The 57,514-nt window shown below is 64.6% G+C and carries 51 protein-coding genes and 7 pseudogenes (1 of these 58 cut by a window edge); 32 read left to right on the top strand and 26 right to left on the bottom strand.

Annotated features, from left to right (window positions below; translation table 11 throughout):
* Positions 1-41, bottom strand: partial view of an LPS export ABC transporter ATP-binding protein gene (gene lptB / locus ADT71_RS10455; protein WP_054436622.1) — the 5' portion only. The gene continues 745 nt to the left of window position 1, outside the view; the window shows 41 of its 786 coding nt (coding positions 1-41); the start codon lies at positions 39-41; its stop codon lies beyond the left edge, outside the window.
* A 227-nt stretch (positions 42-268) separates the two neighbouring features.
* Here lptB and ADT71_RS10450 point away from each other — a divergent pair, with 227 nt between their 5' ends.
* From ADT71_RS10450 to ADT71_RS10435, 4 genes are all read left to right on the top strand, one after another.
* Complete coding sequence (locus ADT71_RS10450; RefSeq protein WP_324698059.1) at positions 269-706, top strand: hypothetical protein; 438 nt, start codon at positions 269-271, stop codon at positions 704-706.
* Positions 707-837: 131 nt separating this feature from the next.
* Positions 838-2,184 (top strand): TldD/PmbA family protein, encoded by a 1,347-nt coding sequence (locus tag ADT71_RS10445; protein ID WP_054436620.1) that lies wholly within the window; start codon positions 838-840, stop codon positions 2,182-2,184.
* A gap of 87 nt (positions 2,185-2,271) precedes the next feature.
* A complete protein-coding gene (locus ADT71_RS10440; protein ID WP_054436618.1) occupies positions 2,272-2,676 on the top strand; it encodes a hypothetical protein in 405 nt (134 codons plus the stop codon).
* Positions 2,677-2,960: 284 nt separating this feature from the next.
* Entirely contained in the window at positions 2,961-3,647 is a 687-nt protein-coding gene (locus ADT71_RS10435; RefSeq protein ID WP_132469419.1) for a hypothetical protein, read from the top strand.
* 31 nt (positions 3,648-3,678) lie between these two features.
* On the opposite strand, the gene ADT71_RS10430 is transcribed toward ADT71_RS10435, so the two are convergent.
* Together ADT71_RS10430 and ADT71_RS10425 are read right to left on the bottom strand one after the other, a co-directional pair.
* Complete coding sequence (locus ADT71_RS10430; RefSeq protein ID WP_054436614.1) at positions 3,679-5,850, bottom strand: polysaccharide biosynthesis tyrosine autokinase; 2,172 nt, start codon at positions 5,848-5,850, stop codon at positions 3,679-3,681.
* Positions 5,851-5,886: 36 nt separating this feature from the next.
* A complete protein-coding gene (locus ADT71_RS10425) occupies positions 5,887-6,939 on the bottom strand; it encodes a glycosyltransferase (RefSeq protein WP_054436612.1) in 1,053 nt (350 codons plus the stop codon).
* 157 nt (positions 6,940-7,096) lie between these two features.
* Between ADT71_RS10425 and ADT71_RS10420 the strand changes: the two genes are divergently transcribed.
* Positions 7,097-7,675 (top strand): glycosyltransferase, encoded by a 579-nt coding sequence (locus ADT71_RS10420; protein ID WP_054436610.1) that lies wholly within the window; start codon positions 7,097-7,099, stop codon positions 7,673-7,675.
* Complete coding sequence (locus ADT71_RS10415) at positions 7,672-8,226, top strand: glycosyltransferase family 4 protein (RefSeq protein ID WP_231635794.1); 555 nt, start codon at positions 7,672-7,674, stop codon at positions 8,224-8,226. Before ADT71_RS10420 ends, ADT71_RS10415 begins: the two co-directional genes overlap by 4 nt.
* Here the strand turns inward: ADT71_RS10415 and ADT71_RS10410 are convergent.
* The 6 genes from ADT71_RS10410 to ADT71_RS10385 all read right to left on the bottom strand — a co-directional run bounded on the left by ADT71_RS10410 (position 8,217) and on the right by ADT71_RS10385 (position 15,708).
* A complete protein-coding gene (locus ADT71_RS10410) occupies positions 8,217-8,852 on the bottom strand; it encodes a hypothetical protein (protein ID WP_054436607.1) in 636 nt (211 codons plus the stop codon). The genes ADT71_RS10415 and ADT71_RS10410 overlap by 10 nt on opposite strands.
* A gap of 545 nt (positions 8,853-9,397) precedes the next feature.
* Entirely contained in the window at positions 9,398-10,741 is a 1,344-nt protein-coding gene (locus ADT71_RS10405; RefSeq protein ID WP_054436605.1) for an O-antigen ligase, read from the bottom strand.
* Positions 10,742-10,786: 45 nt separating this feature from the next.
* The gene (locus ADT71_RS10400; protein ID WP_054436603.1) at positions 10,787-11,917 is read right to left on the bottom strand and encodes a glycosyltransferase family 4 protein; all 1,131 of its coding nucleotides are present in this window, start codon (positions 11,915-11,917) and stop codon (positions 10,787-10,789) included.
* Positions 11,914-12,345 carry a glycosyltransferase gene (locus tag ADT71_RS10395; protein ID WP_082370274.1) on the bottom strand — a complete coding sequence of 144 codons (432 nt, stop codon included), beginning with the start codon at positions 12,343-12,345 and terminating at the stop codon, positions 11,914-11,916. The genes ADT71_RS10400 and ADT71_RS10395 overlap by 4 nt, the downstream gene beginning before the upstream one ends.
* Complete coding sequence (locus ADT71_RS10390; RefSeq protein WP_054436599.1) at positions 12,249-13,064, bottom strand: glycosyltransferase; 816 nt, start codon at positions 13,062-13,064, stop codon at positions 12,249-12,251. Before ADT71_RS10390 ends, ADT71_RS10395 begins: the two co-directional genes overlap by 97 nt.
* Before the next feature lie 181 nt (positions 13,065-13,245).
* Positions 13,246-15,708, bottom strand: a complete 2,463-nt coding sequence (locus tag ADT71_RS10385) for a mechanosensitive ion channel family protein (RefSeq protein WP_054436597.1) — start codon at positions 15,706-15,708, stop codon at positions 13,246-13,248.
* A gap of 406 nt (positions 15,709-16,114) precedes the next feature.
* Here ADT71_RS10385 and ADT71_RS10380 point away from each other — a divergent pair, with 406 nt between their 5' ends.
* Together ADT71_RS10380 and ADT71_RS10375 are read left to right on the top strand one after the other, a co-directional pair.
* Positions 16,115-16,966 carry a glycosyltransferase family 2 protein gene (locus ADT71_RS10380; protein ID WP_165913271.1) on the top strand — a complete coding sequence of 284 codons (852 nt, stop codon included), beginning with the start codon at positions 16,115-16,117 and terminating at the stop codon, positions 16,964-16,966.
* Positions 16,963-17,934 (top strand): annotated as a pseudogene (locus ADT71_RS10375) (lipopolysaccharide biosynthesis protein); the annotation flags it as partial. The gene ADT71_RS10380 and the pseudogene ADT71_RS10375, both read left to right, overlap by 4 nt.
* 367 nt (positions 17,935-18,301) lie before the next feature.
* Here ADT71_RS10375 and ADT71_RS34945 read toward each other — a convergent pair.
* The 7 genes from ADT71_RS34945 to ADT71_RS35285 all read right to left on the bottom strand — a co-directional run bounded on the left by ADT71_RS34945 (position 18,302) and on the right by ADT71_RS35285 (position 22,573).
* Complete coding sequence (locus ADT71_RS34945) at positions 18,302-19,384, bottom strand: glycosyltransferase family 2 protein (RefSeq protein WP_082370272.1); 1,083 nt, start codon at positions 19,382-19,384, stop codon at positions 18,302-18,304.
* Positions 19,385-19,517: 133 nt separating this feature from the next.
* Positions 19,518-19,688 (bottom strand): hypothetical protein, encoded by a 171-nt coding sequence (locus tag ADT71_RS31290; protein ID WP_156336549.1) that lies wholly within the window; start codon positions 19,686-19,688, stop codon positions 19,518-19,520.
* Between the two features lie 120 nt (positions 19,689-19,808).
* Positions 19,809-19,934 carry a hypothetical protein gene (locus ADT71_RS34940; RefSeq protein ID WP_255351628.1) on the bottom strand — a complete coding sequence of 42 codons (126 nt, stop codon included), beginning with the start codon at positions 19,932-19,934 and terminating at the stop codon, positions 19,809-19,811.
* On the bottom strand, positions 19,913-20,791 hold the full coding sequence (locus ADT71_RS30240) for a hypothetical protein (RefSeq protein ID WP_231635792.1): 879 nt from the start codon (positions 20,789-20,791) through the stop codon (positions 19,913-19,915). Before ADT71_RS30240 ends, ADT71_RS34940 begins: the two co-directional genes overlap by 22 nt.
* A complete protein-coding gene (locus tag ADT71_RS33470; RefSeq protein WP_231635791.1) occupies positions 20,791-21,648 on the bottom strand; it encodes an ATP-binding protein in 858 nt (285 codons plus the stop codon). Before ADT71_RS33470 ends, ADT71_RS30240 begins: the two co-directional genes overlap by 1 nt.
* Positions 21,570-22,091, bottom strand: coding sequence for a hypothetical protein (locus ADT71_RS33465; protein WP_231635790.1), 522 nt, complete (start codon positions 22,089-22,091; stop codon positions 21,570-21,572). The genes ADT71_RS33470 and ADT71_RS33465 overlap by 79 nt, the downstream gene beginning before the upstream one ends.
* Complete coding sequence (locus tag ADT71_RS35285) at positions 22,088-22,573, bottom strand: hypothetical protein (protein WP_304437739.1); 486 nt, start codon at positions 22,571-22,573, stop codon at positions 22,088-22,090. Before ADT71_RS35285 ends, ADT71_RS33465 begins: the two co-directional genes overlap by 4 nt.
* 1,048 nt (positions 22,574-23,621) lie before the next feature.
* Between ADT71_RS35285 and ADT71_RS10350 the strand changes: the two genes are divergently transcribed.
* Complete coding sequence (locus tag ADT71_RS10350) at positions 23,622-24,395, top strand: response regulator (protein WP_082370278.1); 774 nt, start codon at positions 23,622-23,624, stop codon at positions 24,393-24,395.
* A gap of 186 nt (positions 24,396-24,581) precedes the next feature.
* On the opposite strand, the gene ADT71_RS33455 is transcribed toward ADT71_RS10350, so the two are convergent.
* Positions 24,582-24,830, bottom strand: coding sequence for a hypothetical protein (locus ADT71_RS33455; protein ID WP_231635789.1), 249 nt, complete (start codon positions 24,828-24,830; stop codon positions 24,582-24,584).
* A 180-nt stretch (positions 24,831-25,010) separates the two neighbouring features.
* Between ADT71_RS33455 and ADT71_RS33450 the strand changes: the two are divergent.
* The 3 genes and pseudogenes from ADT71_RS33450 to ADT71_RS10335 form a co-directional block, all read left to right on the top strand.
* Positions 25,011-25,130: pseudogene (locus ADT71_RS33450) on the top strand (intradiol ring-cleavage dioxygenase); the annotation flags it as partial.
* A 421-nt stretch (positions 25,131-25,551) separates the two neighbouring features.
* Entirely contained in the window at positions 25,552-26,580 is a 1,029-nt protein-coding gene (locus ADT71_RS10340) for a hypothetical protein (protein WP_054436583.1), read from the top strand.
* Positions 26,577-28,709 carry an autotransporter outer membrane beta-barrel domain-containing protein gene (locus ADT71_RS10335; RefSeq protein ID WP_054436581.1) on the top strand — a complete coding sequence of 711 codons (2,133 nt, stop codon included), beginning with the start codon at positions 26,577-26,579 and terminating at the stop codon, positions 28,707-28,709. The genes ADT71_RS10340 and ADT71_RS10335 overlap by 4 nt, the downstream gene beginning before the upstream one ends.
* Before the next feature lie 93 nt (positions 28,710-28,802).
* Here the strand turns inward: ADT71_RS10335 and galE are convergent, their stop codons facing one another.
* Positions 28,803-29,807, bottom strand: coding sequence for a UDP-glucose 4-epimerase GalE (gene galE, locus ADT71_RS10330; protein WP_054436580.1), 1,005 nt, complete (start codon positions 29,805-29,807; stop codon positions 28,803-28,805).
* 255 nt (positions 29,808-30,062) lie between these two features.
* Here galE and ADT71_RS10325 point away from each other — a divergent pair.
* Both ADT71_RS10325 and ADT71_RS10320 read left to right on the top strand, forming a co-directional pair.
* A pseudogene (locus ADT71_RS10325) lies at positions 30,063-31,074 on the top strand (SDR family NAD(P)-dependent oxidoreductase).
* 51 nt (positions 31,075-31,125) lie between these two features.
* Positions 31,126-32,435, top strand: a pseudogene (locus tag ADT71_RS10320) (UDP-glucose/GDP-mannose dehydrogenase family protein).
* A 63-nt stretch (positions 32,436-32,498) separates the two neighbouring features.
* Here ADT71_RS10320 and ADT71_RS10315 read toward each other — a convergent pair.
* A complete protein-coding gene (locus ADT71_RS10315; RefSeq protein WP_231635788.1) occupies positions 32,499-33,299 on the bottom strand; it encodes a M48 family metallopeptidase in 801 nt (266 codons plus the stop codon).
* A gap of 231 nt (positions 33,300-33,530) precedes the next feature.
* Between ADT71_RS10315 and ADT71_RS10310 the strand changes: the two genes are divergently transcribed.
* The 11 genes and pseudogenes from ADT71_RS10310 (at position 33,531) to ADT71_RS10270 (ending at position 44,580) form a co-directional block, all read left to right on the top strand.
* Positions 33,531-33,788, top strand: a complete 258-nt coding sequence (locus ADT71_RS10310) for a hypothetical protein (protein ID WP_054436577.1) — start codon at positions 33,531-33,533, stop codon at positions 33,786-33,788.
* A gap of 164 nt (positions 33,789-33,952) precedes the next feature.
* A complete protein-coding gene (locus ADT71_RS10305; protein WP_054436575.1) occupies positions 33,953-35,389 on the top strand; it encodes an O-antigen ligase in 1,437 nt (478 codons plus the stop codon).
* Complete coding sequence (locus ADT71_RS10300; protein WP_054436573.1) at positions 35,386-36,516, top strand: hypothetical protein; 1,131 nt, start codon at positions 35,386-35,388, stop codon at positions 36,514-36,516. Before ADT71_RS10305 ends, ADT71_RS10300 begins: the two co-directional genes overlap by 4 nt.
* A gap of 549 nt (positions 36,517-37,065) precedes the next feature.
* Positions 37,066-37,728: a polysaccharide biosynthesis/export family protein gene (locus ADT71_RS10295; protein ID WP_054436570.1), complete on the top strand. Its 663-nt coding sequence runs from the start codon at positions 37,066-37,068 to the stop codon at positions 37,726-37,728.
* A 17-nt stretch (positions 37,729-37,745) separates the two neighbouring features.
* Positions 37,746-39,146: pseudogene (locus tag ADT71_RS35620) on the top strand (GumC family protein); the annotation flags it as partial.
* Between the two features lie 65 nt (positions 39,147-39,211).
* Positions 39,212-39,292, top strand: a pseudogene (locus ADT71_RS35615) (hypothetical protein); the annotation flags it as partial.
* A 4-nt stretch (positions 39,293-39,296) separates the two neighbouring features.
* Positions 39,297-39,947, top strand: coding sequence for a CpsD/CapB family tyrosine-protein kinase (locus ADT71_RS35610; protein WP_369818226.1), 651 nt, complete (start codon positions 39,297-39,299; stop codon positions 39,945-39,947).
* A gap of 2 nt (positions 39,948-39,949) precedes the next feature.
* Positions 39,950-41,260: a hypothetical protein gene (locus tag ADT71_RS10285; RefSeq protein WP_054436567.1), complete on the top strand. Its 1,311-nt coding sequence runs from the start codon at positions 39,950-39,952 to the stop codon at positions 41,258-41,260.
* A 179-nt stretch (positions 41,261-41,439) separates the two neighbouring features.
* Complete coding sequence (locus ADT71_RS10280) at positions 41,440-42,387, top strand: glycosyltransferase (protein WP_369818225.1); 948 nt, start codon at positions 41,440-41,442, stop codon at positions 42,385-42,387.
* Positions 42,388-42,403: 16 nt separating this feature from the next.
* The gene (locus ADT71_RS10275) at positions 42,404-43,588 is read left to right on the top strand and encodes an acylneuraminate cytidylyltransferase (RefSeq protein WP_231635787.1); all 1,185 of its coding nucleotides are present in this window, start codon (positions 42,404-42,406) and stop codon (positions 43,586-43,588) included.
* Positions 43,588-44,580 carry a hypothetical protein gene (locus ADT71_RS10270; RefSeq protein ID WP_054436562.1) on the top strand — a complete coding sequence of 331 codons (993 nt, stop codon included), beginning with the start codon at positions 43,588-43,590 and terminating at the stop codon, positions 44,578-44,580. Before ADT71_RS10275 ends, ADT71_RS10270 begins: the two co-directional genes overlap by 1 nt.
* Here ADT71_RS10270 and ADT71_RS10265 read toward each other — a convergent pair.
* Positions 44,547-45,056: a hypothetical protein gene (locus ADT71_RS10265; RefSeq protein WP_054436560.1), complete on the bottom strand. Its 510-nt coding sequence runs from the start codon at positions 45,054-45,056 to the stop codon at positions 44,547-44,549. The genes ADT71_RS10270 and ADT71_RS10265 overlap by 34 nt on opposite strands.
* A gap of 14 nt (positions 45,057-45,070) precedes the next feature.
* A complete protein-coding gene (locus ADT71_RS10260; protein WP_054436558.1) occupies positions 45,071-45,817 on the bottom strand; it encodes a hypothetical protein in 747 nt (248 codons plus the stop codon).
* Between the two features lie 32 nt (positions 45,818-45,849).
* Here ADT71_RS10260 and ADT71_RS34935 point away from each other — a divergent pair, with 32 nt between their 5' ends.
* The 5 genes from ADT71_RS34935 to ADT71_RS10240 all read left to right on the top strand — a co-directional run bounded on the left by ADT71_RS34935 (position 45,850) and on the right by ADT71_RS10240 (position 50,255).
* Positions 45,850-45,975, top strand: a complete 126-nt coding sequence (locus ADT71_RS34935) for a hypothetical protein (protein WP_255351627.1) — start codon at positions 45,850-45,852, stop codon at positions 45,973-45,975.
* Between the two features lie 357 nt (positions 45,976-46,332).
* Positions 46,333-47,217, top strand: coding sequence for an N-acetylneuraminate synthase family protein (locus ADT71_RS10255; protein WP_054436556.1), 885 nt, complete (start codon positions 46,333-46,335; stop codon positions 47,215-47,217).
* A 254-nt stretch (positions 47,218-47,471) separates the two neighbouring features.
* Complete coding sequence (locus tag ADT71_RS10250) at positions 47,472-48,728, top strand: hypothetical protein (RefSeq protein WP_132469403.1); 1,257 nt, start codon at positions 47,472-47,474, stop codon at positions 48,726-48,728.
* A complete protein-coding gene (locus tag ADT71_RS10245; protein ID WP_082370268.1) occupies positions 48,721-49,902 on the top strand; it encodes a lipopolysaccharide biosynthesis protein in 1,182 nt (393 codons plus the stop codon). The genes ADT71_RS10250 and ADT71_RS10245 overlap by 8 nt, the downstream gene beginning before the upstream one ends.
* Positions 49,903-49,925: 23 nt before the next feature.
* Entirely contained in the window at positions 49,926-50,255 is a 330-nt protein-coding gene (locus ADT71_RS10240; RefSeq protein ID WP_054436549.1) for a hypothetical protein, read from the top strand.
* A gap of 22 nt (positions 50,256-50,277) precedes the next feature.
* On the opposite strand, the gene ADT71_RS10235 is transcribed toward ADT71_RS10240, so the two are convergent.
* Positions 50,278-52,062: a right-handed parallel beta-helix repeat-containing protein gene (locus ADT71_RS10235; RefSeq protein ID WP_054436548.1), complete on the bottom strand. Its 1,785-nt coding sequence runs from the start codon at positions 52,060-52,062 to the stop codon at positions 50,278-50,280.
* Positions 52,063-52,144: 82 nt separating this feature from the next.
* On the opposite strand from ADT71_RS10235, the gene ADT71_RS10230 reads away from it, so the two are divergent.
* Complete coding sequence (locus tag ADT71_RS10230) at positions 52,145-52,636, top strand: hypothetical protein (RefSeq protein WP_156336547.1); 492 nt, start codon at positions 52,145-52,147, stop codon at positions 52,634-52,636.
* Between the two features lie 6 nt (positions 52,637-52,642).
* Here ADT71_RS10230 and ADT71_RS10225 read toward each other — a convergent pair whose 3' ends face one another.
* The 4 genes and pseudogenes from ADT71_RS10225 to otsB form a co-directional block, all read right to left on the bottom strand.
* Positions 52,643-52,939: a hypothetical protein gene (locus tag ADT71_RS10225; protein ID WP_231635786.1), complete on the bottom strand. Its 297-nt coding sequence runs from the start codon at positions 52,937-52,939 to the stop codon at positions 52,643-52,645.
* A gap of 162 nt (positions 52,940-53,101) precedes the next feature.
* Positions 53,102-54,517, bottom strand: a complete 1,416-nt coding sequence (gene otsA / locus ADT71_RS10220; protein WP_054436544.1) for an alpha,alpha-trehalose-phosphate synthase (UDP-forming) — start codon at positions 54,515-54,517, stop codon at positions 53,102-53,104.
* A gap of 58 nt (positions 54,518-54,575) precedes the next feature.
* Positions 54,576-56,389 (bottom strand): annotated as a pseudogene (locus tag ADT71_RS10215) (glycoside hydrolase family 15 protein).
* Entirely contained in the window at positions 56,386-57,198 is an 813-nt protein-coding gene (otsB, locus tag ADT71_RS10210) for a trehalose-phosphatase (protein ID WP_054436542.1), read from the bottom strand. Before otsB ends, ADT71_RS10215 begins: the two are co-directional and overlap by 4 nt.
* Before the next feature lie 230 nt (positions 57,199-57,428).
* Between otsB and ADT71_RS34930 the strand changes: the two genes are divergently transcribed.
* Positions 57,429-57,514, top strand: an 86-nt coding sequence (locus tag ADT71_RS34930; protein WP_156336551.1) for a sugar phosphate nucleotidyltransferase, incomplete at its 3' end; no start/stop codon positions are given.

The raw sequence follows: 57,514 nt of genomic DNA, 5'->3' as shown, positions 1-57,514 counted from the left end.
TGGGCCGCTTGGTCCTGCGGAAGTTCGGTGGTTCCGGTCATGTTCAGAGCGGTTTACGCACGGTCCCGGCTGTCGGCAAGTCGGCAATTCCCGGATATGGTGTCGATTGGCAGGTTTCCTGCATGGTTCGGCGCAGTCCGGGAACAGTGCACTAATATTGCGCATTTCGGGGGTGTGCTTGAAATCCGGGCCGCTGCGTGGTCTAGTGGACGCACAAAGAGACACGAGGTCGCAACAAAAGACCGGGTTGCTAAGACAGGAAGGCACCATGGACAGGATCGGCAAGCAAGGCGTCGATACGAAGGGCATGATCTCGGCAGCGCTGCCGGACAAGCCGGTGCCCCCGGAAGGCCGTTCGATGAAGGATTGGGCGAAGGCCGACTGGCGCCGCAAGATGAGCGACAACATCGCCTATGCCCTGCTCGTCTATACCGCCCTGCAGATCTTCGTGACGGTCGGCGCGCTCAAGACCGGGGGCGAATCGCTCCTGCCCTATCTTGCACTGGTGATCCTGGTGGTGGCGATCATCCCCGCCTGCCGCCGTTTCGAGGCGCGCTGGAACCGGCTTGACGACGAACAGGCCCATGACCCGGCGCTCGCTCCTTATTATCGCAGGGACCGCATCATGCTGTGGCTGCTGGCGATCGGCCTGCCGTTCGCGCTGACGGGGCTTTTCAAGGGCCTTGCGCTGCTGCTGAAGCACTGAAAGCGCGCGCCGGTTCGCGTGGGGCCCGCCCCTTGAACGGGCTTGGGGAACGATAGCGCATTTGCGCTTGGCGCTCGCGGCGATTAGGGCTGCGCTCCCGCGTCGGTAACGCGGCCAGTGGAGACCCGAAGATGCTCAGCCCCCAGGAAGCGCTCGACCGCGCTCAGGATCTCGTCGCCCGTGCCCGCAAGGCAGGTGCCGACGCCGCCGACGCGGTGTTCGGTGCGAGCTCCTCGGAAGGGATCCAGGTCCGCCTCGGCAATCTCGAGGATGTGGAACGGTCCGAAAGCGAGCATATCGCGCTGCGCGTCTTCGTCGGGCGTCGTTCGGCGAGCATCGGTTCCTCGGACCTGTCTTCGCAGGCGCTCGACGAACTGGCGCAACGGGCGCTGGCGATGGCCGGCGCGGCGCCGGAAGATGCTTATTCCGGGCTCGCACCCGAGGAATTGCTGACCCGTTCACCCTGGCCCGAACTCGATCTCGTCGATCAGGCTGAGCCCAGCCCGCAGGAACTGCGCGCCATGGCGCTGGAAGCCGAGGATGCGGCACGGGCCGTTGCCGGGATCACCAATTCGGATGGCGCCACCGCCAGTTCCGGCACGGGCGTGTTCGCGCTTGCCACCAGCCATGGCTTCGCGGGCGCCTATGGATCGACCAGCCATTCGATCAGCGTCTCCGTGGTCGGCGGCGAAGGTGCGGGCAAGCAGCGCGATCACGCCTGGCGCTCGGCCCATCACCGCAGCGACCTGCCGCCGCCGGCCGAGATCGGCACCCGCGCGGGCGAGCGGACCGTGGCACGTCTCGATCCGGGCAAGCTTTCCAGTGGGCCGATGCCGGTCGTATTCGATCCGCGCGTCGGCGGTTCGCTGGTAGGGCACCTGATCGGCGCCATGTCCGGAAGCGCGATCGCCCGGCGCTCGAGCTTCCTGCTCGACCGGTTGGGAGAGCAGCTCTTCGCGCCCGGCATTTCCATCGTCGAAGACCCGCATACGCTGCGCGGACTGCGTTCGCGTCCGTTTGATGGAGAGGGGCTGCCGACGCGGGCGGGCCATCTGGTAGAGGACGGCAGGATCACCGGGTGGCTGCTGGACAGCGCTTCGGCACGCCAGCTCGGCCTAGCGCCGACCGGACATGCGGCACGCGGCGGCGGCGGAGCACCCGGCGTATCCGTGGGCAACCTGCACCTCGAACCCGGAGAGCAGACGCCCGCCGAACTCATGGCCGACATCCGCGACGGCGTGTATGTAACCGAACTGATCGGCCACGGCGTCAATGCCGTCACTGGCGATTACAGCCGGGGCGCTTCCGGTTTCCGTATCGTCAACGGCGAGATCGCAGGCCCGGTTGCCGAGTTCACCGTTGCCGGCAACCTGCTTTCCATGTTCGCGGCGCTGCGGGCGGCGAACGATCTGGAATGGCACCGCGCCATCAACGTGCCGACGCTTAGGGTCGATGGGTTGACGATCGCGGGCGATTGATCGCCGGCAGCGCGCGCGGCTTTCACGACTTTTCAATTGATCGGGTGCTGCTATCCGGTTTTCGACAATCTATCTGGATTTGATTTGATGATCCCTTGGGGTGGCGACAGGGCGCCGGGAAGCCGGCACGACGGTATCGGCCTGACCGTTGCGGTGGACGAACTGCGCCCGGCCGCGAGCGATGACGGCGTTCTCCGGTTCGAGATGTCCGGGACCGTTGCCGGCGATCTGCCGTTCCTGTCCTGGGACACGCTTGGGGCTGAAGTGGCGATCTTCGTCAACCGTGCGGGCACCGCCTTTGGCCAGGACGGCGCAGTGATCGGCAATGGGCGGCTTTACGAGGACCGGATCGAAATCGACCTCGTCCTGGACCGGGCTGCTGCCGGGGAACTGGCCGCAAGCGTCGAAGGGCCGGGCGGTAAAGCGATCTGGCTGAATGCCGAGCCCGTGACGGAAACGATCTTCCGCATCCTGTCGGTCGGGAAGGGCTGAGCGCGAGCCTTCTGTGCGATGAAACGCGCGGCCCTTGCGAAAAAGAGGTAGCCTCCGGCTCGCAATAGCCGGCACGGCGGCGGCCATGCGGGTTACCCTATGCCGATGTTGTTGCACGAGGTTTGGGGCGGAACGCCTTGATGGGCCCAGCGATTTCTCGCGCCTTGAAGCGGATGCGAAGGGAGCGGCGCTCGCCTGAATCGTACTGGCCTGCGCGCCGACAGGACCGGATCCACCGCCCTTTCCTGTTCCTTCTCGCGCCGCCCGGCGCCGGTTCCACCACGATGGCAAGCTATCTTGCGGACCATGTCAGCCTTGCCGGGCTTCATTCCAGCTACGAAGGACAGCGGCTCGTCAGGGGGCTGATGGATGTCGATCGCTGGTTTCCGGAAAAGTTCGTCGATTTCGAGGCGGTGATTGGGGCCTGGGCTGCGCGGGTCGCGGAAATAGAGCAGTCCCGCCCGGTGGCCTACTTTCTGGAAAAGAGCCCGCCAAACCTCGTGCGCCACGACGAATTGCTGCGGCATTTTTCGGCGGCGCGCGTGGTGGTGACCAATCGCGAGCCCATTGCGAACATCGATGCCCGGCTGCGGCGTCCGCTGCCTTCGGTCTATGACGGTGTGGATCGCCGGGATGTGGTGGGCCATCTGGCCAGGCTGTGGGTCTGGCAGAGCGGGCTCCTGCGCGATGCCGTGGAGCGCGGGGGCTATCCGCTCGTGACATACGAGGCGTTTCGCAGCGAGCCCGCCTCGCTGGCTTCCGCATTTGGAATCGAGAACGCAGCGCCGGTTTCCGACGAGCCGGGGGAGGCTTCGGGCGATCGTTCCAAGGGACATGGATCGTCTTCGCAGCGCGCACAGGTCAAGCTGCTGACCACGGTAGAGCGCAGGATCGTACACGAGACTGTCGCGGCCAAGCCGGACCTGCTGGCGTTCTTCGGCTACGCGGCAGAGGGTTCGCCTTCCGCCTGAGCCGACACTGGCCGGGCCTGTTGCAGCGATCTCAGTTCGGCCGGCTCTCACGCGAATAGTAATATTGGTAATAGGCCATTTCCTCGCTCAGCACTGCCGAGGAGCGGGTGTCCACTTGCGTGAGAATGATGCCGAAGATCCGCGCACCGGCGCGATCGAGTTCGCGGATCGCCGTCTTCACGACCTTGCGCTGTGTGGTCCGCCACCGCACGACCATGAGCGTGAGATCCGCCATCGTGGCGATGGCGCGGGCTTCGGCGACGGGGATGGCCGGTGCGATGTCGAGCACGACGAAGTCGTATTCCTGCCTGAAGCGGTCGAACATGGCGGCCGTGGCCTGGGAATGCATGATGTCCGACTGGGCGGTGAGTTCGGTGTTGAGCGGCAGGACATGGGCGCCGGATGCCTCGTCCAGCACGATCACATCCTCGATGCGGGCCTGACCGTTGAGGACTTCGACAAGGCCGGGGCGGTTGCGGAGACCCAGCGCAAGGGTGGTGCCCATGCGGCGCATGTCACAGTCCACCAAGAGGGTCCGCCTTCCCGCGAGCGCGGTGGACCGGGCGAGGGCGATGGCCGTGCTGGTCTTGCCTTCTCCCGGTATCGAGGAAGTGACGCCCACGGAACGGGCGAGTTGTCCCTTGTGTCCGATCTTCAGCGCCGTCCAGATGGCCCGGACGGATTCGGAGAACGGGGATTCCCGGTGTTCGACCACGAAATCGGGAACGCCCAGGGCATCGTTCCTGCGGAAGTCGGGTTCGTCCATCGTCCCGATATCCGGCAGGCTGCTGACCACTTCGTAGCCGGTGAACTCCTCGGTTTCGGCGCGGGTGCGCAGGCCGCGCTCGCGCCATTCCAGCGCCATGGCCAGAAGCACCGCCGCGATGATCCCCGCGATCAGGCCCCCCAGCATGTAGACCAGCAGGTCGGGCGAGGAGGGCCGCACCGGCACCTGAGCCCGGGCGATGACCTGGGCCTTGCTCTTTTCCGTGCCGCGCGTCGCCAGTTCCACCCGGTAGCGATCGAGGAAGGTCTGGTAGAGCTGGCGCGAGCTTTCCGCGACGCGCTCCAGTTCGTTCAGGCGCACCGAAGCGTTGTTGCCCGCCAGCAGCCTGCCCTTGGCGCTGCCGATCGCCGACTGGATCGCGCCGACGCGCTGGCTGTCGACGCTGATGTCCGACCTGACGCCGGAACTGGCGCGCGAGACTTCGCGGCTCAGCGCCTGCCGGGCCGTCGTCAACTGGGCCTGGGTCTTGACGCGGTCGGGGTGGTTGGGGCCGTAGACGGAAGATTGTTCCGCCAGCTTGACTTCGAGGCGGGACACGTCGGTTCGCAGGTCGCGGATCACCGGGCTGCTGTTGACGGCGGTGCCGTTCTCCCCGGCGTTGGCGCTTGCGCGTCCCTGCGAGGCGGCAAGTTCCGCCTTGGCGGAGGCCAGTTCGGTGTTCAGCGTCGAAAGTTCCTGCTGCGCGATCGTGCTGTCGTTGCTCACGCTTACGAGGTCGGACTTGGCGCGGTAGGCGGCTACGGCGGCCTCGGCCTTGATGACGTCGCCGCGAAGCTGGTCAAGGCGGGTCCGCAGCATGTTGATGTCCTGGCTGCGCGCGGATTGCTCGCTCTGGACGTTGCCGCTGACATAGGCGTCGGCCACGGCATTGGCCACGGAAGCGGCAACCGCCGGATCGCGGGACTTGTAGCCCAGGTTGATCGCATAGGAGAGGCCCTGTCGGCCCACCGTCAGGTTGGACCTGACGATCGCCGTCGCTGCCGGGATCGAAAGCGGACCTGCGATGTCCGGCGCGCCGGCGGCGATGAAGGCGGGGTTCGTGTTCAGCCGGGCATTCCGCACCGCGGCGGTCGCCACTTCAGGGGAGAGGAGCACCTGCACTTCGGTATCCACGGTCGGCGAATCGACAGCGGTGTCCTTGTCGGTCTGCGCCGTCCGCACCAGTTGCTGGTCGTTCCGGTCGAGCGCGAGCACGACGTTCGCGTCGTACTGTTTCACTGCGAGCATGTAGGCCGCCAATGTCGCGGCAAGGGCGCAGCCGATGACCGCCAGCATGGCCCACTTGTGCCGCCAGGCGAGCATCGCCAGCCAGGACAGGTCGATGAGTTTGGAACCATCGGGACCGGACGTGGTCGAAGGGGCTGCGTCCACGCCGCGCAGGTTGGAAACGGGGAGCTTTTCGAAAGCTGCGGACAAGTCGCTCTACCTTCCGGAGGACGTGGAAATCGACTGTCATCTTGGGAGTTTTCTGCCCCCTGAATCCATCAGAAACAGGTAGTAATTCGAAATCTCTGCAACCACTCTCTCGGGCGAACGCCGGGCCACGAAATGCAGCGGCACTGCCCCTGCGACGGCGGCGGCCGCCTGGGCGGCCTCGGCGATCTGCCGGTGCGACAAAGGCGCGGTGATCGCCGTCACCCGCGGCGGCCCCAGTTCGTCGAGCAGGTTCGAGAAGGCGGAGATTCCAGACACCATCACCGGCGTGCCGCGCTCGGCTGCCAGGATGGCGAGGCCGCTGTTCTCGCCCCGGCGATAGGGAAGGAGCAGGATCAGCGTCTCGTTGAGCCGGTCCGCCATCTCCTGGTCGCTGAGCCGGGTAAGCACCCACTCCATTCTCCAGCCGCGCCCGGAAAGGGCGGCGAGCCGGGCCTCCAGCGCGGCGGCTTCGGCGGGGCTCTCCGGCAGGCCGTGGACCAGATAGCGGCGACTGTCCGGTTCAGCGTTCTCCAGCGCGGCGAGCATGTCGTCGAGGCCCTTGTAGCCCTTGATGTCGCCGAGGAATGAGACCGTATCGCGGCGCAGGCCGATGGTGGCGGCAGGCGGCGGATAGGCGCCGGAATAAGTCCAGTGGGGCGCAACCAGAGCCGGAATGCGGGTCAGCACCGGGTGACGGAGCCGGGCCTGCGCGAGGCTGCTCTCCGACATGGCGTGGATACCGTCGAGCAGGGCCATGAACCGCGCCATCCAGAACCTTTCGAGCCTGGGGCGCAACTGTTCGTGAGAGACGGCATTGTGCATGGTCCAGACGATCTTCGCGCCGCGCGCCTTCTGGAGCGCGAGAAACACCGCCCAGGCTGCGATCGTCCGCAAGCTGCGCAGGAGGCCCGGCTGTATGACCTTTTGTGGCCAGTGCAGGTGCAGGATGTCGCAGGTGCCGGTGAAGCGTTCCTTCCAGCCGGGCGATGAAGGTGAATGGCCCAGTCGGCGAAGCTGTCCGATCAGGATCGCCGTGTAGGGATTGCTGTGGCGGTTCTCTTCGCCGGGAAAGCACCAGACTCGTGCCATGAATCCTTCTGGATCGCTGCCATATACCTAATTGCATTGGCTAGTTTCATGGGCGCCGCTGCACAATTGCGATTAAGTCTTAGGGCATGGCCCGCCCGAACCGCGGCGGCGCCGCGCTCTTGGCGATGATGGGCGACACCAGGAAGGCAGGGAACCGATGCGCGTGGACAGGGTGGTCTTTCCGTTCACCAATGAGAAGATCGGCGGCAGCCACGTTTCCTCCTTCACGCTCGGCAGGACGCTTCAGCAGGAGTACGGGGTGGAAGTGGTGGTGGCCGCGCCGCGAGACAGCCTGATAGAGCAGGTGGCGCGCGAACACGGTTTCACCATCTGGCCGCTCGGCGAATCCCCGAGCTTCCGGCACGGCCTGGCGACGGAGGCCCGGTTGCTGCCGCGCCGGCTGTCGCTGCTGTCAGGCCAGCCCGAGGGTACCTTCGTGCACTGCAATGACCTGTCGGCACTCCAGAGCTGGGGACCGGCGGCGCGGCTTCGCGGGATTCCGGTGGTCTACCACAACCGCGCCTTCAACCGTCCGGTGGCCCCGAACCTTGCCGTGATCGCCACGGCTCAGCGGATCATCTGCATCTCGCAGGCCGTGGAGCAGCGGCTGCCGCAGTGGCTCAGGAGCCGGTCGGTTCTGATCGACAATCCCGTGGAACTGGCCGAGGACGTGGATGGCAAGCGCTCAGGAATGCCTTCGCTGCCTGTCACAGGGTTGCCGGGGAAGGGCCGCTGATCGGCTTCATCGGCAATTTCGCGCACCGCAAGCGGCCGCGCTTCTTCCTGGAGATGGCGCGCGCGGTGCTGATCGAGCTTCCCCAGGCGGCTTTCGTGATCTTCGGCCGCGAGGTCGACGAGACTCAGCAGGACCTTGAAGATTTCGCGCGGCAGCTCGGAATTGCCGACAGGGTCGTCTTTGCCGGTTTCCGCCTGCCGGTGGAGGAGAACATCGCCATGCTCGATCTTCTCGCCATCCCCGCCATCGACGAGCCCCTGGGGCGCACGCCGCTGGAGGCGCTGATACTGGGCGTGCCCTATGTGGCCACCGACGATGCGGGACTGGGCGAGACCGGCCGCCGTTTCGGCGGCGGGGTGCTCGTGCCGTTGGACGCGGGGCCTGAAGCATTCGCCCGGAGCGTTCGCGGCGCGCTGGCGGGTTCGGATCCAATCGCCTTCGCCGATGCACGTGGCCGCGCCAGGGAAACCCTGTGCGCGGCCAGCCATGCGAAACGGGTCATGGAAGTCTACCGCGGCCTGTCTGGCCGGCGGGCATCCGATCAGAAATAGACCCGCTGCCCGACCGTCACGGTAGACCCGGAATAACTGCTGGAACTGTTGAGCACCTGCCCGGTCTTGGAAACGAGCCTGCCGATCCGCAGGTTCACCACACCATCCTCGGCGCGGAAGAGCGGAACCGAAGGATCGCCGGACGCGATGAGCACGTCGATCGTGATGGTCCGGGTCTTGGTCTTGGTGCCTTTGCCGATGATGCCCACGAAGCGGTTCGTGCCCAGTTCGACCAGGCCGTGGCTCTGGTCGGTCCATGCCTTGATGCCCTGGCGGCAACCGGCAAGGTAGACATTGTCCACCCTGACCTTGCCCTTGATGTCCAGGCAGGCATCGCTGGCATTCAGGACGCGTCCGTTGGAGATCGTCCCCGAATAGCCCGCCTCGGTCGATATGCCGTCGACGTTCTGATAGTAACTACCGGACTTCATGAACAAATTCTGGAAGTCGAAATTGCTGATCGCAAAGGAGCCGATGTCGTTGGCATCCTTGCCCTTCAGTGCGATGGCGGCCCATGCATCGTCGCTGTTGATCGAGGGGTAGTTCTTGTCGCCGATCCACACGAGATCGCGGAACACCGCCTTGCCGATGCCGTTGCTGACGTTGACGAGCCCGAGGCCGAGCACCGAATCCGCGCGGCCGCCGTTTCGGAAACCCGCTGGACCTGGATGTTGGGGACGTTCTCGCCCCGCAGGAGCGGCCCGTAGCGCAGGGATTTGACGTCCTCCATCGCAAAGCCGGTGGCGTTCTTGCCGTTGACGAGAATCTTGCCGTCAACCGCGCAGACCTTCTTCAGGCTGGCGGAAGTCGGCCCGAGGCGCAGGGTGGTCATGGCCTTGCACGAAGTGCCGGAGGAGAGTTGCGGCGCGGTGATCGCGGGCATCCTGAAGGCCGTGGCCGTGGAGGATGCCTGGGCGAACATGACCGGAGCGGCGGCAAAAGGGCTGAACCGGGCGATCGATTCGCCGATGTCGGAACTGGAAAGACCTGCGAAAAGCAGGGAGAGTGCGACGACCGAAGTTTTTATCATCTTTTTACTCAATGACTTGGCGAGTTTTTCGGCTCTTTGCGAGCACACGAGAGTATATCTCCGCAGGGATTGCGAAGAACGACGCGCGAAATCTTATCCCGGGCAAAGCGCAGGGCAACGCCGGAACCGGCGGTTATCCGGTCAAACGGGATGGGGCGCAGCAAGATTTGCGACGGGCCGAGGCGCGGGCCGGGTCATGAGCGAGGCGTGGACAGTAAAACCGCAAAGCAGGCTGTAGAACAGCAGCCCCTCGATCATCCAGAACGGCATCGTCGCCATGTTCAGCAGGAAGAAGCCGAGATGCGCCATGATGAGGACGAAGCGGGCCGGCGTGCGCGCGGTCAGCGCCAGCCAGAACATCCACAGCCACAGGAACAGCATCGCCGCGACGCCGAGCAAGCCCAGTTCGTAGAGCGTCGAGATCAGCGTGTTGTGGGCATAGTAGCGATAGCGCCCCTCCCAGGCATTGGCGCCGTATCCGAACATGTGCTGGCGGGGGGTGCTTTCCTCCCAGGCGGTGACGTACTGGCTCCAGAGCAGTAGCCGGCCTGACAGCAGGGCCTGGTCGTCGCGGCTGAATTCGGCGGGTGCCTTGGTGAGGATTTCCGGGTGCGAGGCGATCGTGCTGATGGCATCGAAACGATCGCCGGCCACGATGGGAAGCACGGGAAGGCAGGCCAGCACCAGCAGCCCGCCAAGGATGGTGGCGACGGGGCGCTGGCTCGGCCGGACGGCGGAGGTCAGGACCGAGACCAGCAGGCCAAGAGTGATCGGCGCGGCGGTTATGATGGCGGTCCGGTAGTTGGCGGCCGCGATCCCGCCGATGCAGACGACCGCGATCGCAAGCTTCACCAGTCGCCGGAGATCCGGGTTGAGCACGGCCGCCAGAAGCGCGGTGAGCAGGATGATCGAGAAGCTGGCTTCGTGGTTGTAGCCGCCGATGTAGGACGCCGACCCGTCGCTCTCGGTCGCCTTGGCGATGCCCAGGACGAGGCTGTAGGACTGGAGCAAAAGCGGCAGCAGGAAGGTCAACAGGACCCGGATCAGCACCTTGCCGGCGCCGTCAGCAACGAAGGCGTCGTAGGCCGCGAGCGCGATGACGGTGAAGTAGGCATATTTCACCAGGCTTTCCGTGCTGCCGGATGCATCGTCGTTGAAGGTCGCGCTCAGCAGGATCACGAGGAGCAGGGGGGCGATCGCTCCCACTACGATCGGGACCGCGCGGCTTCGGCGCAATTGCAGGATGCCAAGGCCCACGACCAGCACCGAGACCAGCGCGTTCCAGCTCAGCCCCGCAGGCGATGCGGAGAACGAGAAATGGGGCAGTGCCGACATGGCGAGGCGAACGGCGCAGGCGATCACCAGGAACTGCGCGGACCTGCCGATCCTGAGGCACAGCAATGCGACCAGGACGCAGTAGAGCATCATGGTCGGGACCATCAGGAACTGCGGTATGGGAGGGCTTCCGACGGTCAGCGCCAGCATCGAATTCTCCCGGAAGGAAGGGCGGCGCGTGCCAATGCCTTGCCTTCAGCGTGCAGGTTTGAGGGCTGAATCTTGGTGGCTCCTGCTCAGGATTTCGCGGTAGCGAACGGCGGTGCGCTGGGCGACTTCATCCCAGTCCATCAGGGCTTCCACGGGCAGTTCGGCGCGGCGCGGACTGTCGCGGCGGGAAAGGCGCGTAGCCAGGACACCGACATCGCCGACCGGAAAGTAGCAATCGGCCGGAAGGCCAAGGTCGAGGTTCGGCTGGATGTCGCTGAGCAGGACCGGGCAGTTGCTGGCCAGCGCCTCGAGCGCGGCGATAGGCAGTCCCTCATGGAAGGAGGGCAGCACGAAGAGCGAGGCATTGCGGAGCAGGACGCCGAGCTGCGCGCGGGGCACCATGCCGAGGAAGCGGACATTGGCCCCGGCCATCTGGGCCAGTTTCTGGGCATACCGATCCGATTTCTTTGCGGCTCCGGCAATGACCAGCGTGCGCGGGTCCCCGCTGCGGGCATGCGCTTCGATCAGGTAGTGGATGCCCTTCTCGGGAACCAGCCGGGCGACGCAGCACAGATAGTTTCCGGGCTGGAGGCCCATTTCGGCCAGCAGGACATCGTCGGGCTGGGGGCATGGCGGCAGCGCGCTGACGCCGTTGGGGATGAAATCGACATGTTCGGCCCTGCCCGGATAGCGCTCCTTCATGCGGGCGGTGAGCGAGGGCGATACGCAAACGACCGTATTGGCGAACTGGACGCCCAGCTTTTCGCCCATCCGCAGCATCCACTTCGCTCCGCGTCCCCACTTCTCGCGCTCGTAGTCGGCACCGTGATGCGTGAGCAGGACCTTCAGGCCGAGCAGGCGGGCGAGCGGCGCCAGCAGGCCGGGGCCGACCGCGTGGATATGGATTGCCGTCGCCCCGTGGGTGCGGGCGTAAAGGATGCTGAACAGCGTGGAGATGATCGCTTCGCTGGAACGGCCGGTGGGGCAATAGAGCGCCTTGAGCGCAACGCCCCGAAAGCTGGTCATCGCCGGATCGACATAAGGTGCGCGGCAGCAGACCTCGATCTCGGTATCGACCAGCGTGGCGGCGATACGCGGCAACAGTTCCTCGCAGTGAGTCTCGACCCCTCCCATGACGCCGGGGATCCCGCGCAGGCCGGTGACGCAGATCTTCATGTCGCCGCCATCCGGTTCGCGGCGACCGCCTGGATCAGCGATTTCCGGAAATCGCCGACGGCCTGGTCGAGCGAGAACGATTCCGCGCGTCTGGCCGCCGCTTCGGAAAAGGCGGGGCGATCCTGCGCAATCAGCCGGCCCATGCAGGTCGCCATGGCCTGCGCATCGTCCATCGCCACCAGCGCGCCGCCGGAACCGAACACCGCAGGCGCATCGCCAAGCGTGACTTCGAGAATTTCGGCCGGACCCGAGGGGCAGTCCGTCGCCACTACGGGAAGCGCCAGGGCCATGGCTTCCAGCATGGCATTGGGAAAACCTTCGGCATTGGACGTCAGCAGATAGCATCCGGCGCGGGCCAGCACGGCATGGGGATTGGCGAGGAAGCCGGCGAAGCGCACTCTCCTTTCAAGGCCGAGCGAGGCCGCCAGATGCGCGAGTTCCTCCCGAAGCGGCCCTCGCCCAGCACGATCAGGTTGCCGCGTGCGGGTGCCGTGGCCAGGGCCCGGATGGCCATGGCGGTATTCTTGTTGTCCACGAGGCGTCCCATCGTGACGAAATCGTCGCGCGTGACCTCGATCGCCGGTTCGAGCGCGGCGCGGGCGCGAATGCGGTCCACATCCACGGGGTTGTGGATGACGCGAATCCTGTCGGGCGAAATGGCGAAGTCGGTTTCCAGCGTCCGGGCGACCCCCTGGGACACGGCGATGACCTGCCGGGCCGCCGGGTAGGTCCTGCGGATCAGCAACCGGCTGACGAGGCCGGACAGGCCGTGCTTGAGGTGAGCGGTGGTATTCACCCTTTCGCTGATGACGGTTGCGCCGCCGGTCTGCCGCATTGCCGCCAGCGTCGCGACGTTGGCTCTCGACAGGAACGACAGGGCGACATCGGGCCGGGAGCGGCGCACCAGCCTGCGCATGCCCCGGACGCTGCGCAGCAGGCCGCCCTTCGCATCGAGGCGTTCGATCGGTACGTTCTCGGGCAGGAGGTAGGCTTCCTCGGCTTCGTTATCGAGCAGGGCGACGGTTATCGCGAAGTCGCTGCGGGGGCCGCTGAGCTGCTCGACCAGCGTGGTGAAGACGCGTTCCGCCCCGCCGCCAGCAAGTGAATTGATGACGAAGAGCGCGCGGAGCGGCGGGTCTGGCCTCATGCGTTCTCCTCTGGCGACTTGCCGGTGGAGCGTAGCGTTCAGGCCCGCCAAGAGCGATTCACCATAATTGGGCAATCGATGCCTCAATAGGGTGGAGAGGGCGATCCAGATGATTGAGCAGAAGGGATATCCGGCGGTAGCGATGCGCCGGATGCGTGGCCCAAGCTCTTCAAATGGGGCATCAATCCCTGCGGATTCGCACTTCGCGTTGCGGGAAGGGCAGCTCTATCCCTTCCTTGCCGAACCGTTCGGCAATGGCGAAGCGGACTTGCGAGGCGATGGATGCGCCATCGGTCGCGTCGGGCACGAACAGCAGCAGGCGCATGTTGATCGAGCTTTCGGCAAATGCGTCCAGCGTCACGCTGGGTGCCGGCGACGGAAGCACGCCGGGATTCGCATGGGCAATCTCCAGCAGGACCGCGCGAACCTTTTCGAGATCGGAACTGTACGCCACTCCAACCGGCACAACCACGCGCGCCAGTGCCGCTCCCAGGCTCAGGTTCTTCACGCTGCCGGTGATGAGCTGGGAATTGGGAATGATGATCTGGTGACGGTCGAAGCTTTCCAGGTGGGTCGAGCGGACGGACACCTTTCGCACGATGCCGGAGAAGTTCCCAACCTCGATCCAGTCGCCTTCGCGGATCGGCCGTTCGATCAGCAGGATCACGCCGCTGGTGAAGTTCTCGACGATGGATTGCAGGCCGAAGCCGAGACCGACCGACAAGGCCCCGGCAACGAAGGCGAGGCTGGAAAGGTCCAGTCCGGTGCTGGCGATGGCGATGACCGCGGCCAGCACGATCCCGGCATAGCCGATCATCGTCACGATCGAGGCTTGTGAGCCCCGGTCCAGCCCGAATTGCGGCAGGATCGAGAGGTTGATGATCCGCTGGGTCCAGCGTGTGGCGACGTAGCCGGCAAGGAAGATGAAGGCGAAGGTGAGAATGTCGCCCGCCGACAGGTTCACCTGGCCGATCGTGACACCGCTGCGCAGCGTGACGATGGCATCGCCGATCTCGCGGCTGTTGTAGCCCCAGGTCACTGCCAGCATCGGCACGGTGCAAAGCGTTATGAAGAGCCCGGTCAGCATCGGCACGAAGTGCAGCGTCGTGCGGTAGCGTTTGAACCGTCCTTCGGCGAGCAGGCCGAGCACCAGCGAGATCAGCCGGTGCAGGAAAATGGCGATGGCGATGACCGCGATCGAAAGCACCGCGTCCGAAAAGATTTCACGCGCGAGGATGATGTAGCCGACCAGCGCGGCGGAGACGCTGCCAATCACCAGCAGCTTGAGAATTCGGCTTAACGGCGATGCAAAGTCTAGCATTTCTGGTGGCTTGCCGTCCGATGCCGTGGCTTCGTCCTGGCCTTCGCGGCCCTTGTGAAGCAGGTTCGCAAGCACCCAGATCAGCCCGCCGCCCAGGATCAGCAGCAATCCCGAAATGAGGTCGATTGCGGTGGCAGACGCGAAACCGGCCTGCTCGAGAGCCTCGACGATGGCTTCCATCGCCATGACCACGCCGATCCAGCGGACCGTCGATACGCCCTTGTCGACAAGGGCCGGCCGCAGCCGCACCAGACGCAACTGGACGAAGGGCGATTGCAGCGTTCCCTTAGCAAGCCACTGGGTGATGGCGACGATCAGCGCCGCAAGCACGAAGATGGTGCTGAGCCGGACCAGTACGGCGATGGTGACGAACGGTTTCAGCACGAGGCCCATGGCGGCGATCGTGCAGCCTATGCCGAAGAACAGCGCGATTGCCGTGGAAACATCCTCGAGCACCACGATCAGCAACCGGCTAGCCAGTTGCTCCACGTTTTCGATCCGCTTTGCCAGCCTGGCGCTCAACACGCGCAGCAGCCATGCGGACGCGAACGGGCCCAGCAGCATCAGTGCCGCTGCGCCCAGCACCCGGCTGGCGAGGCCAAGGAAGCCGATAGCCTCGTAGCCCCGCGCAAAGCCCGCCGCCATGGCTTCGGCACCGCGCCGGGCATCGCCGGCGAAGGTCAGCCAGAGGCGGGGATCGAGCACGGAAGAGGCGCGCTCCGACTTGCGCAGCCGGTCTATCGCCGCGATCCGTTCGTCGAGATCGGAGACGAGGGTTGCCGCGCGCGCCTGTGCCTCGCGGGCGCGAAGGACCGGCCCGAGAGCAACGGAAAGGCGCGCGTCGAGTGCCTTGCGCTGGTCGGTGATGGCGGAGGCTTCGGTCTTGCCGGATTCGGGCAGCGGGCCGAGCGCGGTGATCTGGGCCTGTATGATTCGCGCATCGAGGTTGCTGCGATCGGCAATCCCGCGAGCCAGATCGCGGTCGGCCGCAAGACGGTCGCGCAGGAGGTTCAGTTCGCGCACTTCGTCGTAGTCGTGCCGTGAGATGTCCGTGCGCAAGACGGCCTCGGCATGCCTGGCATCCGCATCGAAGCTGGCCACCGCCTCGCTCGGCGTTTTCCTGACGGGATCGGGTGCAGGCTCGGGAGCGGGGTCGGCCTTGGGGAGCGCCGAGGCGATGGCAGACGAAAGCGCGGGAGGCTGGGTGGCAGGCTGGGCGGCCAGCGCGCTTCCCGGAGCCAGCATAAGGACAATGGCCAGCACGCACCGCGCGATCGCGGCGAGGCCCGCACTTCCGACGGCGATGCGGTTGCGGTCTTTCAACCCTGCGTATCCTTCAGAGTGGCGCGGCTTCAAGGGTGCCCCCGTCCATCGCCAGCGGCGAAGCATGGGCCGGCGCCGGAAAGGCAAGACAATAGAGCGTTTCCTTATGCCCGCGCCAGAGCCGCTGGCAAGGCCCCGGAAGATCGGCCGAAGTTTCCGCTTCGGTTTCGGAGCGTGCTTCGGCGGGGCGCGGGCGTCGAGGCCATCGTCGTGCGGATCGCCGAACTGCCCGGTATAGTTCAGGAAATTCGGATGGTTGCGGCGCTATTCAGGGTAATGGCGCATCCCGGGGCGGCTGGGTAGAACCTGCCGGGTGGCCGCGATGAATACGCGGTGGCTTTGAGGCGCGGGGGCTTGTGTGAGTAAGCTGGCCAGGCAGTTCATCTTTGCAGTTCTGCCGCGACCCGTGGCAATCCGGTTGTGGACCGGGCGCCAGTACCGGCGCTATGCGGGCCGATATCCCGAGGGCGAGAGGCGGCCGCATCCGCTGCGGGCCGCGCTGATCGTTTCGCTGACGTCCTTTCCGCCGCGATATCCCACGCTCCACCTCACGCTGCGAAGCCTGCTGCGGCAGGACACGGTGCCTGACCGCATCGTCCTGTGGCTCGCGCGCGGTGACGAGGAATCCCTGCCCGCTGCCGTGCGGGAATTGCTGGACGGGCGGGTCGAACTGCGGCTGGTCGACGACGTGCGCAGCTACAAGAAGCTCGTCTATGCGCTCGGCGCCTTTCCCGAAGCCTATATCGCCACTGCCGACGATGACGTCTTCTACAAGCCTTCCTGGCTGACCGAACTCGTCGATGGACAGGCCGGAACGAAGGGCGTCATCACCTGCCTGCGCGCGCACCGGCTGGAGATGGGGGCGGGCGGGGCGCTGGCCCGTTATGCCGATTGGGGCTGGGACGTTCAGGACGATGCCGCGCACGCTCCGTCCATCGATCTCATGCCCACGGGGATCGGCGGGGTGCTCTATCCGCCCGGGTGCTTCCATCCCGACGTGACGGAGCGCGAACTCTACGAGCGATACGCGCCTTCCGCCGACGACTTGTGGTTCTACTGGTGTGCGCGCCGGGCAGGCGCGCTCTACCGGAAGGTGGGACCGCGCTTCGTGCAGATGACCTGGGACTTTTCCCAGGCGAGCCGCCTCTACGACGACAACATGCTGCAGAACGACGCGCAGATTTCCGCGCTGGTCAATCGTTTCGGCAATCCCCTGCTCATGCCGCAGGGCATTCCTGCGGTGGCGGTGTCCGAATGACGAGGGCCGGCAGCGACGATATCGGCCGCCGCGCCACGCGGGGGGTGGCATCCACCGCCGCATCCCAGATGGTCAAGGTGTTCGCCACGATGGCGACCACGATCGTGGTCGCGCGTATTCTCTCGCCGGCGGATTACGGCATCAGCGCCATGGTGGCGCCGCTTACCGGCCTGATCCTCATCTTCCAGAACCTGGGGTTCACCCAGGCGGTCGTGCAGGCGCGGGATCTCGACCCGGAGCATTCCAATGCCCTGTTCTGGCTGAACGTGTTCGTCTCGGTCGCAGCAGCTCTGGTCATGGTGATCCTGGCACCGCTGGCGGGCTGGTTCTACGGCGATTACCGCGCGGGATACGTGACGGCGGCCACCGGGCTCACCGTCCTCGTCTCGGGGTTGAAGTTGCAGCATCAGGCCCTGCTCAACCGGGACCTTCGCTTCCATACGCTCAGCATCAACGATATCGCCGTGGCCCTGTCGACGTTCGTCTTCACCGCGCTGGCCGCGCTTGCGCTGCGCAATTACTGGGCGATCTGGCTGGGGGCGCTGCTGGGGGCGAGCGTCAGCACTGTTATGGTCTGGACATCTTGCACCTGGCGCCCGCGAATGGGCGCGCGCTTCGCCGGGGTGCGCCATCTCGTGGTGTTCGGAGCGAATCTTACGGGCTTCAATCTCGTGAACTTCTTCGCCCGCAATCTCGATAACGTCATCATCGCCAAGGCCGAGGGTGCGGACGCGGTCGGCCTGTACGATCGCAGCTACAAGCTCATGCTGTTTCCCCTGCAAAACGTGAACCAGCCGCTGAGCCGCGTCATGATTCCGGTCATGAGCCGGCTCCAGGACGATGCGGAACGATATCGGCGGGTCTATGAACGGGCGATCCGCGCGCTTGCGCTGCTGTCCCTGCCGGGCATCCTGGCGGCGGCGATCTGCAGCGATCGGCTCGTGCCTTTCCTGCTGGGATCGCGGTGGAGCGCCGCCAGCCCGATCTTCTTCTGGCTCAGCCTCACCGCGATCGTCCAGACCGTGCCCAACACGACCGGGTGGCTCTACATCAGCAGCGGGAAGACCCGGCGCATGATGTATTGGGGGATTTTCTCCAGCACGATCAGCGTGATCAGCTTCTTCATCGGGGTGCGCTGGGGCGCGGTGGGGGTGGCGGCCGCCTATTTCTTCGGCCAGCTCCTGACGACTCCCGCACTTTACTATTATGCGACCAAGGGCACGCCGGTGTCCCAGCGTTTCCTGTACGAGGCGCAGGTGCCCTCATTGCTTGGGGGCGTCTTTGCCTGGGCGGTGGTTTCGCGGCTGGGGGAAGGTTTGCCTACCGTCGTCACGCTTACGGTTGCGGTCCTGTGCAGCTACGGAGGCACCGTTGCGGCCCATTTCTGCACCGCGAGCGGGCGGCGCGACATGGCGGAGATGATCCGGCTGGCGGGGAACCTGCTGCCGGACCGCTTCCGCCGCCATCCGCAGAAGGGCTGAAGGCATCAGCGCGCGGCGTGAGCCAGGCAACGGCCTTCCGGTAGCCTTCCAGCCCGAATACCGCCGCGCCGAGCTTGGGAACCGGCGCAAGGTGTGCGCCCTTGCCGCCGAGCGAGAGGCTGCGCTGAAGCGCGCGGCGGCCCTGCGCCATGTCCCCCCGCCGAAAGGCGCTGTCGGCAAGCCAGTAGAAGTATTCGCCGATGATCCGTGCGCGCTTTTCATCCGGCACCGCGTCCGAAGGTCGGCGCAGCAGGCTTTCGGCCACGTCTATGAGATCGCCGAAAGTGGAACGGTTCGCGGAGATGCGCAGCGGCGAATCGTGCTGGACATAGACGCCGCAACCCCGGTCCGAATGTGCCAGCCGCGCGCCTGCGAGCGCTGCCCGGCACACGATTTCACCGTCCTGGTTGCGCCGCACCGCTTCGTCCCACCCGCCGATGCTGCGCAAAAAATCGGTACGCCAAAGCACCGCACAGGGCGGTGTCCAGCGCCGACGAACCAGCCACCGGTCAAGCAGGTCTTCGGCGCTGCTATACCGTTCGCGCCGCAGTTCCGCCGAAGGGGCCGCTTCATTGTAGCGAAGCCACGGGCCGAATGCGACGTCGGCTCCGTTCTCCACGGCGTCCAGCAGGCCGCGAAAGAGGTCGCCCATCACGAAGTCGTCGCCGTCGAGAAACATCACGTAATCGGTTTCGACAAGGGCGAGCCCGCGATTCCGGCTCTTCTGCGCGCCCAGATTGGCCTCGTTCACGATCACGGAAAGGCGCGTATCCGCGATGGACTGCGCGGCGGACCGGGTTTCCTCGCCAGTGTCGTCGACGACCACGATGACCCGCGTATCGACATGGGGCTGGCCGAACACCGAGCGGACCGTCCGCTCGATGGTATGCCCGGCCTGATAGGCAGGCACGACGACCGTGATGGAAGCCCGTGGCATCGCTGGCGCTCCTGAAGTCGGGCAAAGTTGCCGTTCCCGGCGATTCTTACGGGTCTTCGCGTCGCGGGACTAGCTGGACGAATGGGTGAGTCGCTCGTCCTTGTGGCGGCAGGAGCGCAACCGCCGCAGTCGTTCAGTTATGGTGGCGCGGCGGACGATGATCGTCCCGGTCCCGGTGACCGTCGCGGTCGCCGTGTTCGTGCCGGGGCGGATGGTGGCGTCCGGGGCGGTCGTTATGGCAGGCCGACAGCAGGATGGTGGTGGCGGAAAGGATGCCGAGGCCCCAGCCCAGTCTGCGGTACATGTGTTTCTCCTGTACGTTCGGCGATTTGCCGTTGAGAAACAAATGGATGAACGCCTTGCCGGTTCCCGCTAATGGTTCATTTGCGCGCGGGCGGCCCGGGATGTTCGGCCGGCTCCGCCGTCAGAAGGCCTTTCGTAGCGAGATACCGCCGGAAATCGTGTTGCCCGCGAGCGCATCGAAACTGCGAGAGGCGTAGAGGTCGAGATGGAGCCTGTCCGCCAGCTTCATGTTGGCGCTGATGCCCACCTCCCACCACCCGTCTGAATAGTGGCGCGAATCCAGCAGCCCGCTGCGGGGAATCTCTTCGAGGCTCTCGAACTGGCCGACTTTGACTTGCGATACGGCGTTGCTGGTCCAGTTACGGGAAAGCGAGATGCCGGCATAATGGTCGCCATTTTCGCCGAACGCATGATCGAGGCGGACAGTGCTGCCCAGCGTCCATGTTGGTTCCCGGGTTTCCAGATCGACCAGGCCGGTCCCGGTGGGGGCGGGGCGGAGCAGGCGTCCCTGTGCGTAGGAACGACGATCGTCGGCGTCACGAACCATCGGGGCGAAAGCGGGAAAATCCGTCCGAAGTCACCGCCCAGTGCATAATAGGCGCTGCTTCTGGCTCCCGAACTCTGGCGGCTTCCCCAGTCGGTGCTGATCTTGCCGTAGACCTGCCGGCCGTAGCTGGCCCAGCCGTCGATGACCCAGTTGTCGAAGTTGCCGCCCGCGCCAAGCGTGCCGACGTAGTAATCGGACGGGAGCGCGGTGTCGGCCTGGATCAGGGTGCCGTGATAGCGCATCACGCCGCCGCGCACGTATCCGCGCCCGATCTGGCGGGTAAGGGACAGCGTCTGCCACGAACCATCGGGGCCGTCGTCGCGGTTGCTCAGCCCGGCGGACAGCGTGATCGTCCAGGGATCGACGGGTTGCGGGGGAGCCGTGTCGGCGGGATCGGCTGATGCAGCCTGCGAAGTGGCGTCGGTGGACGCGAGTTCGGGGGCAGGTGCGGCGGCAGTGTCCTGCGCTGTGGTAGTCTCCTGCGCCGCGGCGCTGCCGGGCCACCACACTGCCGCAAGGCCTGCGCAAAGCAGGCAGGCCATCGATCTTGCGGGCATCAGGCCGCCTTTCGCAGGGTCGGATCGAAGGCGGCCGGAACCGTGACGCGGGCGGCGAATCCGTCGCCGCCATGAACGAAGCTTACATCGCCGCCATGGGCGCGCGCGATGGAGCGGCACACCGCAAGGCCGAGCCCGCTGCCCTTCTGACCCGAGGTGCGCGCCGTTTCGGAACGATAGAACGGCTCGAAAGCGCGGTCGAACTCGTCTTCCGGAATGCCGGGCCCGGTGTCGACGATTTCCGCCACGGCCTCGCCATCGTGCAGGCTCACGCGGACCCTTGCACTTTCGCCGTACTTGATCGCGTTTTCCAGCAGGTTGCCGAGCAGGCGGCGGATGCCGACCGGATCGACATCGACCGGAATGTGCAGGTTGTGCTCGATCGTCACCTTGCCGCCGACAAGTTGTGCGTCGGCGACGCTGCCGGCGATCAGTTCCGCGAAATCGACGCGTTCGCGCGGTCCCGGGGTCGAGGCATCGCGGATGAAGGCGATGACCTCGCTGATCATGGCTTCCATCTCGCTCACTTCCTTCAGCAGGCCTTCGCGCTGCTCGTCGGGAACGTCCTCGATGCGGAAGCGAAGGCGGGTGAGGGGAGTGCGCAGGTCGTGGCTGATGGCGCCGACCATCGCGGTGCGGTCATCCACGAAGGCGCGCAGGCGGTTGCGCATCTGGTTGAAGGCATTGGCCGCCCGCCCGATCTCGGCAGGGCCGGACAGCGGCAGGATGGTGGCCGAGGGGTCGCGGCCGAGCTGTTCGGCGGCTTGCGCGAAGTCCTTCAGCGGAACCACGATGCGCCGGGCGAACAGCCATGCCAGCGGGCTGATGATCGCCAGCGACAGTGCGAACCACAGCATGACCCGCTTCTGCCAGGCGTTGGGGAACGGCTCCGCGCGCGCGCCACGGCCAGCCACTGTCCGTCGGGCTGGCGTGCGGCGGCCACGAAATCGCCTTCGATGAACGGCGGCGAGGTGAGCGCGAAGAAGCCGCTGTCGACGTGGCGGAAGGGGATCGGTTGCGGCGTGCCGGGAACGACGGGCAGCGGTGTGGTGCGCGTCGCGGCGGCAGGCGGCGTGGCAGGCGCTGCCGTTGCCACGGTGGTTGCCGGAGCGGCCGTGGATGCGAGCATGACCGGGGGTTGGGGAATCTGGAGAGACAGGGGGCGCGTTGTCGCGACGGGGGTCGGCAGCGGATCGGGCGTGGCGATCGGCAGGGTGGCGCGGGGAATGTCGGTCATCGTGGGCATGGCCGGCGAGAGAAGGCCCGAGCCCAGCCCAGCGGCGCCGCCCGGACCGATCATCCCGCCGGGACGCCCGCCGGGGCCGACGATCTGTCCGGGCTGACCGTCCTGGTTCGGCGTCCTGCCCGGCTGGGCGCGGCGTTGCCGGGCTGTCCCTGCGAAGGCTGTCCTTGCGAGGGCTGGCCGCCGCCAGGGCGGCCGATGCCGCCTCCGGGGGCCTGCCCACCCGGCTGACCGCCTGCACCGGCGCTTCCGGGGCGGTGGCCGCCGGGTGCGGTGGCGGCGGGGATCGCGCCGCCGGGGATGCGTCCTCCCGGACGGGCTCCACCGGGCATGGCGGGAACGCGGGGCATCGAGCCGCCGGGAGGCATTCCGCCGGGGAAGTGGCCACCGGGCATTCCGCTCGGCCCGGGGCTTCCACCGGGGGGAGGGCCGCCGGGAATCGACTGCGCTTCCGCCGAGCTGACCAGAACCGAGGACAGCGAGGCGGGTTCGGCCTTGCCCTGCGCCATGGCGAGGGGCGAGCGGGTGTTGCTGGGCACGGCGACGCCGCCGACGGGAAGCTGGGTATAGAAGGCGAGAATAACGTCCTTGCCCTCGCGGCCGAGGCGGCTGGCAAGTGCGTCGCGCGAGATTCGGAAACGAGCCAGCCCTGCCCGCTCACGTCGGGCGGACCCATCATCGGCTTGCGTTCGAGCCGGTCTGGCACGTCGCTGGCGGTGAGGGCGCTGGCCACCTCGTCGATGTTCCAGCGCGCGGTCGGGCTGGGCGGCAGCAGCACGGTAAGCGCGAGCGTGACGAGTTGGGCGCCGATCAGGGCGCAGACCAGGATGGCGATCATCTGCATCGCCAGGGGAAGGCCGATCCGGTTCGAAAGGCGGGGCAGGTTCATTTCAGGCCCCATGCCACGAATTCGCGGCGATTTCGAGACGTCACCACGTGGCTGCGCGCCGTTCTGGAGCGGGATGGGGAAGAGAGATGCGGAGCGGGCTCGGAAAGGAGGGACACGTCCCTTCCGACCCCGCTCCGCGCCCCCGCGAGCCGGCACAAGGCCAGCCTGCGAGGACGGTCACCTCGGGTCCGTTCCAGCAGCGGTGCCCTCACTCGCGAGGCTGGAAGGAAAACTCTTGTCGAGCGGCGCCGGGCACCGCGACTGGGCTTGAGCGGCCGGTACCATGCGATTGTGTCACTATCGGGTCCGGTTCCGCACCATCCCCGATGCGTGGATATAGTTCCGGGGCCGTCGCAGGACAGGGCGGGTGCGACTACGTGACCTGCCGCTGCGACGGGCCCGGCACCGACCGGCGCCTTGGCGGTGGCTAACCGGACGGTGGTTCCGGCCGTATCGGGGACATGCAGCATCATTGCGGGAGTCGCGGGGGATGCGACGGGATCCGCGCTGCAGGCCATCCAAGACGGAACCTGACGAACTGGGTTGTTCATGGCCATCTTGTTCGGCGCGGGACTTTGCCTGCGGATTTCACCGGCATTTCACGCCTGTTGCGGGCTGTCGCAAGCTGTAACAGGGGCTGAAATCCGGGTGGAACGCGGGGTTCCTATTGGCGCACAATGATCCTAGAACGTGCTCCGATGGACCTTCAGACCCGCATCCTCATCGTCGACGACGATGAAGGCATCCGCTCGCTGATCGGCGAGTTCCTGGGCAAGCATGGCTACGCCACGCAGACTGCCGCCGATCCTTCGGCGATGCGCGAACTGCTGGCGCGCGAGGATTTCGATCTCATCGTGCTGGACGTGATGATGCCGCGCGAAGATGGCCTTACCGCACTCCGCCAGCTTGGACCCGATGCGCCGCCGGTCATCATGCTTTCGGCCGTGGGAAGCGACGTCGATCGCATCGTCGGCCTGGAAATGGGTGCGGACGACTATCTGGCGAAACCGTGCAATCCGCGCGAACTGCTGGCCCGCATCCGCACCGTCCTGCGCCGCCGCGCGGCAGTGGGCGGGGTGGCCGAGCGGGTCGTTGCGGCCGCGCCTTTGGAAGCGACGCCGGTCAACGACGTGCATTCCGGGGAGTGTCTGCACTTTGGCGGATGGCGGATGGACCTGGGCCTGCGCCTGCTGTTCGATCCCGGCAACCGGCTGATCTCGCTTTCGGATGGCGAGTTCCGCCTCCTGCGGGCATTCGCCGAGCACCCGCGACGTGTCCTCACTCGGGACCAGTTGCTCGATTGGTCGCGCGGGGAAGACAGCGATCACTACGATCGCGCCATCGACGTCCAGCTTTCCCGCCTGCGCCGCAAGCTTGCCGAAGGCGACGGTGGCGGCGACATCATCCGCACCGTGCGCAATGAGGGGTATCTCTTCGTGCCCTCGGTCTCGGGCGACATTTCAGCCAGATGAGCATCGGCCGCCGGGACGGACCGTGCGGCTACAGAGATGAAATGCATCTGAAATCCGGTGGCAACTGCCGGCTTTCAATCCTCGTCGTGACCTGATCCGCGGCACCGGTCCTCCGGGCGTCGCGCGAATTGCGACACGAGGGGATATTTCAATGGACGACCATGACCGCGGGCTTGCCCACGATCTTCAGACCATCGGACGGGCATTCGGCGAGAACCTGATAGGACGCCGCCGGGCGCTGGCCATTCTTGCCAGCGCGGGCAGCGTGGCGGGCGTTGCGGCATGTGGAGGGGATGACGGTTCCTCGTCTTCGGGAACCTCTGGCTCGTCCAGTTCCACGAGTTCCACCAGCAGTTCCAGCACGACTTCGTCCAGCACTTCGTCGACCAGTTCTTCGTCCACCTCGTCGGGCGGAAGTTCCGCCGATACCTGCATCGCCGATCCCACCGAAACCAACGGCCCCTATCCCGCAGATGGCACCAACACGGCAAGCGGTTCGACCTCCAACGTGCTGACCGTGAGCGGTGTGGTCGCTCGGATATCCGTTCCAGCTTCATCAATTCGACGACGACCGCCGCCGGTGTCGCACTGGAACTGACACTGCAACTCGTCGACGTGAACAACGGCTGCGCGGCGATAGAAGGCGCGGCGATCTATGTCTGGCACTGCGATGCCGCCGGGAAGTACTCGCTCTATTCGAGCGGCGTCACCACCGAAAGCTACCTGCGCGGCGTGCAGGTGACCGACAGCGAGGGGAAGGTGACGTTCACGACCATCTATCCCGCCTGCTACTCGGGACGCTGGCCGCACATTCATTTCGAGATCTTCACGGGCGGCCTGACTTCGGCAAGCACCGGCCGCACGGCCAGTCTCATCTCGCAGCTTGCCATGCCGGCTGCCACCAACACCGCCGTGTTCACCGGCGATACGCGTTATACGGCCAGCATCGCCAACTACAACGCGATCTCGCTGTCGTCGGACAATGTCTTCGGTGACAACAGTTCCGCGCAACTGGCGCAGATGACGCCGACGCTGAGCGGCAGCCTGACGGCCGGATACACCGCACCGCGCTCATCGGCATCGCCGCCTGAATCTCCGGCGCCGGCCGAGAGGCGGCGCCGGATACCGCTTTCACGCTCATCACGAGATTCCAGACATGAACTCGCTTCACACGTCTTCCAGCATCGGCGCGCTGGTCCTTGCCCTCGTCGCCGCTCCCACCCTTGCCGCCACCAAGGTTTCCACCGACACGACCGCGCCGCTGGTAACGTCCAGCGCAGGCGATGTTACCGTGACCGAGGACGGCACGATCACGCTCGCCGGCGGGTCGGCGGTCACCGTCGACAGCAGCAACGCCGTAGACGTCGAAGGCGGGCTGGTGCTCGACGATGCCGACGGTGCGACCGGCATCACCGTAAATGCCGGCACCACCTCTACGATTGCCGTTGGTGAGGACGGTTCGATCGCGGTGACCGAGGACTACGTTCCCGAGACGACCGGCTCGGACAGCGCCTCGGCCAGCAATCGCTACGGCATTCATGTCCTGTCCGGCGCGGCGACCAGCGGCTCGATCCTCAACGCCGGCACGATCACGGTGGAAGGCCAGGATTCCGGCGGCATCGTCGTGGACAGCGACTATGTGGGCGATATCACGAACACCGGCACCATCAGCGTGATCGGCGACAATTCCGTAGGCATCTCGACGAAGGCGGTGGACGGTGACGTCACCGTGGAAGGCACTGTCTATGCAACCGGCGCCGGGGCGACCGCGCTCTCGGTCGGCGGAGACGTGACCGGCACTGTGACCATTCAGGGCACGGTGGCCAATCGGGCCTCCTACACCGATGACGACAGCAACACCGTCGTGCTTTCACGCGCCGCGCTGCGCTCCGGTGCCGCGACGGTGGACATCACCGGCAACGTTGCAGGCGGCATCTATGTGGCTGCTCCGCCGGTCGACAATGACAGCACCAACGACGATGAAGACAATGACGGTGTCGATGACGACGAGGAAGGCACCGGCGCGGTCGTGTCCTACGGCAATGGCCCGGCCATCCAGGTGGGCGGCACCAGCGACATCACGGTCGGCGGCGTTTCCAGCAATTCCGGCACCTATTCGATCGCCATCGACGAACCGTCAGTTCCAACTCGTACTACAGCAAGACCGACGCCTACGGCCTGGTGATCGGCGGGCAGGGTGGCAACGTCACCCTGACAGACGGCATCGGCGTGACCGGCACTCTCAGCGCCACGACATACGATTCGGCGGCGACCGCCCTGCTCATCAACAAGGGCAGCACTGTCACCAGCCTCTACAACAGCGGCTCGATCGCGGCGGGCATCACCTCGCAGGGCGACGGTTCCTCCACCGCGGTCCGCGATCTTTCCGGCACGCTGACCACGATCGACAACACCGGTTTCATTTCCGCAACCGGCTCCGACACCGACACGACGACCGCGCTCGACCTGTCCGCGAACACGACCGGCGTGACCATCAGCCAGTACCTCAACGATGCGGACGCCGAGACCAGCGCGGAATATCTCGAAGACAACGACACGGATACCGATCCGACCATCTATGCAAGCATCACCGGGAACATCCTGCTTGGTTCCGGCAATGACACGCTCAGTGCTTCGACCGGCACGATCACCGGCGATACCTATTTCGGCAACGGCGACGACACGCTCAGCCTGTCCGGCAACACCGTCTACACCGGCGATGTCTACTTCGGCAGCGGTAGGGGAACGGCATCGCTTGCCGGCACGTCGAGCTTCGTGGGCACCATGGACTTTGCCGGAAACGACGGCACGCTGTCGCTTTCCGGTACCTCGGTCTATTCGGGCAACTTCAGCAATGCCGACAACCTGACCGTGACGGTGGGCAGCGGTTCCAAGCTGACCGCGAGCGAGGCGGAGAACATCAGCTTCGGCAACCTCATCGTGAAGTCCGGCGGTATCCTGGGGGTCTACGTCGATACCCAGGAAGGTACGAGTTCGCTCATCAACGTGGCGAACGCGACGCTGGAAAGCGGGACCAAGATCACGGCCACCGTCACCGACCTCGGCGATGCCGAGGGCACCTACACGGTGCTGACTGCCAGCAGCCTCGATGTTCAGGGCACGCTGGACTCGACCGAGACCGACCTGCCGTTCATCTACAACGGCGAGGTTTCGACCGATGACAACAGCGTCTATCTTACCATCGAGCGCAAGACGACCGCCGAACTCGGCCTGACGCGTAGCGAGGCGTCGGCCTGGGATGCGATCTACTCGACCGCGCAGAATGATGATTCGCTGACGGCGAGCCTGCTCGACGTGGACGATTCGGCAACGCTCCAGACCCAGGTCTCGGCGCTGCTTCCCGATCATTCGGGCGGCGTGTTCGATGCGGTGACTCACGGCGACCGCATGGCCGCGCGGCATCTTTCGGACCAATCGTCGATGTTCTCCATCTCCGACATCGGCGGCTGGTTCGAGCCGGTCTACTGGCGCACCAGCAAGGATGCGGGGTCGACCGCGGGCTACAAGGCCAGCGGATCGGGCCTTTCCAGCGGCGTCGAGCGGCGCACTTCGCTGGGCTACTTCGGCGTGTCCTATGCGTGGTTGCAGGGCAGCGTGACGGACAACGGCGGCACCGGGAATCTCGATGTGGGCCAGCATGACCTTGGCCTGTTCTGGCGCAATGCCAAGGGGCCGTTCATGGCGTGGGCGCGTATCGGCGCCTCGCGGATCTCGGTGGATTCGACGCGGACTTTCACCGGCACCATCGACGATACCGACTTCACCTATGCCGCGGACGGCAAGTGGAGCGGCTGGCTTTTCTCGGGCCTGGCGGGCGCGTCCTACCGCTTCGACATGTCGCGCCGTTTCAATCTCAAGCCCAAGGTCGAACTCGAGCAGTTCTGGCTGAAGGAGAACGGCTACAGCGAAACCGCCGACACCGACGCCATGGCGCTGACCGTGGCAAGCCGCACCAGCAAGGCCACCACGGTAACGCCGACACTGACGGCCTCCTACTCGCTGGGCACGATCTCTCCCGACTGGCACCCGCTGACGTTCCAGGTGGAGGCGGGTCGCCGCGAACTCGTCTCAGGCAAGCTGGGCAGCACGACTGCCTACTTCAACGGCGGCGACACTTACGATGCCGGCGATGCCTTCACGATCACGCCGGAAAGCCTCAAGGGAGCCTGGGTCAGCGAGGTCTCGATGCTGGCGGGCGGACTCGACTTCACGTGGAAGATCACTGCCCGCATGGAACGCACCAGCGACGCTACCGATCTTTCGACCCGCGCGTCTCTCAGCATCGCGTTCTGATCGGGCGCTGGCTGCCGAACGGATCGCAGCGCAAACCGAAAAGGCCCCGGCAGGACATCCTGCCGGGGCCTTTTCGGTTCATCCCTTTTTCGTTCATCCTTCGCGAATCTGGTCCAGCTTGCGCTCCCACGCGAGCGCGTGTTCGACGATGGTGGGCAGGTCCGCGTATTTCGGCGTCCAGGGCAGTGTCGCCTTGATGCGGCTATTGTCCGAAATGAGGGAATCCGGGTCGCCCGCGCGGCGGCCTTCGAGGCGGCGGTCGATCGTGAGGTTCGTTACCCGGTCCACCGCATCCAGCACGTCGAGGACGGAGAAGCCCTGGCCATATCCGCAGTTCATCGTCAGCGACCGCGCCGGATCGGCGATCAGCGCTTCCAGCGCAAGGACGTGGGCATTGGCGAGATCGGAAACGTGGATGTAGTCGCGCACGCCGGTGCCGTCGGGAGTATCGAAATCGGTGCCGAATACGGCGACATGGCTGCGCTTGCCCAGGGCGGCCTCCACGGCGACTTTGATGAGGTGCGTGGCGCCCGCCGTGGACTGGCCGGTGCGGGCCTGTGGATCGGCGCCTGCGACATTGAAGTAGCGCAGCGCGCAGAAGTTGAAGCGGTGCGCCCGCGCGACGTCGCCCAGCATGATCTCCGTCATCAGCTTGGACATGCCGTAGGGATTGATCGGCAGCTTCGGGCTGTCCTCGGTAACGGGCGAAACCTCGGGAATGCCGTAAGTGGCCGCGGTAGAGCTGAAGATGAAGTGCGGCACGCCCGCCTTGACCGCGGCATCGATCAGCGCCCGGCTCCTGGCCGTGTTGTTGTGGTAGTACTTCAGCGGATTCTCGACCGATTCCGGCACGATGATCGATCCGGCGAAGTGCATGACGGCCTTCGTGCCCTGTTCGGCGAAAATCCGGGCCAGCAGGTCGGCATCCTCGATGTCGCCTTCGTAAAGCGGGACGCCTTCGGGAATGGCGAAACGGAAGCCGGTCGTCAGGTTGTCGATCACGGCGACGGGCCAGCCGGCGTCCTTGAGCGCAAGAACGGCGTGGCTGCCGATATAGCCGGCACCGCCGGTGACGAGAACGGGGGGTCTGGAAGTCATGGTCTCGCTATGTCCGACGGCAATAGGGACTGGAAGGCAGTTTGCAGCCTTTTCGGAGGGATATGCCGCGCGTCACGGAGCGTCAAACGAAACGTCGAGGGGAACGGCGCCATAACGGTGCAACATCCGGAGACGAGAGCTGTCTGTGCAGTTCCCCGGCGCAGGGCCCTTGGCAATCGTTGCTTCATGGTTGATCTCTAGAAGGCGGGCGCCACCCCGCTCCGCCCAACCGCTGCCGTACCGACTGGAGTTTCGATGCTTTCCCAATCCGCCATTCTCGTGACCGGTGCCGCCGGTTTCATCGGCGCCGCCGTTGCCGAAGCCCTGATGGCGAAGGGAACGCCGGTGATCGGTATCGACAACATGAACGATTACTACGCCGTCTCACTCAAGGAAGCCCGGCGAGACCGGCTGGCTGCGCGCTTCGGCAATCTGTTCACGTTCCACCAGCTCGATTTCTCGGACATGGACCGGCTGACGGCGACGCTGGAGCCCTGCCGCTTCGAGGTGATCGTTCACCTCGGCGCGCAGGCAGGGGTGCGCTACTCACTCGAAAACCCGCAGGCCTATGTCACCTCCAACCTTGCCGGGCACGTCAACATGCTCGAACTGGCGCGTGCGCGCCAGGTTGCGCACATGGTCTATGCCAGTTCCAGTTCGGTCTACGGCGGCAACGCCAAGCTGCCCTTCGCGGTGGAGGATCGTGCCGATCATCCCTCTCGCTTTATGCCGCCACCAAGAAGGCGGATGAGCTGATGAGCGAGACCTATGCCCACCTTTTCCGCATCCCGCTGACGGGTCTGCGCTTTTTTACCGTCTACGGGCCATGGGGCCGGCCGGACATGGCGCTGTGGAAGTTTGCGGAACGTATCCTCTCGGGCCGCCCTATCGAGGTATATAACCAAGGCGAGATGTACCGGGACTTCACCTATATCGACGATATCGTCGGCGGAGTGCTGGCCTGCATCGATCGTCCACCCGCCGATGACGGGCAGGAAAAGGCGGTGGGAGCATCAAGCCCCATTCGCTGTACAATATCGGCAACCACCGCAGCGAACATCTCATGCGGCTTATCGAGGTGCTCGAAGAGGCATGCGGCGTCCGCGCGGAACTGCAGTTGCTGCCCATGCAGCCGGGTGACGTCGAGGCGACTTATGCCGACATTACAGCACTTACGAGCGATACTGGATATACGCCCAGTACTCCGATCGAGGTGGGTGTGCCGCGCTTCGTTGACTGGTATCGGGGCTATGTCCGCACGCTTTGATTCCATCGAACCGGCGTGTAAGGGCGCCGTGAGCTGCAAGGTGGTGTTTACATGAAAATTGCGATGGTTGGTTCCGGCTACGTCGGACTGGTTTCAGGCGCCTGTTTCGCCGATTTCGGTCACGACGTCGTATGCATCGACAAGGACCAATCCAAGATCGATCGCCTGCATGAAGGCGTGATGCCGATCTATGAACCGGGGCTCGATGCCCTGGTCGCCAGCAACGTGAAGGCAGGGCGCCTCTCGTTCACGACGGACCTGGCCGAAGGGATCCGCGATGCCAAGGCGATCTTCATCGCCGTGGGCACGCCCTCGCGGCGCGGAGACGGCCATGCCGACTTGTCCTTCGTCTATGCGGTGGCACGCGAAATCGGCGAGCATCTCGCCAACGATGCCGTCGTCGTCACCAAGTCCACCGTGCCGGTCGGTACCGGCGACGAAGTGGAGCGCATCCTGCGGGAAAGCGGCACGACGCATCGCTTCGCCGTCGTCTCCAACCCGGAATTCCTGCGCGAAGGCGCGGCCATCGGCGATTTCAAGCGGCCCGACCGCATCGTCATCGGCGCCGAGAACGATTTCGGCCGCGAGGTCATGCGCGAAGTCTACCGCCCGCTTTTCCTCAACGAATCGCCGCTGCTGTTCACCAGCCGCCGTTCGTCCGAACTGACCAAGTATGCCGCGAATGCCTTCCTCGCGGTGAAGATCACCTTCATCAACGAGATGGCCGACCTTTGCGAGAAGGTTGGCGGCAACGTGCAGGACGTGGCGCGCGGGATCGGTCTCGATGGCCGCATCGGCTCCAAGTTCCTGCATGCCGGCCCGGGTTATGGCGGCTCGTGCTTCCCGAAGGATACGCTGGCCCTGCTCAAGACGGCGGAAGACTACGACAGCCCCGTCCGGATCGTCGAAGCCGTGGTGAAGGTGAACGATACCCGCAAGCGCGCCATGGGCCGCAAGGTGGTCGAGGCGCTCGGCGGTGCCGATGCGGCGCGCGGAAAGCGCGTCGCGCTGCTCGGCCTGACCTTCAAGCCCAACACCGACGACATGCGGGACAGTCCGTCGATCGCGGTTGCGCAGACCTTGTTCGACGCCGGGGTTTCGGTCGTCGCCTTCGATCCGGAAGGCATGGAGCAGGCCCGCCCGCTGATGCCTTTCGTCGAGATGGTGGGCGATCCCTATGCCGCCATCGCTGATAGCGATGCGGTCGTCATCGTTACCGAATGGGATGCCTTCCGCGCACTCGACCTTGGCAGGGTCAAGGATCTCGCCAAGCGCCGGTCATGGTCGATCTTCGCAATATCTACAAACCGGAAGACATGCGTTCGGCCGGCTTTACTTATCTGTCTGTCGGACGCGCCTGAATTTACTGCGAATTCGCAAGTGCGAAATGAAGCGGCGCGCAGGGTGACGCTCCATTTCGTGTTTCAGTCGGGCTGCAGTGCGGGAATCGCCGAAACCGGGCAGCTTGCGGGCGCGGGGTGCGCCTGCATGCGGCGGATGCGTTCGGGCACGTTGCGATGGCTCGGATCGCGGAACCAGCGCAGCCAGTCGCGCTGGTTGAAGCGTCGCCAGAATTCCAGCCCCTTTTCAAGGTCATAACCGGCGCATGATGCCAGTTCCACGCCGAGAATATCGGCGCGATCCTCCATGCTTCGGCGTTGGCCGATGCTCTTGGCATCACGGTCCCGCGCGATCACATGGCCAAGTTCGTGCCCGGCTACGAGCGCGATCTCGTCATCCGTCTTGGTAAAGTCCACGAAACGGGCGGTTACGGCCAGATTGTCGTCATCGGAATAGGCATCGATCCCGCCTTCGGTCTTGAGTACGAAGCGCACGCCGCAGCGCCGCAGAGGGGTTAGGCTCGCGCGGACTTCCTCGCCTTTGCGGTGCAGCAAGATCATGGCAGGACGATCGGCCGGCAGGGCCGCCAGCATCTCCTCGACACGCTCCGCCATGGTCCCCTTCGCATCGGTTGCATCACGCAGCGTGGCCATCTGCGTGTCATCAATGGCGACGATCTCGTCAAACTCGCGGATTCCAGCCCTTTCTGCCGGGCTTCCGGCCGCGACGACCGCCACCTGCGGCAAGGCGGATAGCCCGAGGCTTGCGGTGAGCAGTGTCCGGTCGGCCTTGTTGTAACTACCTAGATCATCGATAGTCAGTCCCGTGGCGGAGGCTTCGCGGGGGCAGGTCTGACCTGCCGCCTCGTGCAATCGCCACTCCACGTTAGCCAGCCTTTTCATGACCGTGCGCAATGCAATCGGCCATGATTCGGTGTCGGCAGCAACGGCAGGGGGAACCGCAATGACAAGCATGAAACCGGCCAATGCTGCAGACGCGGCGAGTCGCTGCGCTTTCGGAACTAAGTGTTTGTGCTTGTGTTTCATTGTGCAGCGCGATATAGGGCGACAAGCCTAGTCGGTCTACAGATCGAGCAATAATAGGAGACAAAACACATGAAGTTTGGCTCTCTCGTGGCCGGTATTACGGCTGCTACGATGGTCCTCGCCCCGGTTGCTGCCCAGGCGGGCACCTCGGCTTCGGCATCGGTTGTGAAGCCGGTTTATGGCAGCCGCACCACGACTTCGGTTGACAAGAAGCAGAAGGCGACCGCTGGCGCCTACGTGCTTGGCGCTCTGGCGCTCGGCGCTGCTGGCTTTGGTCTTTACAAGGCCATCGACAATGGCAACGATAAGTCGAACGGTTCGAACTGATCGACCTGTCGACTAAATGAAAGCCTGGTCATCAACTCGTTGGTGGCCGGGTTTTTATGTATATGCAGGATCAAACATCTCGCCGACGCATCCGTAAGGCCCCTTCAAGGCACGTCAGCTCGCGTTCACGGAGAGATGTTTCTCGCCAGAGCGCGCTGAGCCAGTTGCTCGATGTCGCGGTCAGGCCAGATGCCCAGCTCTGCTTCCTTCTTGCAGCCGGAGTGCTGCTGGGTGGCGGAGGTCTCGGTGCGGCCTCGCTGAATTTCCTGATCCAGCTCGTTTCCCTGCTGATCCTCAGCGTCAACGGGCCGCGCGTGATCGAAGCGATCCGAGCCGCCCCCCGGCTGTTCTCCGTCCTCTTTGCCGCAACCGTCCTGCTGCCGCTGTTGCAGCTGGTTCCGCTGCCGGCTTCCATCTGGGCGCATCTGCCGGGGCGGGAGATCGTTACCCAGTCCTTGTCGCTGGTGGGCGCGCAGGACCAGAGCGCTCCGGTCTCGCTCGCGATTTATCGCACGGCCATCGCTGCCAGCGCCCTGATTCCCGCATTTGCCGCCATTGTGCTGGCCGTCAATCTGAACGGTGCTCAGGCTCGCCGGGTGCTGGGGTGCGTTGCCGTGCTGGGCGGCGTGAACGTCCTGTTCGGTCTCGTGCAGCTGTCGACCGCCAACAGGGTCGGCAACTTCTACGCCAATGCTCGTCCCGACCAGCTCTACGGCACCTTCGCCAATCACAACAGCACCGGCCTTTTCCTGTGCCTGTCGCTGGTGGCGCTGGTGGCCGCATTCATCGCTCGTCCGGTGGACCGCGTACTTGCCCGGCTGATGCCGGTCGTCGCCGGTGCTCTGTTCCTGGTTGTGGCGGTCGTGCTCACGCAGTCGCGCTCGTCGATGGGTATTACCGCGCTTGCATTGATCGTTCTGGTGTTCCCGTTCTTCCGCGTCCTGCGCGTTCCGCTGGCAAAGCTCCCGCGCAAGGCGCTCGTCGCGATCGCCGGGGCTGTGCTCCTGCTGGCGGCAGTATTGGGTGCCATCGGTACGTCCACGATCGGTAATTCGCTTGGCCGGTTTTCCAGTCTCGAAGACGCGCGCGCGCTCATCTGGGAGGATGCCTTCAGCGCGGCCGGGCGTTACTGGCCGGTCGGCGCGGGCATGGGGTCTTTTGACGAGGTTTTCCAGGTCGACGAATCGCTGGAGAACATCCGCTCCGGCCGGGCCCGCCGCGCCCATAATGACTATCTCGAAATCGCGGTCGAGGCGGGTGTTTTCGGTCTCGGGCTGGTCGCCTGCTGGATGCTCTGGTTCGTTGTCCGCATCTGGAAGGGGCGGCGAGAGCCCGATGCCGCCTTGCGGTTGGGCGCCGGCGGCGTTCTGGCGTGTATCGCGCTTCAATCCGGGGTCGACTATCCGCTGCGCAACATGGCCATGATCTGCGTTGCGGCAGTGATGGCGGGGCTGCTCGCGCGGCCGGCATCGGTTCTGGAGGATTCCCCCTCGCGCATTCGTCGTTCGCGCAGGGAGATGGTTCCTGGCGTCTCGGGTGGCCCGGTCTGGCAGGCCGAGCAGCGCCCGGCGTCGGAACCCGGCCAGGATATCCCGGCGTGAAGAAGGTGCTCGGCCACACCGTGTGGATCGCAGCGCTTGCGCTGGTGGGCGTGGTTACTGCCGGCTTTCAGGCGGACTACCTCAGTCGCTACCGTTTCGGCCTTGCCGACGATATTCCCGATGCTTTCCGCTACATGTCGCTGGAGGTCAGCGGATATCAGGCGATGCAGGACCAGGGCGCCGCGGCAGCAATGCCGATCGCGCGCGAACTGGTTCGTCGCCGTCCCGTACCGTCGGAAAGCCTCTCGCTGCTCGGTGTGGCTGCATCGGCCCGGCAGGATGAAGCGCTGGCTTCCGAAGCGCTGGTCATGGCAGCCGGAAGAGGGTGGCGCGATCGTGTTGCGCAGCTCAGCATGGTCATGTTCGCCCAGTCGGCAGAAGCCCATCAGGTCGCGGCAGAGCGTGTGGCGGCGCTCTGGGGGGCGGGCGATGCAAGTGACGCCGTTTATGCGGCGACCCAGGCAGTCCTGGCCGAAGATGGATCTCGGGAGGCACTTGCTGCAATCCTCGGCAGCAATCCGCTTTGGCGAGGAGACTTCGTGAACTGGGCGGCAGGTGCCGTTGAGCCTTCGCTCTACCTGGACCTGTTACACCGTGCCCGCGCGCATGGCGCGCGTTTCGATTGCCGCAATATCCAGGGCGCCGCAGTCAGGTTGCTCCGCGGTGGTTCTGCGGAAGCTGCGGAAAAGCTCTGGTACGGATCGTGTGGGGCCGATGGCGAATCCACGAGCTTCGCATTCTCGCGGCCCGTCGGTGCAGCCAAGCGGGAAAGTCCTTTCGGCTGGAGTTATCCGAGCGATGGCGGCATCGATCGCCAGTTCGTCGATGAGGGGCGGTCGGTTGCGATCCGGTACGAGAATGGCGAGAATATGTCGCTGCCGCTCGCCTCGAGGTTCTCCGCCCTGAAGCCGGGCCCTCATGACGTCTCGGCTCGCTTCACCGGAGAGGCGCCTGCCATACGCATTGCCTGCAACAACCCCGGCAACGGCGCGGGCCTGATCATTCGCCTGCAACTCTCGGAAAGCCCTGCGCGGTTCGTGATCCCTGCGGGCACCTGTCCTGCACAGGCCGTCGATATACTGGTGCCGAGCGGGAGCGGTATTGTTTCCTCCATCGTGGTCGAGTGATCCGACCCCTTCGCCGGTCTCGGGGCCGGCGAACTTTTGTGCGGGTTCGGCGGCGAATTCCGCACTGCACAATCGTTTGTTTAACCGTGCCGACGCAAGGCTCGCACGGCACATGGTGTTTCTGCGGGGGGTATGGCTCGGGCGCAACGGCGCGCTGCATGATCTATCCCGCAGTAAAACGCGGTTTTACAATCCATTATAAGCAGGCCGCCATTCTGGGCGGCTATATTGCGCTGCACTCCAAATCGGGTTAGGCACAATTACGAACGAGACAAGCCGGGGATCACATCGAATGCAAGCAAGTCGGTCGGTGCGTTCCCGCCAGGTTTCGGCGAGGGACGGAACTCGTTTCACGTGCCGTCCGAGCATCGAGCCATGATCCTGTTCGGGACGAATGTCCTGACACGTTCCATTCCGAGGAAACCCGGAATTGTCATCCCATCAAGCAGAACGCAGCCGTCCGGGCCGGGCCAGATGGTCCACGGCCGGGCTGTCGCATGGAGACAGGCAGTGTTGCCAAGAATTCTGACGTGTGTGGCTGGCGTTGGGTTGGTCGCAGGTTGCGCCGCGCCCTACAAGGCCTCGCCCACGATCCCGGTTGCCGCCGAAGCCTACGCCATGATGAACGGCGCGGCGGAACAGGTTAAGAGCGGCCCCTATCGCATCAGCCCGGAAGATACGTTGAGCGTCAACGTGTTCTTCGAACCCGATCTTTCGGTTGCCAATGTCAAGGTCGACCCCTCGGGGCAGATCGCCCTTCCGGGCATCGGTCCGATGAAGGCCGAGGACCTGACGACGACGGAACTGGCGAACGCTATCGCAGGGTCATTGCGGGGGCGCCTGCTGCGTGATCCGCAGGTTGCCGTTTCAGTGACGAGTTCGGCACGCCAGCGTGTCGTGGTGACCGGTCAGGTCCAGAAGCCGGGCGTGTACGAGATCAGCCTCGATACCACGCTGATCGAAACGGTTGCCCGTGCGGGCGGCGAAACGGAGATCGCCAAGCTCGACGAAGTGATCGTCTTCCGCACGATCAATGGCCAGCGCATGGCGGCCCGCTTCGATGTCGCCGCACTCATGAGCGGTGAACAGCCGGATATTCCGATTCTGGGGAATGACGTGGTTGTCGTCGGCTATTCGTCGTCGCGTGCGTTCTGGCGAGACCTGAGGCAGATGGTCCCGGTCTTCGCGCTCTTCCGGCCCCTGGTGATGTGAAAAAGGTCTCGATAGAGATGAACAATCCATATCCGTCCGCACCGGAAGGGGCGATGAACATCAACGACCGCTTTGCCGGGGCATACGATGCCGCCGGCTTTGGCGGCGTCGATCTGAACCTCAATGCGATCCGCGCCGCCATTATCCGCAATCGCTGGATCCTGATCGGCACGGCCATCGCCTGCCTTCTCGTCGGCGTGCTCGTGGCCATGCTTTCCACGCCGATCTATGAGGCGAAGACCACCCTCCAGATCGAGCAGCAGGCGCCGCAGGTTCTCGGCAATTCCGGCCAGTCGCTGGACGAATCCGGCCGGGACGACAGCTATATCGAAACCCAGGTGAACCTGCTTTCCAGCCGTTCGCTGGTCGAACGGGTGGCCCGCGCGCAGAACCTCTTCCGCGATGCCACGTTCTTCACGCGGATGGACCGCGATCCCCCGACGAGCGCTCCGGGAAGCGAAGGCTGGCAGCGTGCCGTCATCGACATGCTTCAGTCCAACCTTTCGGTTGAGCTGATACCGGGTACCCGCCTCGTCGAAGTCCACTTCACCAGCCCGGACCCCAAGCTGGCGCAGATCATCGCCAACGAGTTCGGCGTCCAGTTCATCAACAGCACGCTGAAGCGTCGCTTCGACACTTCGGACTATTCCCGCAAGTTCCTTCAGGACCAGATCGAACGTACCCGGGTCCAGCTTGAACGCAGCGAACGCGCGCTCATCATTTTCGCCCAGCAGGCTGGCATCACCGAAGTTGATAGCGGTGGTTCGGGAAGTGCTGCGGGTGGATCCGGCAGCAAGTCGCTGACCGATTCGAACCTCGAAGCCATCAATGCTGCCTACGCCAAGGCTTCGACCGACCGCATCCTTGCTGAGCAGAAATGGCAACAGGCCTCGCGCTCACCGCTTCTGCAAATCCCCGATGTGCTCTCCAATTCGAGCATCCAGGGCATGATGAGCAGCCGCGGCGAGAAGGCTGCCGTCCTCCAGGGCGAAATGCAGCGCCACGCGGAGGCCTATCCCACGGTCATCAAGGCAAAGGCTGAACTCGCCGCGATCGATGCGGTGATCAACAATGCCGCGGAGCGTGTGCGCGGGTCCATCCGCGACCAGTACCAGATCGCTGTAGACCAGGAAAACAGCCTCAAGAGCAGCGTCGAGGAGATGCGCCAGAAGAGCCTGGCCGAGCAGGGACGCGGCGTGCAACTGTCGATCCTGCGCCGCGATGCCGATACCAATCGTGCGCTTTATGATGCCCTGCTGCAGCGTTATCGTGAGATCAATGCTGCTTCGGGCGTCACGATCAACAATATCTCGGTGATCGACAAGGCGGAAATTCCGCGTTCGCCGGTCTGGCCCAAGCCGCTGTTCAACGCGTTGATCGGCGCCATCATCGGTGTCGTGCTCGGTGTGCTCATCGCGCTCGTCCGTGAACGGCTTGACGACAGCATCCGCTCTCCGGACGAAGTGGAGCGCAAGTTTGGGCTTCCGCTGCTCGGGCTGCTGCCGCTTTCCAAGGCCGGCAGTGTGCGCGACGAACTCAACGATCCCGGTTCGGCGTTCTCTGAATCGATCTACTCCATTCGCACCTCGCTCCAGATGGCGACGGCGCACGGCCTGCCGCGCACGCTGGCCATGTCCAGCACGCAGCAGGGTGAAGGCAAGTCGACCACCTCCATGGCGATTGCACGGGAGATCGCACAGTCGGGCTCGCGTACGCTGCTGATCGACGCCGATTTGCGACGTCCATCGCTTCATGCGCTGTTCGACCTGAAAAACGACCAGGGGTTCTCCAACTACCTGACCGGCCAGGCTCCGTTCGACGGCCTGATCGTCCAGACCGATACGGCGAACCTGTCAGTGCTGCCCAGCGGACCGCTTCCGCTCAGCGCGCCGCGCCTGCTGACTCATGAAGTTCTCGTGCCGGCGCTTGCCGAACTCGGGAAGTATTATGACGTCATCATGCTTGACTGTCCGCCGGTCCTCGGCCTGGCCGACGCTCTTCAGCTGACCTCCTGCGTCGAGGCAACGCTGTTCGCGCACGAAGCGGGCAAGGCTAGCCAGCATCAGGCCCAGACCGCCCTGCGGCGTCTGGCCCGTGGCGGCGCGAACCTGATCGGGGTCATCCTGACCAAGTTCGACTTCGATCGCGGTGGCCATTCGTCTTACGGCTACACGCAGTATTACTATCAGTACACGGCGGGTGGAGAAGGAAAGAACTGAGCGTGGCCTCGGCAAGCATGCCTGTATCGGTGCCGGTGCCTTTTTCGCGTGGCGCCGGCAGCAACCGTAGTGCCGGAACATGGAGTTCCCTGAGCGGCGCGCGCAAGTTCGTTGTTGCGCTCGCCGTCCTGCTGATCGTGTTCAATGTCGCGATCCCCAAGGGTGGCATCAAGGCGGGCGATCTGCCGATCACCTGGGGCTACTTGATGTTGTTCCTGCTGGTGCCCGTGGGGTTGATCGGGGCATTGCGCAGGCCGATGCCGCTTGCCCAGCCGCTTCTGCAGGTCATCCTGTTCTTCCTGCCGGTTGCCATGCTGATCCTCGTCAAGTCCGTGGTCTACCACCTCACGTTTTCGGCGCTGGCCGTGCATGAAGTGCTGTTCTTCTTCCTCCCGGTCGGCGTCCTGGTGATCCTGGGGCCTTACCTCGAGGAAGTTCCTGCGGACATCATCGCCACCACCCTGCTGTGGTGCGTACGATTTGCCGTGATCTGGGGGATCGTGAATTTCGTCCTCTACCCGATCATCAAGGACATCATCCAGATCCCATACCTCACCGTCAACGCGGCGGATTATGGTGAGATCTACGGAAAGAACAACCGGCGCGGCATCTTGATGAAGCTGGTGTCGACCTACAACAACGGCAATATCTTCGGCGCCTGCATGGTCATGCTCGCACCGATCTATTTCCTGTTCGAGAAGCGACGCCTGTTGCTCGCCTTGTTCATCATTGCACTGGTCTGCACACTGAGCCGCACCGTGTGGTTCGGCATGGTGGGCGTCACCGGGATCATGATGCTGACCGGCCAGATCAAGGTTCGCAACCCGCGCGTCTGGATCGGTCTCGTCGTTGCGGGCGGCCTGCTGATCATGCTGCTGCCGCTGATGGGGTGGACGCCGGAAAAGCTCGTCGATTCCAATCTCGGCGGGCGTGTGAAGACCTTCACGAATTTCGAAATGACCGTCCTGGGCGGCAAGACGCTGATGATTCCTGAAGTGATCTATTTCGGCTTCCTGAATTCATTCGGCCTCGTCGGCACCTTTTTCGCCGTCTGTGCATTCGCGGCCGGGCCGGTCTTCGGCTTCCTGCATCTGAAGTCGCTTTCGCCCCTGCGCAGGGCCGCTACAGCAGGCGCGCTGGGCTATGTCGTTCTCGCGGCGATCGACGGGTGCTTCGTATTCCCGCCGGTGCTCGCGCAGTTCTTTTTCGTGACGAGCCTGATCTATCGCCGTGGGTTGAGGCCGGAGCGGAAGTCCTTCTCGCTCGACAACGGGGTGAGGCAGTCATATCCCGCTCGCTCCGGGCTTTCCTGAGCCGGCGGGATCGGTCTTCGCGCACCCATGAAAGTCCTTCACGTCACACAGAAGCTGCCGGGTGGCCCGGCGAGCTATCTCGGCGAACTGCTTCCCTATCAGCGCGCGGCTCTGGGCGATGCGAACGTCTCGCTTGTCGCCTGCGGGGATGAGCTTGGGCACTTGCCCGGGTTTCCGCGATCCTCTGTCCATGCTTTCGACAGTTCGGGGCGTGGGCCGGTTGCGCTTCTGGGGTTCATGCGGACGGCGATGTCCGCGCTTCTTGCCGAGCGCCCCACTGTCGTTCATCTCCACAGCACGTTTCCGGGATTGCTGCGCCTTCCCATCGCCGCGCTGCCGGCATCGCGCGCCCGGCCGTCGTCTACTGCTCGCATGGCTGGGCCTTCAACATGGACAGCGCGAACTGGAAGCGGGGCTGCTATGCGGGCGTCGAGCGCCTGCTGGCGCCGCTCGGCCAGCGTACCATCGCGATTTCCGATTTCGAACGGCGGTCCGCCCTGTCCCGCGGCATTCGCGCAGAGAACATGGTGGTCGTCGAGAACGGCGTGAGCGCGGCGCCGCCGGAGTTGCTCCTGCCCGCCGCAGACATGCGATCCGACGTCCTCAATCTTCTTTTCATCGGCCGTCTCGATGAGCAGAAGGGCTTCGACGTGCTCGAAGCGGCGATGGCCACGCTGGTGGACCGGCCGGTGCATCTCCACGTCATTGGCGACCGCGTGGTCTCCAGCGGGCAAAGCCTGGTCTCCAGCCTGCCCAACGTCACCCATTACGGTTGGCGGGACCGCAGCCAGGTGCCGGGCTTCATCGAGAAGGCCGACGTGGTCGTCATGCCCTCGCGTTGGGAGGGCTTCGGCCTGGTGGCGATCGAGGCGATGCGGCAGGGGCGGCCGGTTCTGGCCAGCCGGGTCGATGCGCTTCCCGAAGTCGTCGGCGAGGCGGGCATGCTCGTGCGCCCGGGCGACCCCGAGGCGTTGTCCTACGCCATTTCGCGGCTCGACCGTGCCGAATTGAAAATGCTGGGCGAAAAGGCCCGGCTCCGTTTCCAGGAGCGCTTCACCAGCGAGCGCATGAATGCCTATATCCTGCGTTGCTATCATGAGGCGCTTGGCGCCCGGCGCAGGGCCTGACCAAGGAGCAGAACCTATGCAGACGCTAGCCATTATCCCCGCTCGGGGCGGCTCCAAGGGAATCCCGCGCAAGAACGTGCTTCCGCTGCTCGACAAGCCGCTGATCGCACACACGATCCACGCCGCCCTGCTGGCTGAAAGCGTCGATCGGGTGGTCGTCTCCACGGATGACGAGGAGATCGCCTCGGTTTCGCGCGCCTATGGTGCCGAAGTCATCATGCGGCCGCCTGAACTCGCCTCCGACATGGCGAAGTCGGAAGACGCGCTGCTGCACGTGCTGGATCACCTCGATCAGACGGAAGGCTACCGGCCCGACCTGCTGGTGTTCCTGCAATGCACGTCACCGCTCACCAGCAGCGGGGATATCGACGGAACGGTCGGCAAGCTCATCGAGGAGCAGGCCGATACCGCATTGTCGGTCGTGCCGTTCCACTATTTCCTGTGGCACGGCGATGAGCAGTCCGGCGCCGATGGTGTGAATCACGATAAGTCCTTCCGCCTCATGCGGCAACAGCGTACGCCCGAGTTCGTTGAGACCGGCTCGGTCTATGTCATGAAGGTGCCGCAGTTCCGGGACGTTCAATTCCGGTTCTTCGGTCGCACCGCGATGCACGAGATCCCGGTCGAGCATTGGCAGGAGATCGATGAGCCTGCCGATTTCCGCATCGCCGAGGATCGTATTCGCCGCTTGCGCCGCGATGCCGTGGGTGCGGGCCTGCCGGCCCGGGTCCGGGCGCTCATCATGGACTTCGACGGTGTCCATACCGATGACCGTGTGCTCGTTTCGACATCCGGCGAAGAAGCGGTTTCCTGTTCGCGTTCGGACGGGATGGGGATCGAACTGCTGCGCAAGGCAGGCCTTGCCATGACGGTGATCTCGAAGGAGCAGAACAAGGTCGTCGCCGCGCGCTGCGCCAAGCTGCAGATCGAATGCACGCACGGGGTCGAGACCAAGCTCCCGCTCATGCTGCGCTGGCTGGCGCAGAAGGGCATTGCACCGGAAGAGGCAGTTTATGTCGGCAATGACGTGAACGACCTCGAATGCATGGCGGCGGTGGGATGCTCGGTTGCCCCGGCCGATGCGCATCCGCGCGCGCTTGCGGCGGCGGGGATCGTGCTTGAGCGCTCCGGTGGCAGGGGCGCGCTGCGGGAACTGGCGGAACTGCTGCTCGACAAGGGCTGTGTGGAGGCTGTCCAGTAATGACGGTCACCGCCGTCCTGCCGCGTTCATCACTGCATCTGGCATTGCTCGATGCGAACGATCCACGGATCGACCATGTGCTCTACCGGGACAGCCATCTGCGCGAGGATATCGAGCGGCGCTACCCCGGCAAGGCGGTCTATCTCGGCAGGGAAGGGCGGCTGCCTCGCAATCCCCGGGGCGCCATGCGGCAGATCGCGGAAAACCGGGCCTATTACGGCCGGGTCCGCGAAATGCTCGAACCCTTGGGGATTGAACGGCTCATCCTGTTCCTGGAAGGCGAGCCGCTGGAACGGATGATCGCGGACTGGTTCGAAGGCCCCATCGAACTCTGGGAAGAAGGCCTTTCCCATTACATCGATCTGACCAGCCCGCTCTGGTACGCGGCGCGCGGTGCGGCGCAGATCGTATCCGGTTTCTACCCGAGAGGGGCGCTGCGCCGCCGCGCGGATCGCGGCCGGATGATCGTGCGCGACCGTTTCGAGCGGCGCAATCTCGCGTGGGACTACCCGGTTCTCGCCGCGCCCGAGGATGCCGTGCTGTTCATCGGTTCGCCGCTGGTCGACGACGGAATACTGACGCGCGAACAGCTTGCCGCCGGGCTGGCGCAAGTCGCGCGGATTGCCGGCGTGCCGCTCCACTACCTGCCGCATCCGCGTGAGGACAGGTCGGGGCTGCTCCCCATGCTGGCGGGTATCGACAATGTCGCGATGGCGCCCGATCCGCATGGATTGACCCGCCATGTGACGCAGCACGGCTACCGGGCCTTCGTCGCCCCGGTCTCCACCGCGCTGCTCGATCTCGGAGCTTTCGACAACAGTCTGTTCGTGCCCGCGCTCTTCGGCGAAAAGCGCATGGATCAGGCCCTGCGCTCGTGGTCGGCCAATCCGGTGAAGGTCGCGGCCGACGTGAACGAGGCCGCGGCGTTCCTGTCATCGCGGAAGGCCGCACCCCTCCATCAGCTCCGGGCGGAAGCCTCGCCCGCAGGCTGAGCCTGCTGCTCGATCAGCCAGCGGGCGACCGTGGCCGTCCCGGTACCTTCGAGAGGGCCGAGTTCCGCGCGGATCAGCGCTTCCACATCCACTCTGTCGTCGCCTTCCAGATGGGCCGTGAGCGCGGTGACGACATCGTCTGGCTGGTCGGCGACGGCAAACCCCACTTCGGTCATCGCCAGGGCCTTGGCGGCTTCTCCCTGCTGGGCGAAGGCGGTGGGCGCGAGCCGCGCCACGATCACCGGGATGGCGCAGGCTGCCGCTTCCAGCAATGCCGAAGAGTAGAACCCCACCACAGAGTCGCAGTCTATGAAGTGATCGTAGAGCGGCCCCTCGGCCATCTCGCTGGCGATGCCGTGCTCTGCCATCAACCGGGCCATCCGTTCCCGTTCCGCCTGTTCGGTTCGGGGATGAAGGCGCAGGCCGACAACGAGGTCTCGGCCGCGCGAGAATGCTGCGAGGCCCTGTGCGAGCATGGTCTCGGCGCGGTCTACCTCCTGCCGCGAAACTTTGCCGTCACTGCGGAATGGTTGGTGCAGCCACAGAACCCGGATCGGCTTCGCGGCAGTGTCGCGGTGTTCTTGCCGTGCGCGGGCGGTGGCGGCGATCCGATCGAATCGCGGCGAGCCGACCACACGGATCTTGTCGGCATCGACACCGCGCCGGACAAGCTCATCCGCGCGGCCTGGGCCGTGATGAACAGGCGATCGAAATCCTGCCCTGTAAGGTCGCGCCGGGGGACGAGTCCGGCCTGGTGCAGGATGCGGGCGAGCGTTCCGCGCAGCCCGCGTCTGGCTTCAGCCCTCTCGCGTCCATTGAGGGGCAGGCTGAACGGCCCTTCGTCGATCATGGCGATCCTGATGCCCAGGGCGGCGGCGGCCTTGAGCAGGGCCTGCTCCGGGAAGCCCCAGCAATGCGAGAGCAGCAGGACGCGGGTGCCGCGGCGGGTGAGTTCGGACTCGAAATAGCGCTGCATCCGCGCGAAGGCGCGCGTGCCGCCGGAGACCGCTACGTTCGGTCCCGCAGTCTTGAACCATGCGCGAATTCCGACGTCGCGCGGGGTCGGCTTGATGACTTCGCCCTCCGCATCCTCGTAGCGGGCGGTGCCGCGCAGGTCGAAGGCCGACATGTCGAAGACCGTCAGCGCCATCGAAGGCGCCATCTCGCGGACTTCACGTGCCAGCAGCTTCAGCGTCTCCGGATGTGATCCGCTGGCGCCGGCGAGGGCAATTGTCATTCAATCATTCCTTCCAACGGGATCGAGGCGGCGTGCGCATCGAAATCAAACTGCTCGCAGATGCAATAGGCGCGGCGATTCAGTTGAAGAAGCCCTTGCAGCATCCGATCCGCCGAAAGGCGCTATTGGAAAGGCAGGGCGATTCCTCCGGCCGTTAGGTATTGATGATGGCTGTTTTTCCCTGTTTTGCGTCATACCTGTGCGGTTTTCGATGGGTATTTTAATGAAGCTGCAAACGCCTCTCATGACGACGTGACGTGCAGCAATTGAGACGGGAGAAGAGCGATGCTGCAGGTCAACGCCGGGCTTTACCGGGCGAAAAGTTCTTAATTCCACCTAAATTTGAGCAGACCTAATCGGCAGAAATAGGCGATATTAAATGGAGTTGTTGTGATTTACTGTTATCTGGTTGTCTCGAAAGGGGATTGTGCGTCGCACAAAAATGGATTTGCGCCTAGGTATGTTCCCTGATAGACCTTTTTGGGTAATCATATCGCTCAAAGAAGGGCTATTTCATGAGTGTGAAGATCATCGCCGAGGTTGGTTGCAACCATAAGGGAGATATGGAAATCGCCAAGGAGCACATCCGGATCGCGGCGGTTTACGCCAAGGCCGATGTGGTCAAGTTCCAGAAGCGCACCAATCGCGAACTTCTCACCGAAGAGCAGTACAATGCGCCGCACCCGAACCCCGCGAATTCTTACGGCGACACTTACGGTGCTCACCGCGAATACCTCGAGTTCACGCCCGAGCAGCACCGCGAGCTGATGGAAGAGTGCAAGCGCAACGGCATCGAGTACTCGACCTCTGTATGGGACGTGACCTCGGCCCGCGAAATCGCCGCGCTGAACCCCTCGCTCATCAAGGTTCCCTCGGCCTGCAACCTGCACTTCGAAATGCTCGAAGTTCTCGCCAACGAATACTCGGGTGAAATCCACCTGTCGTTCGGCATGACCACGCAGGACGAAGAAGAAAAGATCGTCCAGTTCTTCGAACAGCACGGCCGTGCGAAGGACGTGGTGATCTATTCGTGCACTTCGGGCTACCCGGTGGCCTTCGAGGACATCTGCCTCGGTGAAATCACCCGCCTGATCGAATCCTTCGGCGATCGCGTGAAGTCGATCGGCTTCTCGGGCCACCACCTCGGCATCGCCGCCGACATTGCCGCGCTGGCTCTCGGCGCGGAGTGGGTGGAACGTCACTTCACGCTCGACCGCACCTGGAAGGGCACCGACCACGCCGCCTCGCTCGAGCCGGACGGCCTTCGCCGCCTCTGCCGCGACCTCAAGGCCGTGGAAAAGTCGCTGGCCACCAAGTCGACGGAAGTTCTCCCCGTCGAGCAGGTCCAGCGCGACAAGCTCAAGTGGCGCCCGCGCCCGAAGCCCGCTGCAGCGGCCTGAGCTTAGCCAGCTAGAAAGATGGGCGGCGCCTTCGCGGGGGCCGCCCATTTTCGTGAGCGGCACTGCTTCTCGCTCGCGGGGAGCACGAGCCAGGCCCGACGCACGCTGATGTCTCCTCGGCACTGCGTCATCGGCCTTGCTACCAGGGCCAATCTATCTCTTCATTGCCTCGGCTCGTGTTCAAGCTGTTTCGCGTTCGGGACAGCGTCGAACCCGAGCCTGTCGCGGTGGTGCCAAGCGGAATGGATGTGAAGTTGTCTGACAAGACCAGCGGTCCGACCATCTGGTTTCTCGTCGTTGCGGGTTCGGCCAGCACGACTCTGGCGCTCGTCGCCAAACGCATATTGCATGACCATCCCCATGCCAGAATTGTCGCGATCGACAGTGAGGCGTTCAACACCCAGACGCGGTCGAAGGTTGTCTGGGATGCACCGGGCGAAGTCCTGCGATTGGCTCCCGAAGACCTCGGGCTCATCAACTTCTCCAAACGGCGGGCGCTGCCCGGCAGGGTGAACCTCCTGCTGAATGGCGGCCAGTTCGCTTTCGACAGGCTGGTCCGGCGGATTGAGAAGGATCTGGCGCATGTCAGGCCCGATCTCGTCGTGACCTGCAACGACACGTTCTATGCGCAGCGCGCGTTCCTCAGCGCGGCGCGCAAAATGGGTGCGGATACGGTGCTGGTCCAGGAAGGGCCGTTCACGATCGTGCGTTCCAAGGAAGCCGCGCCGCGTCCTGGGCTGATCCCGAAGATGGCTCTCGCCGCGCGCAAGCTGGGCCTGATCCCGCCGACGATGCCTTATGGCGCTTACGGTCATTCGATGGTCCTGGCCACTTCGCAGGACTATGCGGGCCGCTTCGTGGCGGCAGGCGTCGCGCCGCACACCATCCGGTTTATCGGCGTGCCCCGGTTCGATCCGCTGCTCCAGATCGCGCGAAGCCGATCCGACCCGCCGCGCGTCATCTATGTGTTCCAGCCATTCGTTGCGCAGGGGCGAGTGGCGGGAAGCGCCGCCAGGGCAACGCTGGCCGAGATGGCGAAGGGTTTTGCAATCGCTTACGAGCGAATGCCTTTCACACTCGTGACGAGGCCGCATCCCCGCAGCGACCATGAAACCTTCGGGCATTTTGAAGACTGTCTCACGATCCCCTACTCGCGTTCGGCCGGAGGGCCGCTGGACGAGGAAGTGGCCGGTGCCTCGTGCAGCGTCGGGCACTACTCGATCGGTCTGCTGGAAAGTCTTATGATGGGCGTGCCGGTCGTCAGCATGCCCATCCCGATCGAGGCGTTTACGGAGCGGCTCGAGGGCGAAAAGCAGCTCTGGTTCGATGAAGCTGGCGTTCCTTATGCTCGATCGGCCGATGAATTCGCTGAACTGTTGATCGACGCATTGACACACGGCGTCCCTTCCACGACCGACGTCACTGCCGAAACCGGCCCGATGGACGGCAAGGCGACCGACAGGGCCGCCGAGGCAATCGCAAAGCTGCTGAAAGATCGATCCGATGGCTAAGACGGCGTTGCATCACAGGATGCTGATCTATCTCGGCCTGGGCTCGTTGCAGAGTGCGCTATCGCTGATCCTCCTGCCGGCCTACGCCCATATCCTGCCCGTCAGCGAGTTCGGCCTGCTGGCGCTTGTGCTCTCGCTCGAGCAACTTTTCCTGTTGCTCATGGACTGCGGGCTGTCCGGCGGTGCGGTCAGGACATATCACGACAAGGCACGCCAGGACCTGCCTTTCATGACCGGCCCGGTCCTGATCGGTTACTTCCAGCGCTTGTCGCTGGGAATATCCTTCGCGGCGATGTTCGTTCTTGCCGGCGTGCTCCTTGTTCTGGACCAGTTCTTCCCTCAGCCGGAACTCGTTGTCTCTGCTTTTGCCATTACCGTCGTTTCCGCATGGCTGCAGCGCATCAACACTTTCGCGGCGACGACCTATCGCGCTCAGGAAGATGCCCGCTCCTTCGCGGTTCTTGCGCTGGCCCGAATGATCGGCCTGACGACGCTGACGTTGCTCCTGATCTTCGTGTTCAAGGTCGGCTTGCTGGGAATCCTTGCCTCGCGGATCGTGATTTTCGGCGGGACCGCACTGTACGAATCGCGCAACGCCTGGAAGCTGCGCCTCACGGGTGAAGAGCACCGCCGGACCAAGGAATTCGTGCGGGATTCGGTCAAACGCTTTTCCGTTCCCATGCTTCCTTTCGATCTTCTCGCCTGGGGCCGCAGTCGTGGCAACCGGTTGGCGGTTGCCGGCGCCTTCAACCTGACCGCTCTCGGTATCTGGAATGCCGCAGCGGCGCCGGGACAGATTCTCACGCTGGTGGGGCAATCGTTCAATCGCGGATTCGAGCCGTTCTTCTACCGCAAGGCCAACGAGGAAACCGCCGAGGCCGAGGCTGTCGTTCGTGACATGGGCGCAGGCTATCTCGTTGTTCAGGCCGTTCTGGCGCTCGGCGTCATCGCGGTCATGCCGGAAGTGTTCCGCATTCTGTTCCCCAAGGATTACCACAGCGCCAGCCTCTATGCTCCGCTTGCCCTTACGGCTGCCTTTGTCGAGGCGACGCAGAGCCTTTCGATCCGCGCGCTGTTCGCGTTCGGGGCGGTCAGGCTGGTTCCCGTAGTGCTTGCCGTCGCGACCGGATTGGGGCTTTCCACGATGCCCTGCTGGCGCACCTGTTCGGCCTGACGGGGGCCATGGCGGGACAAGTGATGATGTCCGTCTATGGGTCTGTCTTCGCGTGGTTCCTTGTGAAGCGTCTCCACCACACGCGCTTCTTCCCCTCCAGGGCCGCGTTCATGCTCACGACGGTCGTTACCGGCGCCAGTCTCCTGCCGTTCGCGATGCCGGAGTTCTGGATGAGCGCCGCAAGCATTCCGGTAAGGGGCCTGATCTTCGGCGGGGCCATTGTCGGCATCGCCTGGCTCTTCGCATTGCGGCACCCGGAATTTGTCCTGCTGGTCCGGGAAAGGATAAATCAGGACAAGGGCAAGATAATCCGGCGTGGGGGAGGGGCGACCTCCACCGGGCCGCAAGGCTGACGCCCGGAATCGCTGCCGTCGTTCACGGCGTCGGCAGCAGTCCCCGGGCCATGAAGTTCGGGGTGATCGCGCGGCCTTCGCCGGTCTTGTTCCCGTCGAAGCGCGAGTTCGGCCGCTTGAGTACCGGGCTGACCACCACGCCGCCAACGGTATTGCCGCTGATCTGGGCGTTGCCCTGGATGTTGCGCTTCACGCTGACGATGAGGGGTAGCGCGCGGGCGGCCGAAGCGTTCACGGCGTTGTTACGGATGGCAAGGTCGATCCGGTTGGAGGCGACGGTATAGCCGATCGCCACGCTTTCCGCAGGCAGCGCGGTGGCCAGTTCGACCCGGTTGCCCGAAATCTCGCCTTTCGGCGCGGAACCGCCGATCAGGACCATCGGCTTGTTGCCCGGCCGGTCGAACAGCAGCACATTGTCCTTGATGACCAGCCTGTCGGTGGCGCGGTAGGTCCAGTCGACCGTCACGTTGCGCAGGCGGTTGCCCTGGAACACCATGCTGCCGAAGTAACTGGGCGTGCAGACGCCGAGCTGGCCGGGGCCGGAATAGACGAACTCGTTGCCGATGAAGCTGACGGTGATCGCATCGAGGCTGGTGGCGAAGCCGCCGCTTTGCAAAGCGGCCATCGAGAGGCCGCGCTGGGCCCCGATCTTGGACATCTTCTCGCGCCGGATCGTTTCCGGGATCGTGCCGTCCTGCTCGCCGTAATTGTTCCTGAAGACGATGTTCCGGGCGACGTAGAAGGTGGAATAGCAGAAGTTTCCGGCGTTGGTGACGCGGTTGTCATAGGCGATGCAGTCCATGCAGCCCTCGAAGTCGACGCCGACATCGGACATGTCGCTAATGCGGTTACGGGCGACGACGACCTTCTGGCCGTTGTTGCCGTAGACCCCGCCATTGGCCCCGCGCATCGTGTTGTCGGCGATGTAGACCTCGCTGACGCGGCGCAGGAACTGCGGCATTCCGCCCTGGTCGTGCTTCGCGCCGCCCCCCCACCAACTGATCTTGGCGTATTTGCCCTCATTGCCCACGGCAATGACGCGCCGGGCCATGTTGAAGCGCAGGATCGAGCCCTGGTAGGCGCCGTAGTCCACCGTGTTGTCGGAGATGTAGATGTCCTCGTTGAGGTCGTCGAGGCTGTTGGGCGAGAATCCGGCGAGGACGGCGGGATCGACAGTGACGGAACCCTTGGCACGGTCATAGCCGCTGCCGTCCATCCGCAGGTGGCCTACCGAGGCGAGGCCGATCCCGTCGGCCGTGCAGCGCGTGACCTTCAACCCCCGGATGTTGACCGCGCGCAGCATCACGGTCTTGGAACGCTGGGAAGCGATGGTCGTCGCATGAATGCCGTCGACGACGATGTTTCGCACGAAGCTGGCGGGATCGTTGCTTTCGGGGCTGACGGAAAGGGGGGAGCCCGTTGGACCTGCCCAGATCAGGTGCGGCCCCTTGCCCTGGCCGAATATCCCGAAAGCACGGGAGATCGCGACCGGACGGGTGAGGCGCATCGGGCCGGAAATCATGACTGCGGGCGCGCCGCCGGCGATGGCACGCTCAAGGGCGGCACTGTCGTCCGTGGTTCCGTTGCAGGAGGCGCCGAAACGCCTGATGTCCACCGCGCGGGCGCGAAGCCCGGAAATGTCGCTTTCCAGCCGCGATTGCGGGGGTGCCCAAGCCGGCCAGTCGCCGGGCTGCGAGGCGGCGAAAGACGAAGTGGGGCGCCACAAGGACGCCGCGCCCAGCGCCAGAGCGGAGACGGCGAACAGAGAGCGGCGGTCGACGGCGAAGGGGTTCGCGGGATGGGCCATGTCGAAAACTCCTCGTTTCCTGTTGCGCTGCAATATTCACGGTCGTTTAATCGCGTGGCCCGCAACGCTGCATGAACGGCTCGTGGGCGGCGGGACGATCGACTGCCCGTTCTTCGCCCCAACTTTGCCTTCAACAACGACCTATCCGGGAAACGCCTGCTTGAATCACATCCTCGCCCTCGTTGCCGATTGGGAAAGCCTGAAGAATCTGCTGGTTCCCAAGGATCAGGTGATCCGTGCGGTGATTCACATCCACGGCGGGATGCTGCTCTTCCTGTTCCTGGCATTCGTGTCGCGACGGGGCATCGCCAATGGCTGGGCGCTGGCGCTGCTCTGGGTGGTGGCGCTGGGCACCGAGGGGGCCGACATCATCTCGATGTGGCCGATCGATCGTCCGTGGAAACTTCGGGATACCGGTTACGACCTGTTCAACACGCTGCTGTGGCCGACGGTACTCTATATCGGCGCGAGTCGCTTTGCGCGGCGCAATACGGGCGAGACGGTGATGGACGAAGACATGGGCGAAGGTTGCGAGGAGCCGGTTGCGCCTGAAGCGATAGAAAACCGGGAATAGCCGTGGTCAGCGACCGCGGAAATGCTCCACGATGCGGGTGTCGAGCGGTTCCTTGAAGCGAATTTCGAGGTTACTGGTGTCCTTCTTCGCCACTGTTGCCGGCAGGGGACCGATCGCGCCGATCCATAGCGAGAAGTCGCCATCAAGCGCGCAGGGAAGCGCTTCCGCTTCCAGATCGCAGCCAAGATCGGCAAGGTCCGAAATGCGGACTCGCGCGGAACCGTGCGCGCCGATGCATTCCCCGTAGAGAATCATGCCCATCCTCATCACGCTGCCCGGATCGTCCGGGCTCCTTGTTGTCATTCGTGCGATCCCCGGCATTCTTCCGGGGATCGGCGGGATCGGTATCCCGCACACTCTCCTATAGCCCGGTTAAAGGTCAGATTGGTTGCAGGCGAGTGTCGTTTTGATGATGGCAGCCGATTTCATGTCGGACGCCTGTTCTTATGGGTTAGGCCGAATGCTTCAGGCGACTTCGTCCTGCGGCGTGGGGGTCTTGCCCCTGGCCTTGCCATAAAGGGCGCCGAGAAAGTCTTCCCGCCAGCGCTGCACGTCATTGTCGCGCACAGAGGCGAGGAGTTTCGCATGGCGCTTCTTGCGTTCGGCCAGCGGCATTTCGAGCGCCTTCTTGATGTTTTCGGCGACATGCTCGATCGAGTGCGGGTTCACCAGCAGCGCATCCTTGAGCTGATGCGCGGCGCCGGCGAACTGCGACAGGATCAGTACGCCGGGGTTCTCCGGATCCTGCGCCGCGATATATTCCTTCGCCACGAGGTTCATCCCGTCGCGCAGGGGCGTGACGAGGCCGATGTCCGCCGCGCGGTAGAACCCGGCGAGCTGATCGCGCGGGAAACCCCGGTTGACGTAACGGATCGGCACGAACGCCACATCGGCATAAGCGCCGTTGATGTGCCCGGTCTTGCGTTCGAGGTCTTCGCGAATCTGCTGGTAGCTGGCGACGTCCCCGCGCGATGGCGGTGCGATCTGGAGCAGCACGGCATCGCCGGCCTGATCGGGGTAATCCGCCAGGAAGCGCCCGAAGGCCTCGAAGCGTTCGCCCAGGCCCTTGGAATAGTCTAGCCGGTCCACGCCGATCAGGATCTTGCGACCGCGCACACTGGACTTGAGCCGGTCGTGGGCTTCGCGGGCTTCCGGCCCGGCGGCGGCTTCGGTGAATTCGGCAAAGTCTATGCCGATCGGGAAGGCGCGGGCGATGACCTTGCGGCCCTTGTACTCCACCGAATTGTCGAGATTGACCTTAAGGCCCATCTCCTTCTGCACGTAGTGGAGGAAGCTTTCGAGCCATTCGGTGTTCTGGAAGCCGATCACGTCGTATTCCAGCATCGAGGCGACCAGACGTTCGTGGAAGGGCAGCGAAACCAGCAGACGGGTGGGCGGCCAGGGCGTGTGGAGGAACAGGCCCATCCGGTTCCTCACGCCTTTTCCGCGCAGCAGCGATCCGAGCGGAAGCAGATGGTAATCATGGACCCAGACCAGGTCCTCTTCCTCGATCAGCGGCAGGACGGCATCGGCGAAACGGGCATTTACGCGTTCGTAGCCCTCGCCGAAGTTGCGGTCGTACTCGGTCAGGTCGATGCGGTAGTGGAACAGCGGCCAGAGCGTGCGGTTGGCGTAGCCGTTGTAATATTCGTCGATGTCCTGCGGTTCGAGATCGATCGTAGCCGTGGTGATGCCGTCGTTGCGTTGCATGTCGAGGTGGCCGGTGAACTCCTCGGTTTCCTGCCCCGACCAGCCGAACCAGATGCCGCCATGTTCGCGCAGTGCCGAATTGAGCGCCACTGCCAGTCCTCCCTGCGCCCCGGCGGCTCCCGCTGCCTTGGGAACCGATACCCGGTTGGAGATGACGATCAGTCTGCTCATTTCAAATCCCCTGTGCCGCGCCGACCAGATGTGCGGAAGACGCGTTTTGCGGGGCCGGCTATCGCCAGTCCCGCCAAGACCGGGACAGCTGCCCGGCACAATTGATGATACCTACTAGCGAATAGGTCTGCGGAAAGTTCCCCCACAGTTCGCCGGTTTCGAAATCCATGTCCTCCGAAAGGAGGCCCGATCTGGTGCGATGATCCAGCATCGCCTCGAACAGGCGGCGCGCCTCCTCGTCCTGGCCGCTGCGATGGAGCGCCTCGATCAGCCAGAAGGTGCAGATGTTGAAGGCGGTCTCTGGCAGGCCGAAATCGTCCTCGCTGTCGTAGCGCAGCATGTGTTCGCCCCGGCGCAGGGCCTTCTGCACGGCCTGGAGCGTGGCGCGGAAGCGCGGGTCTTCGGCCTCGACATAGCGCAGCTCGACCATCTGCAGCAGGCTGGCATCGAGCTGCGAGCCGCCGAAGCTGGCGGCATAGTGACCTCCCGCGCCGCTGTCGTCGAAGTCCGGTGCCTCGATCTTGTGCCAGGCGTGTTCGTCGATGTGTTTGCGCACCGTGGCCGCGCGTTCGCGCCAGATTGCGGCCCGCTCGTCGAGCCCGAGGAACTCGGCGGCATTGGCCAGACGGTCACAGGCGGCCCAGCTCATGACGCTGGAATAAGTGTGGACGGCCGTGCGCGTGCGCAGTTCCCAGAGGCCGGCGTCAGGCTGGTCGTGCGTCTGCCAGGCCAGTTCGCCGACCTGTTCGAGGCTGGCGAAATCCTCGGGCGTCGCGATACGCAGCAGGCGCTGGTCGGAAAAGGCCTGTATCGCGGGCAGGACGATCTGGCCGTAGCAGTCGTTCTGGACCTGATAATAGGCGGCGTTGCCGACCCGGACCGGCCCCATGCCGCGGTAGCCGGAAAGATCGGGAGCTTCCCATTCGATGATTTCGCGCGCGCCGCTCACCGCGTAAAGCGGCTGGATCGCACCGCCCTCGGCATCGTCGACGATGTTGCGCAGATAGGCGAGATACCGCTCCAGCACGTCCAGCGCGCCGAGATGGTTGAGGGCCTGCACCGTGTAGTAGGCGTCCCGGATCCAGCAGTATCGGTAGTCCCAGTTGCGCTGGCTGCCGGGCGCTCCGGGATGGAAGTGGTGAGCGCGGCGACGATCGCACCGGTTTCCTCATGCTGGCAGAGCTTGAGCGTGATGGCGGCGCGGATCACCGCGTCCTGCCAGTCGAGCGGGGTGGCGAGGCCGCGCACCCACAGTCGCCAGTAGTCGCCGGTGTGGCGCAGCATAGATTCCATCTCGTGTTCGACATCGCCGCTGAAGGGTTCGTCTGGGCCGAGGAAGAAGTGTAGAGTCGTTTCCAGCCGGAAGTAGCGTTCGTCGAGAACGTAGCCGATCGGGGCATCGGTGGTGAGGCGCAGGGTGTTGCGTTCCACCAGGTAGCGGATGTGATTGGAGCCGCGGGTGATGGCGGCGAGCTGGGCGCCGTAGCCGCTCATCGGCGTGAGCACCGTGCGGATGCGCGGCGAGCCCGCCACCGGACGGACGATACGCGCATAGGCGACCGGCCGATACGTGCGGCCCGATCGTTCGAAACGCGGGCAGAAGTCGATCACTTCCACCGCGCCGCCCTGCGCATCTTCCAGCCTGGTGATGAGGATCGGGGTATTGCGCGAGTAGCGCTGGGTGACGGAGACCTGGTTTTCCAGTTCGAAGCGCCAGGTTCCCGCGTCCTGGCCTTCCGGGCCGCGCAGCAATGCACAGAACGTCGGGTCGCCGTCCACGCGGGGGACGCAGCCCCAAACGAGCGCGCCGCTGGTGTCGATCAGGCCTGAGACCTGGCAATTGCCGATGGGCCAGAGTTCGAGCGAGCTCATGTTCGGCTGTTCTCCTGGTCGTGATCGTGAATGATGGTTTCGAGCCACGCGTGCACCGCGCCGACGCCGCCGAGCCGGGCATGGGCGAGCGTTTCGCGCATAGGCCCCGCAAGGATGCCGTCTCCGCCGAGGCGGGCGACGGCTGCGAAGGCGTCCTCGTCAGTCACGTCGTCGCCGATGAAGACGGGGCGGGCGCCGAGGAAGGGCGGCATCTGCATGAAGCGTGCGACGGCGCTGCCCTTGTCGGAACCGGGCATGGACAGTTCGATAACCTGCTTGCCGTGCTTCGTCCTGAGGCCGAACTCCCTGCCGGTCTCGTCGGCGCAGGCGAGCAGGCCGGGCAGGGCTTCGGGGTGGCGGCGGTAATGCACGGCGATGCTGAAGGGCTTGGGCTCGACGAGGAGGCCGCCGTTGTCGGCCGCGAAAGCGGAGAGACGGTCGACGACGTCCTTTGGCAGCGGCTCGGCTAGGGGGAGGATTTTGCGGCTGCCTGCCGGTCTGAACTCACCGCCGTGCGAACCTGCCGCAGCGACATCGAGACGGCCCAGCATCTCCTCCAGCGATTCCAGTGAACGGCCGGTGATGAGCGCGAGCCGGCCGTCCAGCCGATCGGCCAGTCGCGCGATCAGGTCGGGCAGATGCGGAGAGACGATCACGTCGTCGGGATGGTCCGCGATTTCCACGAGCGTGCCGTCGAAATCGAGGAACAGGGCCGTGGGCACGGCCGCGCCAAGCGGCAGAGGAGGGGGCAGATCGCGCGGAAAAGCGCCATGTTCCGCCAGCGAGGGACTTTCGCCTGGATCGGTCATTATGGTCAGTCTTGCACCTTCGGAAGAGGATGGCCACCCGAAAAGCGGCCGATCCGGTCGAGGTTGGGCGTTATCCGCCGGGGGCAGCGGGGCCGGAGAAGGGTCAAACGAACGGGATGGGGCAGGGTTCCGGCCGATGTGGAAGGTCGCTTCGAGTCCTCTATGCAATCCGGCGAGGGGCTAGTATTGGCACAGCGAAAGCCAGACTTCCCTGGCATTCATCGAGCCCCATGTCCCAGATCGTTCCAGTTATTCTGTGCGGAGGCAGCGGCACGCGGCTTTGGCCGCGCAGCCGCGTTGCCAAGCCCAAGCCGTT

The organism is Novosphingobium sp. ST904, from assembly GCF_001298105.1.
Classification (GTDB): Bacteria; Pseudomonadota; Alphaproteobacteria; order Sphingomonadales; family Sphingomonadaceae; genus Novosphingobium.
The sequence above is the reverse complement of the archived record's forward strand: the minus strand, read 5'-3'. Positions and strand labels throughout refer to the sequence as shown.

Bases quoted from the DNA above. Each gene is read 5' to 3' on its own strand.
- ADT71_RS10350 (WP_082370278.1), top strand. From the start codon at position 23,622: ATGGACCTTCAGACCCGCATCCTCATCGTCGACGACGATGAAGGCATC.
- ADT71_RS10340 (WP_054436583.1), top strand. From the start codon at position 25,552: ATGAACTCGCTTCACACGTCTTCCAGCATCGGCGCGCTGGTCCTTGCC.
- ADT71_RS10405 (WP_054436605.1), bottom strand. From the start codon at position 10,741: ATGCTGGCGCTGACCGTCGGAAGCCCTCCCATACCGCAGTTCCTGATG.
- ADT71_RS10260 (WP_054436558.1), bottom strand. From the start codon at position 45,817: ATGACAATTGCCCTCGCCGGCGCCAGCGGATCACATCCGGAGACGCTG.
- ADT71_RS31290 (WP_156336549.1), bottom strand. From the start codon at position 19,688: ATGTACCGCAGACTGGGCTGGGGCCTCGGCATCCTTTCCGCCACCACC.
- ADT71_RS10420 (WP_054436610.1), top strand. From the start codon at position 7,097: ATGCGCGTGGACAGGGTGGTCTTTCCGTTCACCAATGAGAAGATCGGC.
- ADT71_RS33455 (WP_231635789.1), bottom strand. From the start codon at position 24,830: ATGCAGGTATCGGCGGAACTTCCGCCCGACGAGGTGGACGAAGAACTG.
- ADT71_RS10445 (WP_054436620.1), top strand. From the start codon at position 838: ATGCTCAGCCCCCAGGAAGCGCTCGACCGCGCTCAGGATCTCGTCGCC.
- ADT71_RS10400 (WP_054436603.1), bottom strand. From the start codon at position 11,917: ATGAAGATCTGCGTCACCGGCCTGCGCGGGATCCCCGGCGTCATGGGA.
- ADT71_RS30240 (WP_231635792.1), bottom strand. From the start codon at position 20,791: ATGCCCGCAAGATCGATGGCCTGCCTGCTTTGCGCAGGCCTTGCGGCA.
- ADT71_RS10450 (WP_324698059.1), top strand. From the start codon at position 269: ATGGACAGGATCGGCAAGCAAGGCGTCGATACGAAGGGCATGATCTCG.
- ADT71_RS10310 (WP_054436577.1), top strand. From the start codon at position 33,531: ATGAAGTTTGGCTCTCTCGTGGCCGGTATTACGGCTGCTACGATGGTC.
- otsB (WP_054436542.1), bottom strand. From the start codon at position 57,198: ATGACCGATCCAGGCGAAAGTCCCTCGCTGGCGGAACATGGCGCTTTT.
- ADT71_RS10270 (WP_054436562.1), top strand. From the start codon at position 43,588: ATGACGGTCACCGCCGTCCTGCCGCGTTCATCACTGCATCTGGCATTG.
- ADT71_RS10435 (WP_132469419.1), top strand. From the start codon at position 2,961: ATGGCAAGCTATCTTGCGGACCATGTCAGCCTTGCCGGGCTTCATTCC.
- ADT71_RS10390 (WP_054436599.1), bottom strand. From the start codon at position 13,064: ATGAGGCCAGACCCGCCGCTCCGCGCGCTCTTCGTCATCAATTCACTT.
- ADT71_RS10255 (WP_054436556.1), top strand. From the start codon at position 46,333: ATGAGTGTGAAGATCATCGCCGAGGTTGGTTGCAACCATAAGGGAGAT.
- ADT71_RS10265 (WP_054436560.1), bottom strand. From the start codon at position 45,056: ATGCTCGCACAGGGCCTCGCAGCATTCTCGCGCGGCCGAGACCTCGTT.
- otsA (WP_054436544.1), bottom strand. From the start codon at position 54,517: ATGAGCAGACTGATCGTCATCTCCAACCGGGTATCGGTTCCCAAGGCA.
- ADT71_RS10235 (WP_054436548.1), bottom strand. From the start codon at position 52,062: ATGGCCCATCCCGCGAACCCCTTCGCCGTCGACCGCCGCTCTCTGTTC.
- ADT71_RS33470 (WP_231635791.1), bottom strand. From the start codon at position 21,648: ATGCTGTGGTTCGCACTGTCGCTGGCGATCATCAGCCCGCTGGCATGG.
- ADT71_RS10225 (WP_231635786.1), bottom strand. From the start codon at position 52,939: ATGACAACAAGGAGCCCGGACGATCCGGGCAGCGTGATGAGGATGGGC.
- ADT71_RS10240 (WP_054436549.1), top strand. From the start codon at position 49,926: ATGATGTCCGTCTATGGGTCTGTCTTCGCGTGGTTCCTTGTGAAGCGT.
- ADT71_RS34945 (WP_082370272.1), bottom strand. From the start codon at position 19,384: ATGCCACGGGCTTCCATCACGGTCGTCGTGCCTGCCTATCAGGCCGGG.
- ADT71_RS10440 (WP_054436618.1), top strand. From the start codon at position 2,272: ATGATCCCTTGGGGTGGCGACAGGGCGCCGGGAAGCCGGCACGACGGT.
- ADT71_RS10245 (WP_082370268.1), top strand. From the start codon at position 48,721: ATGGCTAAGACGGCGTTGCATCACAGGATGCTGATCTATCTCGGCCTG.
- ADT71_RS10275 (WP_231635787.1), top strand. From the start codon at position 42,404: ATGCAGACGCTAGCCATTATCCCCGCTCGGGGCGGCTCCAAGGGAATC.
- galE (WP_054436580.1), bottom strand. From the start codon at position 29,807: ATGACTTCCAGACCCCCCGTTCTCGTCACCGGCGGTGCCGGCTATATC.
- ADT71_RS33465 (WP_231635790.1), bottom strand. From the start codon at position 22,091: ATGATCGGTCCGGGCGGCGCCGCTGGGCTGGGCTCGGGCCTTCTCTCG.
- ADT71_RS10425 (WP_054436612.1), bottom strand. From the start codon at position 6,939: ATGGCACGAGTCTGGTGCTTTCCCGGCGAAGAGAACCGCCACAGCAAT.